This window comes from Patescibacteria group bacterium (assembly GCA_041645165.1).
In the GTDB taxonomy this organism is placed as follows: Bacteria; Patescibacteriota; Patescibacteriia; order 2-02-FULL-49-11; family 2-02-FULL-49-11; genus 2-02-FULL-49-11.
This window is the reverse complement of sequence record JBAZQN010000011.1, coordinates 1-57,671: the sequence shown is the minus strand read 5'-3', so window position 1 is coordinate 57,671 and position 57,671 is coordinate 1. Positions and strand designations below refer to the sequence as shown.

General features: G+C 46.4%; 55 protein-coding genes, 1 tRNA gene and 1 pseudogene (1 of these 57 running past the window's edge). 16 read left to right on the top strand and 41 right to left on the bottom strand.

Annotation, left to right across the window (positions count from 1 at the left end):
• The 7 genes and pseudogenes from dnaK to WC659_04965 all read right to left on the bottom strand — a co-directional run.
• A protein-coding gene (gene dnaK, locus WC659_04995; GenBank protein MFA4873262.1) for a molecular chaperone DnaK crosses the window boundary here: on the bottom strand, window positions 1–960 show its 5' portion. 945 nt of this gene lie to the left of the window's left edge; 960 of the gene's 1,905 nt are visible here — the first part of the coding sequence; the start codon lies at window positions 958–960; its stop codon lies off the left edge, out of view.
• A gap of 134 nt (window positions 961–1,094) precedes the next feature.
• On the bottom strand, window positions 1,095–1,409 hold the full coding sequence (locus tag WC659_04990; GenBank protein MFA4873261.1) for a hypothetical protein: 315 nt from the start codon (window positions 1,407–1,409) through the stop codon (window positions 1,095–1,097).
• Between the two features lie 157 nt (window positions 1,410–1,566).
• Window positions 1,567–1,995, bottom strand: a complete 429-nt coding sequence (locus WC659_04985; GenBank protein MFA4873260.1) for an Hsp20/alpha crystallin family protein — start codon at window positions 1,993–1,995, stop codon at window positions 1,567–1,569.
• 344 nt (window positions 1,996–2,339) lie between these two features.
• Window positions 2,340–2,894: a nucleotide exchange factor GrpE gene (locus tag WC659_04980; protein MFA4873259.1), complete on the bottom strand. Its 555-nt coding sequence runs from the start codon at window positions 2,892–2,894 to the stop codon at window positions 2,340–2,342.
• A 226-nt stretch (window positions 2,895–3,120) separates the two neighbouring features.
• On the bottom strand, window positions 3,121–3,588 hold the full coding sequence (locus tag WC659_04975; protein MFA4873258.1) for a hypothetical protein: 468 nt from the start codon (window positions 3,586–3,588) through the stop codon (window positions 3,121–3,123).
• A pseudogene (locus WC659_04970) lies at window positions 3,586–3,807 on the bottom strand (DeoR family transcriptional regulator). Before WC659_04970 ends, WC659_04975 begins: the two are co-directional and overlap by 3 nt.
• Before the next feature lie 418 nt (window positions 3,808–4,225).
• Window positions 4,226–5,545, bottom strand: coding sequence for a glycosyltransferase (locus tag WC659_04965; protein ID MFA4873257.1), 1,320 nt, complete (start codon window positions 5,543–5,545; stop codon window positions 4,226–4,228).
• A 654-nt stretch (window positions 5,546–6,199) separates the two neighbouring features.
• On the opposite strand from WC659_04965, the gene WC659_04960 reads away from it, so the two are divergent.
• Window positions 6,200–6,343: a hypothetical protein gene (locus WC659_04960; GenBank protein MFA4873256.1), complete on the top strand. Its 144-nt coding sequence runs from the start codon at window positions 6,200–6,202 to the stop codon at window positions 6,341–6,343.
• Between the two features lie 349 nt (window positions 6,344–6,692).
• On the opposite strand, the gene WC659_04955 is transcribed toward WC659_04960, so the two are convergent.
• The 11 genes from WC659_04955 to WC659_04905 form a co-directional block, all read right to left on the bottom strand.
• Window positions 6,693–6,905, bottom strand: coding sequence for a hypothetical protein (locus WC659_04955; protein ID MFA4873255.1), 213 nt, complete (start codon window positions 6,903–6,905; stop codon window positions 6,693–6,695).
• 19 nt (window positions 6,906–6,924) lie between these two features.
• Window positions 6,925–8,340, bottom strand: coding sequence for a glycosyltransferase family 4 protein (locus WC659_04950; GenBank protein MFA4873254.1), 1,416 nt, complete (start codon window positions 8,338–8,340; stop codon window positions 6,925–6,927).
• Between the two features lie 34 nt (window positions 8,341–8,374).
• A complete protein-coding gene (locus WC659_04945; protein ID MFA4873253.1) occupies window positions 8,375–9,529 on the bottom strand; it encodes a glycosyltransferase family 2 protein in 1,155 nt (384 codons plus the stop codon).
• A gap of 31 nt (window positions 9,530–9,560) precedes the next feature.
• On the bottom strand, window positions 9,561–9,944 hold the full coding sequence (locus WC659_04940; protein MFA4873252.1) for a DUF2304 domain-containing protein: 384 nt from the start codon (window positions 9,942–9,944) through the stop codon (window positions 9,561–9,563).
• A 138-nt stretch (window positions 9,945–10,082) separates the two neighbouring features.
• Window positions 10,083–10,760 (bottom strand): glycosyltransferase family 2 protein, encoded by a 678-nt coding sequence (locus tag WC659_04935; protein MFA4873251.1) that lies wholly within the window; start codon window positions 10,758–10,760, stop codon window positions 10,083–10,085.
• A gap of 61 nt (window positions 10,761–10,821) precedes the next feature.
• Complete coding sequence (locus WC659_04930) at window positions 10,822–11,766, bottom strand: NAD-dependent epimerase/dehydratase family protein (protein MFA4873250.1); 945 nt, start codon at window positions 11,764–11,766, stop codon at window positions 10,822–10,824.
• A 12-nt stretch (window positions 11,767–11,778) separates the two neighbouring features.
• Window positions 11,779–12,354, bottom strand: coding sequence for a hypothetical protein (locus tag WC659_04925; protein ID MFA4873249.1), 576 nt, complete (start codon window positions 12,352–12,354; stop codon window positions 11,779–11,781).
• Window positions 12,355–12,358: 4 nt separating this feature from the next.
• The gene (gene metK / locus WC659_04920) at window positions 12,359–13,540 is read right to left on the bottom strand and encodes a methionine adenosyltransferase (GenBank protein ID MFA4873248.1); all 1,182 of its coding nucleotides are present in this window, start codon (window positions 13,538–13,540) and stop codon (window positions 12,359–12,361) included.
• Window positions 13,541–13,688: 148 nt separating this feature from the next.
• Entirely contained in the window at window positions 13,689–14,705 is a 1,017-nt protein-coding gene (locus WC659_04915; protein ID MFA4873247.1) for an NAD-dependent epimerase/dehydratase family protein, read from the bottom strand.
• Between the two features lie 113 nt (window positions 14,706–14,818).
• Window positions 14,819–16,981: a S8 family serine peptidase gene (locus WC659_04910; protein ID MFA4873246.1), complete on the bottom strand. Its 2,163-nt coding sequence runs from the start codon at window positions 16,979–16,981 to the stop codon at window positions 14,819–14,821.
• Window positions 16,982–16,997: 16 nt separating this feature from the next.
• Window positions 16,998–19,283, bottom strand: coding sequence for an O-antigen ligase family protein (locus WC659_04905; protein MFA4873245.1), 2,286 nt, complete (start codon window positions 19,281–19,283; stop codon window positions 16,998–17,000).
• Between the two features lie 314 nt (window positions 19,284–19,597).
• Between WC659_04905 and WC659_04900 the strand changes: the two genes are divergently transcribed.
• Entirely contained in the window at window positions 19,598–20,995 is a 1,398-nt protein-coding gene (locus WC659_04900; protein ID MFA4873244.1) for a sugar transferase, read from the top strand.
• 134 nt (window positions 20,996–21,129) lie between these two features.
• Here WC659_04900 and WC659_04895 read toward each other — a convergent pair whose 3' ends face one another.
• From WC659_04895 to xerA, 11 genes are all read right to left on the bottom strand, one after another.
• On the bottom strand, window positions 21,130–22,173 hold the full coding sequence (locus WC659_04895; protein MFA4873243.1) for a CAP domain-containing protein: 1,044 nt from the start codon (window positions 22,171–22,173) through the stop codon (window positions 21,130–21,132).
• Window positions 22,174–22,288: 115 nt separating this feature from the next.
• Complete coding sequence (gene rfbB, locus WC659_04890; protein ID MFA4873242.1) at window positions 22,289–23,299, bottom strand: dTDP-glucose 4,6-dehydratase; 1,011 nt, start codon at window positions 23,297–23,299, stop codon at window positions 22,289–22,291.
• A gap of 4 nt (window positions 23,300–23,303) precedes the next feature.
• Window positions 23,304–24,167 (bottom strand): PHP domain-containing protein, encoded by an 864-nt coding sequence (locus WC659_04885; GenBank protein ID MFA4873241.1) that lies wholly within the window; start codon window positions 24,165–24,167, stop codon window positions 23,304–23,306.
• 76 nt (window positions 24,168–24,243) lie between these two features.
• Window positions 24,244–25,497, bottom strand: coding sequence for an adenosylhomocysteinase (locus WC659_04880; protein ID MFA4873240.1), 1,254 nt, complete (start codon window positions 25,495–25,497; stop codon window positions 24,244–24,246).
• 98 nt (window positions 25,498–25,595) lie between these two features.
• Entirely contained in the window at window positions 25,596–26,009 is a 414-nt protein-coding gene (locus tag WC659_04875; GenBank protein ID MFA4873239.1) for an HIT family protein, read from the bottom strand.
• Between the two features lie 156 nt (window positions 26,010–26,165).
• A complete protein-coding gene (locus tag WC659_04870; protein MFA4873238.1) occupies window positions 26,166–27,050 on the bottom strand; it encodes a hypothetical protein in 885 nt (294 codons plus the stop codon).
• A gap of 66 nt (window positions 27,051–27,116) precedes the next feature.
• Window positions 27,117–27,299: a hypothetical protein gene (locus WC659_04865; protein ID MFA4873237.1), complete on the bottom strand. Its 183-nt coding sequence runs from the start codon at window positions 27,297–27,299 to the stop codon at window positions 27,117–27,119.
• 43 nt (window positions 27,300–27,342) lie between these two features.
• Window positions 27,343–27,900: a hypothetical protein gene (locus WC659_04860; GenBank protein ID MFA4873236.1), complete on the bottom strand. Its 558-nt coding sequence runs from the start codon at window positions 27,898–27,900 to the stop codon at window positions 27,343–27,345.
• Window positions 27,901–28,027: 127 nt separating this feature from the next.
• On the bottom strand, window positions 28,028–29,230 hold the full coding sequence (locus tag WC659_04855) for an aminopeptidase (GenBank protein ID MFA4873235.1): 1,203 nt from the start codon (window positions 29,228–29,230) through the stop codon (window positions 28,028–28,030).
• Window positions 29,231–29,304: 74 nt separating this feature from the next.
• Complete coding sequence (locus tag WC659_04850) at window positions 29,305–30,996, bottom strand: hypothetical protein (GenBank protein ID MFA4873234.1); 1,692 nt, start codon at window positions 30,994–30,996, stop codon at window positions 29,305–29,307.
• A gap of 76 nt (window positions 30,997–31,072) precedes the next feature.
• Window positions 31,073–31,885: a site-specific tyrosine recombinase/integron integrase gene (gene xerA, locus WC659_04845; GenBank protein MFA4873233.1), complete on the bottom strand. Its 813-nt coding sequence runs from the start codon at window positions 31,883–31,885 to the stop codon at window positions 31,073–31,075.
• Window positions 31,886–32,098: 213 nt separating this feature from the next.
• Here xerA and WC659_04840 point away from each other — a divergent pair, with 213 nt between their 5' ends.
• The 12 genes from WC659_04840 (at window position 32,099) to WC659_04785 (ending at window position 43,950) form a co-directional block, all read left to right on the top strand.
• Entirely contained in the window at window positions 32,099–32,968 is an 870-nt protein-coding gene (locus WC659_04840) for a radical SAM protein (GenBank protein ID MFA4873232.1), read from the top strand.
• Window positions 32,969–32,988: 20 nt separating this feature from the next.
• A complete protein-coding gene (locus tag WC659_04835) occupies window positions 32,989–33,540 on the top strand; it encodes a hypothetical protein (protein ID MFA4873231.1) in 552 nt (183 codons plus the stop codon).
• A 385-nt stretch (window positions 33,541–33,925) separates the two neighbouring features.
• Entirely contained in the window at window positions 33,926–34,744 is an 819-nt protein-coding gene (locus tag WC659_04830; GenBank protein MFA4873230.1) for a hypothetical protein, read from the top strand.
• Between the two features lie 113 nt (window positions 34,745–34,857).
• Entirely contained in the window at window positions 34,858–35,286 is a 429-nt protein-coding gene (locus tag WC659_04825; protein ID MFA4873229.1) for a hypothetical protein, read from the top strand.
• Window positions 35,287–35,452: 166 nt separating this feature from the next.
• Complete coding sequence (locus tag WC659_04820; protein ID MFA4873228.1) at window positions 35,453–36,031, top strand: hypothetical protein; 579 nt, start codon at window positions 35,453–35,455, stop codon at window positions 36,029–36,031.
• Window positions 36,032–36,068: 37 nt separating this feature from the next.
• A complete protein-coding gene (locus WC659_04815) occupies window positions 36,069–36,323 on the top strand; it encodes a DUF5676 family membrane protein (GenBank protein ID MFA4873227.1) in 255 nt (84 codons plus the stop codon).
• 357 nt (window positions 36,324–36,680) lie between these two features.
• Complete coding sequence (locus WC659_04810; protein ID MFA4873226.1) at window positions 36,681–37,634, top strand: Fic family protein; 954 nt, start codon at window positions 36,681–36,683, stop codon at window positions 37,632–37,634.
• Between the two features lie 105 nt (window positions 37,635–37,739).
• On the top strand, window positions 37,740–38,354 hold the full coding sequence (locus tag WC659_04805; protein MFA4873225.1) for a class I SAM-dependent methyltransferase: 615 nt from the start codon (window positions 37,740–37,742) through the stop codon (window positions 38,352–38,354).
• Between the two features lie 403 nt (window positions 38,355–38,757).
• Window positions 38,758–41,220, top strand: coding sequence for a hypothetical protein (locus WC659_04800; protein MFA4873224.1), 2,463 nt, complete (start codon window positions 38,758–38,760; stop codon window positions 41,218–41,220).
• Window positions 41,221–41,369: 149 nt separating this feature from the next.
• On the top strand, window positions 41,370–42,326 hold the full coding sequence (locus tag WC659_04795) for a DMT family transporter (protein MFA4873223.1): 957 nt from the start codon (window positions 41,370–41,372) through the stop codon (window positions 42,324–42,326).
• 82 nt (window positions 42,327–42,408) lie between these two features.
• Window positions 42,409–43,218 carry a DUF6390 family protein gene (locus WC659_04790; protein ID MFA4873222.1) on the top strand — a complete coding sequence of 270 codons (810 nt, stop codon included), beginning with the start codon at window positions 42,409–42,411 and terminating at the stop codon, window positions 43,216–43,218.
• Window positions 43,219–43,566: 348 nt separating this feature from the next.
• Window positions 43,567–43,950, top strand: a complete 384-nt coding sequence (locus WC659_04785) for a hypothetical protein (protein ID MFA4873221.1) — start codon at window positions 43,567–43,569, stop codon at window positions 43,948–43,950.
• On the opposite strand, the gene WC659_04780 is transcribed toward WC659_04785, so the two are convergent.
• The 4 genes from WC659_04780 to WC659_04765 all read right to left on the bottom strand — a co-directional run bounded on the left by WC659_04780 (window position 43,931) and on the right by WC659_04765 (window position 47,378).
• Entirely contained in the window at window positions 43,931–45,241 is a 1,311-nt protein-coding gene (locus tag WC659_04780; GenBank protein MFA4873220.1) for a nickel-dependent hydrogenase large subunit, read from the bottom strand. The two genes, WC659_04785 and WC659_04780, sit on opposite strands and share 20 nt — an antisense overlap.
• A 98-nt stretch (window positions 45,242–45,339) precedes the next feature.
• Window positions 45,340–45,711: an endonuclease domain-containing protein gene (locus WC659_04775; GenBank protein MFA4873219.1), complete on the bottom strand. Its 372-nt coding sequence runs from the start codon at window positions 45,709–45,711 to the stop codon at window positions 45,340–45,342.
• A gap of 191 nt (window positions 45,712–45,902) precedes the next feature.
• Window positions 45,903–46,784 (bottom strand): hypothetical protein, encoded by an 882-nt coding sequence (locus tag WC659_04770; GenBank protein ID MFA4873218.1) that lies wholly within the window; start codon window positions 46,782–46,784, stop codon window positions 45,903–45,905.
• 75 nt (window positions 46,785–46,859) lie between these two features.
• The gene (locus WC659_04765; GenBank protein ID MFA4873217.1) at window positions 46,860–47,378 is read right to left on the bottom strand and encodes a hypothetical protein; all 519 of its coding nucleotides are present in this window, start codon (window positions 47,376–47,378) and stop codon (window positions 46,860–46,862) included.
• A gap of 196 nt (window positions 47,379–47,574) precedes the next feature.
• Here WC659_04765 and WC659_04760 point away from each other — a divergent pair, with 196 nt between their 5' ends.
• Window positions 47,575–47,748 carry a hypothetical protein gene (locus WC659_04760; GenBank protein MFA4873216.1) on the top strand — a complete coding sequence of 58 codons (174 nt, stop codon included), beginning with the start codon at window positions 47,575–47,577 and terminating at the stop codon, window positions 47,746–47,748.
• 607 nt (window positions 47,749–48,355) lie between these two features.
• Window positions 48,356–49,117 carry an orotidine 5'-phosphate decarboxylase / HUMPS family protein gene (locus WC659_04755; GenBank protein MFA4873215.1) on the top strand — a complete coding sequence of 254 codons (762 nt, stop codon included), beginning with the start codon at window positions 48,356–48,358 and terminating at the stop codon, window positions 49,115–49,117.
• 225 nt (window positions 49,118–49,342) lie between these two features.
• Here WC659_04755 and WC659_04750 read toward each other — a convergent pair whose 3' ends face one another.
• The 8 genes from WC659_04750 to mraZ form a co-directional block, all read right to left on the bottom strand.
• Window positions 49,343–50,107 carry a slipin family protein gene (locus tag WC659_04750; protein MFA4873214.1) on the bottom strand — a complete coding sequence of 255 codons (765 nt, stop codon included), beginning with the start codon at window positions 50,105–50,107 and terminating at the stop codon, window positions 49,343–49,345.
• 181 nt (window positions 50,108–50,288) lie between these two features.
• Window positions 50,289–51,062, bottom strand: a complete 774-nt coding sequence (locus tag WC659_04745) for a hypothetical protein (GenBank protein ID MFA4873213.1) — start codon at window positions 51,060–51,062, stop codon at window positions 50,289–50,291.
• Window positions 51,063–51,324: 262 nt separating this feature from the next.
• Window positions 51,325–51,396: transfer RNA gene (locus WC659_04740), tRNA-Glu, on the bottom strand.
• A 200-nt stretch (window positions 51,397–51,596) separates the two neighbouring features.
• A complete protein-coding gene (murF, locus tag WC659_04735; protein ID MFA4873212.1) occupies window positions 51,597–52,892 on the bottom strand; it encodes a UDP-N-acetylmuramoyl-tripeptide--D-alanyl-D-alanine ligase in 1,296 nt (431 codons plus the stop codon).
• Between the two features lie 222 nt (window positions 52,893–53,114).
• Window positions 53,115–54,878, bottom strand: coding sequence for a penicillin-binding protein 2 (locus WC659_04730; GenBank protein MFA4873211.1), 1,764 nt, complete (start codon window positions 54,876–54,878; stop codon window positions 53,115–53,117).
• 177 nt (window positions 54,879–55,055) lie between these two features.
• A complete protein-coding gene (locus WC659_04725) occupies window positions 55,056–55,433 on the bottom strand; it encodes a hypothetical protein (protein MFA4873210.1) in 378 nt (125 codons plus the stop codon).
• A gap of 187 nt (window positions 55,434–55,620) precedes the next feature.
• On the bottom strand, window positions 55,621–56,544 hold the full coding sequence (rsmH, locus tag WC659_04720; GenBank protein ID MFA4873209.1) for a 16S rRNA (cytosine(1402)-N(4))-methyltransferase RsmH: 924 nt from the start codon (window positions 56,542–56,544) through the stop codon (window positions 55,621–55,623).
• 247 nt (window positions 56,545–56,791) lie between these two features.
• Window positions 56,792–57,223 carry a division/cell wall cluster transcriptional repressor MraZ gene (gene mraZ / locus WC659_04715; protein ID MFA4873208.1) on the bottom strand — a complete coding sequence of 144 codons (432 nt, stop codon included), beginning with the start codon at window positions 57,221–57,223 and terminating at the stop codon, window positions 56,792–56,794.
• Between the last annotated feature and the right edge of the window lie 448 nt (window positions 57,224–57,671).

The window sequence follows — 57,671 nt, the reverse complement described above, 5'->3', positions numbered from 1 at the left end:
GTCGCTCAATGCTTTCTTCATCGGCTCTTTGGTTTTTTCAATCAGATCGCCCACCAGATCCTCATATTTCGCCCGGGTCAGCTTCAAGAGCAGATGCTTTGGGCCGTCAGCGCCAGAGGTGATAAACGGCTGGTTAATTTCCGTTTCCATGGCCGTGGACAGCTCGATCTTCGCCTTTTCCGCGGCCTCTTTGATGCGCTGGAGCGAGAGCGTGTCTTTCGAAAGGTCGATGCCTTGATCCTTCTTGAATTCTGCAATAATCCAATCAATGACCCTTTGGTCAAAATCATCCCCTCCAAGGTGCGTGTCCCCGTTGGTGGCCTTTACCTCCACGGTATCGCTGGATACTTCTAGAATGGAAATGTCATAGGTGCCGCCGCCCAAATCATACACGGCGATCTTTTCATCCTTCTTCTTCTGGAATCCATACGCCAGCGCCGCAGCCGTAGGTTCATTGAGCACCCTTTTCACGGTAAATCCCGCGATCTCGCCTGCTTCTTTCGTTGCTTTACGCTGCGAATCGTCAAAATACGCCGGGCAGGTGATCACCGCCTCCGTCACCTTTTCGCCCAGTCTTGCCTCCACGTCCGCCTTGATCTTCTGCAAAATCATTGCGGAAATCTCCTGTGGGGAATATTCCTTCTCTGCCATGGCCACTTTCACGCCTTCACCCGACTTCACGATTCTGTAAGGCAGGGTTTTTTGCGAACGCTGCACTTCGGGGTCATCGTATCTGCGCCCGATAAGGCGCTTTACCGAGTAAATGGTATTTTGGGGATTGGTGACTGCCTGGCGTTTCGCCGTCATCCCCACGAACCGCTCGCCGTTCTTATTGACGGCCACAACGGAGGGCGTGGTGCGCGCGCCTTCGCTGTTTTCTAATATTTTTGGGCTGCCGCCTTCAATGACGGCAACCGCTGAATTGGTAGTACCGAGGTCTATGCCTATAATTTTTGACATACTCAAATATATAAATACTAAATTCTAAACTCTAAACCCTAAACAAATCCAAAATTCGAGATTCAAATCATCGAAATATTAAGGGATAGGAATATTTCGAATTTTGTGTTTTGAGCTTGTTTAGGATTTCGGATTTAGGATTTCGGATTTTCAAGCAACGTATGCGCCTCTATCACATCATCTTCGGTAATTTCGTTTGAATCCATAAATCTCATCACTTCGTCGGTCGCGCAGTCAGTCGGCATCCCAGTGCCCACCAGCCCGAAAGGCATCGGCGATACCGCTACCAAGACATCAAGTCGGCACTCACCGCAGGTAAACGATACCAGCGACCCTTTCTCATTGGCAGAAAGCACCTGTACCGATGTGTGGGTATACCGCGAACGGCATGAAGGGCATTCCCGTAAAAGCATCAATGCTTCATTTTTATTGTTTTCTTTTGGTGTCATACGCCTGATCACTGATAAAATGTTCTTTCGATCCTCCCGTCACTCCCGCGGATATCACGAGAGTGCACGCCAAAATCGAAATCGAGGAAAATTAAATTTCAAATCCTAAATTCCAGCTTCTAGATTCTAACTTCTCTACTCTTCCAACCCCTCACTATTACTTCACCTCCACCTTGACCGTCTTCGGTTTCGCGCGCTCTTCTTTCGGAATCGCAACTTTCAGCACGCCTTTCTCATAGGTTGCTTTTGCCTCTTCGCCCTTTACTGCGGACGGAAGCGCCACTGCACGGTGGAAACTGCCATAGCTCACCTCTTTACGATAGAACTTTTTATCCTCCACCTCTGTCTTGCGCTGAGATTTCCCTTCAATGGTAAGGACGTCATTTTCTACCGATACCGTAACCTTTTCCGGATCCACGCCGGGAAGCGGTGTCTCCACATACACATTGTCCACATCCTCGTAGACATCGATCGCGGGAACCATGCCTGCCAAGGACCGAAAAGTCCCCGTAGGCCACATATCGTCGAAAAACCTCGTCATATCGTCGAAGGGTTCGACCATGGGACGCCATGGAATAAGAGTCATACTGCCTCCTTTAATTCTCACTGGTGCACGCCAGAGAGATTATTCAATAATAAACTGAATTGGAAAAAATACCTTATTAAATTCCAAATCTTAATATCTCCCGCTCCGGCGGGATCCCGCTTACCTTAGAAAAAAAGATTCAAGGTGCGGGACAAATTCCAAATAAATCTTAAATTCCAATTTATATTGGGATTTCAGGTTTGGGATTTTTCATTTGTTTCGGCCTTTGTTGTTGCAGTGCCTGATCGCTCTCCTTGTGCCGTTACCATTTAATTCTTACGAGAGGCACATTTCATACAAGCAGTGTGTACTGGGTATTTGCAGGAGAGGATTATATAAAAACTTTATGGTAACGGTACTTGTTCGCTGATGACCACTTGCGCGGGAATAATCACTTTCCCATACAGGGTATAACCTCCTTTTATTTCTTTGACCACCGTATGGACAGGCGCCTCTTTTTCAATCTCAATGCCTACTGATTCATGTTTAGTCGGATCAAATGGTTTACCTATGGTAAGAATTTCTTCTATGCCCGCATCGCGCAAATATGAAGCAAATTCCTGCTTAATCTTGAGCACTCCGTCAATCCATGGATCCTTATTCCGTTCCGGCGGCAGATGCGCAAATGCGCCCTTCAAATGGTCATAGAGGGGGATAAACCCCATGAGTGCGGCTTGGGCGGAAAATTTTATAAATTCACTCTGGCGCTCCTCTGTTTCTTTTTTAAAATTTATATAATCGGCTTTCGCGCGTTTCCATCCGTCAAGGTATTCGACGGCCTGCGTTTTTAATTTTTCATATTCTTCATTGCTCATGGTAATGATGTCCGATGGCGAGTGGCCCGAGTCCGGCTGTGCAGCTGCCTGTGGTGTTGCGTTTTGAGATGGTGCATCATCCATAATTTTTATTATACTAAATTGTTAACCTAATTCCGATAATGTCATTCCAGACCTGATCTGGAATCCAGACAAAAAACAAACAAAAAATCGGTGTTTTCTTTTGATTTTCCCCGATCTCGGTCGAGGACGGCGTCTGGATTCCCGCCGGAGCTTGCCCCGTACCGCGATACGGGGCGGGAATGACGTTGAAAATCGGAATCTGAATAGCAATGCACTATACAAAATACTAACTGTTGATCAATTCCGATATCAGCCTAATCCGCGCAATATTTCTGGGATAATGCATGCGCAGAGGGCCTAAGATGCCGATACATCCTTTCTGTTTCGCCTTCCTCGAATATGACGTGCCGACAAATCCGCACGCATCGCCAAATGGATTATCGCTCCCCAAAAGCGTCTGATGTTCGCTCATCTCCTTCACGAGCCTGCCTAAAATCTGGTCCAAATGGTCAATGACTTTCGCAAGCGACACCGCATATCCTTGCTCTTCAAATTCCGGCTGTGCAAAAAGTGCGCTCAAACCAGTATAATAAAAATCTTCGGGGCTAAACGCGACCACTACGGCATTCTCTGATACCTCTGACAGGGCACGCGCGATTGCTTTGAAGCTTGCGGCTTCGCCATCCTCATGCCATACCCGCTCGTACATTGACCGTTCTTTTCTCTCAACCGGTTTAGCCTCCCCATGCGTGATCCAATAGCGATACGCCCGTTCTGTGGGCACTCTTCCCGCAGAAATATGCGGCTGGGAGAGATACCCTTCCTCTTCAAGCACGGCCATGTCATTGCGGATAGTCGCGGGGCTTACCGACATCTCATATTTTTCTGCAAGCAGTTTGGATCCCACCGGTTCGATGGTCTCCACATATTCTTCTATTAAATGCGAGAGAAGTGTGCCTTGCCGTTCGTCCATACCCGTCAAATAACAAAATACTTATGCATATTATACTCTTTAAGGGATTAGCACTCGCATGGTTAGAGTGCTAATTGCAGTATATTGAGCATTATACCCCTTGTCAAGAGGTATGAGATGTACGCGCTCACTGGGGGCATCGCCATCCTCGCGGTTTAAACCCCCCTCTTGATCTCCCCCTTGATAAGGGCGCTTAAAAAAATAACATTTCACTTGTCCCATAGGTTTGTCCTTATTTTGTTGACGTACGGCGTAGATGGCGGGATATGTTATTTTTTTACGGCGCCTAAGGGGGAGACCACACGCCTTGTCCTCCCCCTATGGCTTCGCCATATCTTGATGATATAAAGGGGGAGGTGTGGTGGGGGTGTTGATGGACAGTGAGCGCGTACGTATGAGATACCTTCCCAAATACGCATTATGACGAATTATAGAGCGCAGCATGGCCGGCATATGCCTGTACGCCCAAATCAACCGACACGCGCTGGCAATTTCGGGAAATCTCTTCGGAAACTCCTTCATTAATAATTTTTCTTAACAATGCAGCTAACTCATCAACAGACCCAAGGTTAAACAGCCAACCCGTCTCCCCTTCTTTCACATATTCGGGAATACCGCCGATGCGGCTCGCGATAACCGGTACGCCAAAATGAAAACTCTCAAGGATTGCCATAGGCGCATTTTCCAGCGTCAGTGAGGGAATAACGGTGACCAAAGCGCGTGCAAAAATATCCTTTAATGATTTGTCTTTTAACGCACCGCGAAACCGAATCCACGGGAATCGCGCATATTGTGCTGCCAATTTGTTCCTCAATGACCCGTCGCCAACGATATCTAAGGTAAACGCGCGTTGCTGAAATTCCTGTCCCACCCTTTGCGCAGCCTCAAGGAGAATCTGTATTCCTTTACTCTCCTCCAACGCGCCAATGAACGAAATAGAATTCTTCCCCTCCCCCATCTCTTCATCTCCTTGCGCCGCACCCATTATCACATTAGGAATTACCTCAAATTTCGATTTCCTAAAAAATCCTCTTTCCGCGTAAAACTTTTTTAAAAAATCAGATGGCGACGCCACCACATTCGGCGAACCCCAAACCAACCTCTGCTGTTGCTCATATATCTTTCTGATAATTTCATATATCTGCGCAGACTTCGAATTCCTCACCACGCCGCTGGGATAAACTAATTGGATATCATGGAGCGTATGGATCCACCGCGCATTACCTTTGCCAAATCGGATAAAAAGAGGCAGGAGCATCCCCATCCCGCGCAGATTGTGCGTATGCACCACATCTGGTTTTAATTTCTGTATTAATCGCAAAGCCTTTAAGGGGCCGTTCAAATTAATCCAGTCGCACAAAAATGCCCCTGCTCTGAAAAATACTCGTTTGCATATACTACCTGCCCGCCATAGCCTATTATTAGTTCTTCTATTAACACGCTTTGTTTTAGATAAATCATTACATATAGTAGCCTCATGAAAGGCGGCGGCAGGCGGGCGATCGTAGAATAAGCAAACGATCAGTTTCTCTGAAAAACGGCGGCTTAAAGTTTTATAAGAATATATTTGAACGCCACCTTCATCACGTCCGCTCATTCCACCCTTTGCTGTATCATCACCTAAGGTAAGCGCCGCGACCTCATGCCCTTGTACTTTAAGGAATTGCACCAATCCTCTCGCCGCCGCTTCTGCGCCCCCGCCTTCGGGATAAAGATGATTAATAAGTAATACTTTCATACCCCGTATATCAACATCCAACGCCACACAAACGGCGTAAAATGATTATGATGGATAAATGAGATTAAGATGAAATGTTACGCAAAAAACTTGGCATTAGTATGGCGATCGATGAGGGAGGCGAGGAAAGAACCACTTAATGCACTCGCCGAGACTCCCCTAGTAAATCCATTCTCTATTTTTCAAATTTATGCCTCCCTCTTGGATGTTGTATTACGGGGCATAACATTATCATTGTATATCAAAAAAGAGTGTCTTACTACACTCTCTTCTATAAAAACACCCTTATACCCTTCCTATCGTCATTCTGAACGTAGTGAAGAATCTCCCACGAATGTGGGCTCGTATGCGCGAGGACGGTATACCATAACCTTCTCCATCTCTCTAAATCCCGCCTTAAAAGACAAATTAACTTATCTCCTAGGGCAGAAGGAGGAAAATGGTTTTCCTCCTTTAAAAAATCGGCGGGATTTAAAAAACGAAAAGGTAATCTCCGGGCCAGAGCGACCCGTTGAATATCGTTATTCCCGGGAGGAAGTAACGTTGTGAAGCAAATGAGGTAACGGTGAAAATATAATAACACTCACCGCCCTCCTCATAGAGTTCGGTCCTCCCCGTTGGTGGCCCAAGAAGGAAAAGGCCACGATCGGACCTGTGCCCACGCCACTCGACTGTACTATCCGGTCGCTCTCCATGAGGGAACGCCACCCTGTAGCATTCCCGTCGGTGGAGGATGTCCGCCAGCTCATGACGCTGGATGAACATCTCGAGATCCTCCTGTGCTTGGAAATTATCTAATTCAGGAAGATCTAGTGAATTAACGGTACCAGTCGACCCCACCCATGTCGACGTTGTACCAATTTGTGACTCCTCATACTTATGCATGAGGTAATCACATACCAAACACCAACCACCCCCAACTAATAAAACTAATGTTACGATCCCCCTCACAACAATCTTCTCTCTCGGGGACATAATGACCTCCATTGTAAAGGTTCGATATCAACTACATTGGTTTATTACTTCACCTTATAACACTCTTCATAATCCAACAATGTGCATAAATAAAAGAGCCCCTGAATTGCATCATGAAGCTCTCACTACTTCAAAGTTCCTAAGCTTTCTTAAAGGATAAATGCATTCTCATCTAAGAAAGCCGCGGCAAGTCAATTACCCCTGCCGCATTTTTAAAAGAAGGAGCTACACATCTAATTCTTTCCCCGTATATTCCTGCTCCTTCTCTTGCTGTTGTTGCTGATCTTGCTGCTTTTCTTTCTTCTCCTCCTCCTTGCAACCACCTAGCAACAACAGAAATATTAGAAAAAGTGGGAACTTTTTCAACTTCCTCACCTCCTCTCAAATTTTGTGAAAATGCTATTTCATGGTTTATTTACCAACATATCTAAGTACACTCTCTCTATCTTGTCAATAGCCTTATCCCATGTATAACCCTCTAAAACCTTTTCTCTGCTTTTTTGTCCCATACTGCCGCGTAGTGACTTATCTTCAATCAGATCCTGAATGCGTCGCGCCAACGCACGTGGATCATTCACAGGCACCTTAAATCCGTTTATCCCCTCTTCCACCAGCGTCCGCACTCCCGGCAGATCGCTTACGATGACGGGCAAACCTGACGCCATTGCTTCAAGCGCCACCAATCCGAATGCTTCCGCGCGCGATACCGAAGGAAACACAAAAAGGTCCGCGTTGCGGTAATAATCAGGCAATTGCGTTTGAGACACGTTGCCAAAAAACTGCACTTGGTCTTGAATCCCTAAATCTTGTGCCATTTTTTTATATTTCTCTTTAAGATTACCTTCGCCTATAACCAAACATTTCAAATTCAATCCCTCCCTCCTGCCTGCGCAGGCAGGATTACCACGATTCAGCCGACGTAGCCTTTGGCTACTATGGCGAAGTTGGCTCGTGGTATTTAGGGTAGGGTTTAAATGAGTAGATTTTAAACGATTTTGTTCATTTTCTTGTTTCAGTATGGCGAACGCGTGAAGTAATACCTCTAACCCTTTAAACCAATGCGCGCGGTCGAGGGAACCGACGAAGAGAACAATAACGGATTTGTCATCCTGACCCCGCGAGTCGGGGGAAGGATCTCTGGCGAATGCCAGCGGTGTGCCCGTATGCACGGGAGATTCTTCACTACGTTCAGAATGACTACCTAACGGTTCAAATCGTTTCGCATCAACCCCAAACGGTATTTCGACAAACTTATCGCTTATGTATTTCGCAATGCGTGAATGTTGCGCATAATCCATCGCTGATACGATCACCCTGTCGGCGCGCGTGATCAAACGCGGGAGCACAATCCTGTCATAAAGTTTAAACATCATCCCCTTCAAACCTTTAGCGTCTGCGTCATGATGGTATTGTAAAATGAACGCTGACTTACGCGGAACGTCACGCGTGGCCTTATCGCTGAAAAACGCGGAATTAAATCGTTGAAAAATTATACCCAGAAGAACAAATTCAGCCCCGCCGAAAAAAGGATAATGCAGATGAATGATATCGTATCCTTCTAATTTCCTTAATTGCGGCACGAGCGCCGCATTGCCCACATGCAACCATGGTTTGAGATACGTTATTTTATTATCCATAACTCCTCCTTCCCCTCCTCTTAACTTAAGAGGAGGTTGGGTGGAGTTATCCAACGTGGGCGTAAACGTTTCCACTTGCCATCTTCTTCCTGCCAACCCTCCCGCCATATTTTTCGCCACAACCCCAATACCGCCTGCATAAGGCGGGTACACGGGGGTGATATGCGCGATTCGGTATGGCATAAATTCACTTGTAGGGGCAGAAAATTTTCTGCCCCTACCATCGTATAACATAACGGAGAAAGGCAAGATATAATGCAAACACCGGATTCATAACATATTCCACAAGAGGATTGCTTATCTCTTGGTCAGTAATGACACCGGTAAATGATCCAAGTACGGCCTTATCAGGCTGTGTTCTTATATTCTGCACGTATTTATGTTTTTTCATAATTAAAGGCACATGAACAAATATCCATACGTACGCACGCAGTCGCGCGCCAAAAAAACCGCGGTAGAGCGCGAAAAACATCAACCCGAATTCAAGAATAATTAATGCGGGTAAAATTAATAACAGGGTGCTGAATTTATAATGCGTAAGCAGGAGCAAGAGCCTATTGCGCTCTATCCAGTAATATTTCCGGATGCTGCGTGAAAATTCGTAATGATGATAAACTATCGAGGAGGGTACTAAAATATTCTGGTATCCGCGTAACAAAAATTTCCACCCCACGTCAAGATCATCATGGTACATAAAAAGGTTTTCGTCGAATAAACCAATTTCCTTCAACGCATTGTGTCGGTACAGCACTGCAGCCCCGCTCGCGTAGGTGATGAAATGTGTGCTGAGTTTAACGTCATCCTGAGTCCCAAGCGCATCGGGACGAAGGATCTCTCGCGTATGCGAGCCCACATTCGTGGGCGATTCCTCATTCCGTCCCGATGGTATCGGGACTTCGTTCAGAATGACAGATCGGGACTGCCCGTTAGCTTGACTAAAACCAAACCCTAAAAAGTGGATACTATTTCCCGCTGAATTTACCTTCTCGCGATCCTGCGCGTAAAGAATAAGAGATTGAGCAGAGACAGCCTTACGCTGTCCTTCCAACGCGTTCACGAGGGCCGTGAGCCAATCCGGATGCACCACCGTGTCAGGATTGAGAAGCGCGATAAATTCCACGCCTTGCGCCAACGGGTGCCTCAAGCCTGCATTCACACCTGCAGAAAATCCTCTATTTTCTTTTTCACGAACCAATGCCGCATCCGGCATTGCCTCGCGTACCAATTCTGGACTGTGATCGGCAGAAGCATTGTCCACAAAAATAAACTGCACCCCGCCGGCGGGATGCTGCATGGCCTTAAGGCTTACGAAAAGTTCCGGGAGGAACCGGGCGCTATTATAGGTGACTATGATCACGGCGACGCGGGGCATGGTGATAATAGTAAGTATTAGGTATTAGGTATTACGTATCACGATTCTCAAGCGTATCGCGGTCAGTCCCCTGATACTTAATACGTGATACCTGATGCGTATCATCAAGCGCCAAATGTCTCACTACTTTTGTGATATCCCTTTCCATCTTATCCATCCGTACCACAATTCTGAAGAGCACATAGGCGACGATGACGAATGAGCCGTAAAATGCGAGGTCAGTCCCCCGCCCGATGCCTAATATATTCGCGATCATGGTTAAGGCGTTGGGCACGAGTATGGCCGCCGCGGCAAGCACCCAAAAAAACGACCAAAAGAAAAATTCTTTCCCGCTGATCGTGCCTCGGCGGAATTGCCATGCGATCCGCCCCACAATCAATATGATTAACGCGCACGCGATGATCTGGAAAACCATATGTAAATAATCAATTACCAAGAAACAATCATCAAATAATCACCAATAACCAACTCACAAACACCAATATTGGTTATTGTATCTTGTAGCTTGATGTTTGTTTCTTGTATCTTGTTTCTTATACCTCGACGCTTTATATTATCTCAAAATTCTTCTTAAGAACAGCCGAAATGCAGTCCCAATACCTGTAGATATATTCTGCCCCTTTCCTATCGAATAGTCAGTATAGCGCACTGTGATGGGGATAGTCGCAATTCTCAAACCCAGTCTAGCCGCTTCTCCAATGATTTCAGAAGAAAATTCCATACCCTGTGCATGAGTCTGCAAATTTCTTAACGCATTGCGCGTATAAGCGCGGAATCCCGACTGGGTATCAGAGAGCCATACGCCGTAGAGGATCCATGTGAGGAGGTTCCCCGCGGTAATGTAGGCTTTTCTTAATAAACTCATTCCTTCGCGCTTTGACTGCGTACCGAACCTGTCGCCTATCACGATATCAGCTTCGCCTTTTTGGAGCGGCTCAATAACCTTTATGATCTCTTCCGGCTCATGCTGGCCGTCCGCATCAATGGTCACGATGATGTCCGCACCGCGCATAAGCGCCGCCTGTATGCCGGTTTGCAATGCCGCGCCATATCCCCTGTTCACCATATGCTCAAAAACAGCAGCGCCTGCCTGACGCGCGCGCAGCGCAGTATCATCGCACGAACCGTCATTTATGACCATGACCTCACTCGCGTGCTGCAAACAGCCATGGATAACTTCGGCAATGGTCCGAGATTCGTTAAAAGCGGGAATTACAACTACCACAGTCATAAATCAAAATGTAAATCTCAAAATGCAAAATGAGAATACAAAATTTATAAATTTTGATCTATCATTTTGATTTTTGATTTTTGATTTTTGCATTATGACAATGCCATGCAATAGTTCTCCTCAATCCTTCCTCTAAATTCACCTTCGGCTTCCATCCTAGCACTTTTTTCGCTTTTTTCCAATCTAGCACGCTGCGCATTTGCTCCCCCTGAATCGCAGGATTATGTGTGGCCTTCAAACGCGTCTGTATGTTTTTCGCCAACAACATATATACCGTATTTACCGATGATTCCTTCCCTGTTGCAATGTTGACCGTGCCCACAAAAGGTTTATACATTGCCTTCATAGCCGCATCTACTACATCGCCCACATATACGAAATCGCGCGTTTGTTTACCGCTCCCATTTATCGCGCAGGGCAATCCGCGTACGAGCCTTCCTGCAAAGATTGCCACCACGCCCGCCTCGCCGTCAGCACGCTGGCGCGGTCCATACACGTTGCCAAATCTCAAGCTCACATAGGGCATGCCTGCAACGTGCCAAAATTGATGGAGGTATTTATCTACCGCGAGCTTTGCCACCCCATATGGTGAAATGGGCGCCTCGGGTACTGTTTCGGGTGTGGGAATAATTGATGTGTCGCCGTAGACTGCGCCGCCAGTTGAGGTAAAGATAAATTTTTTCACCCCAACATCAGCAGCTGATTTAATCACGTTGAGCGATCCTAATATGTTCACACTCGCGTCAAAAAGCGGCTCTCTCAATGATTTTTTCACGTCCATTTGCGCTGCAAGATGAAAAACGTATACAGGTTTTATTGTTTTAAATAAATTATTAAGTTTAGGGTTTCTGACATCCAACCTAATCAGCTTAGCTATTTTGTGCACGTTTGCCCGCTTGCCAGTAATAAGATTATCAATCACCGTTACCTGAAATCCACGCCCAATCAGCGCATCCACAACATGCGATCCGATAAACCCCGCTCCGCCGGTGACAATTATTTCCATAAATTTTAAATTTTATTCTTTGATCTTGAGTGTATCCCCCTCTTCCTTCAGTATCTGCACTTTTTGTGATGCTAAAAATTCAGCTAAATTTACTATCTTCTCCGCCAATAATTGTATCTCTTTTTCTTCTTCTTCTTCTGCTCCTGTTAGTATAGGATAAAACTTTGGAAGACTTAGAAGCCTGCTATGCTCTTTTGCCAATTCGGCACGAAGCCTTTCAATAATAATCTCCATTTCTTCAACACTTGACAACCAGACTTTATCGGATTTATACGATTCTACCTTTTTTAAAACATCATAAATATTACCTATGGAAAAAACAACAATGTCATTTGGATTTGAGTCTAATAATTTCATAACATATTGTAATGTGGGGTATAAACCTATTTCGTCAGATGGATCTACCTTAAACTTTATTAATTTCTTCAATTCTGCCATATTTCTTTCCATATTATCTTCCACTTTTCTACATAGTTCACCTGATGAACTACCTTGCTGACAAACAAAGTGAATCACTGGTTTTTCCAGCTCTTTTTTTTCTATGTCTTCCTCGTAAGTTCCGCCGTCTGGAATCTCTTGCTTAGACATAAATCTATTTTAACCTCTTCTTTAATTGATTAACCTTATCCGTCTTTTCCCATGTAAACGTAGGTTCCAAGCGGCCGAAGTGGCCGTAGGCAGCGGTTTTGAGGTATATGGGACGGCGAAGTTTGAGATGCTTGATAATCCCCGCGGGATCCAAGGGAAACACTTCGCGCACTGCCATTGCGAGTTTCTCATCAGGCACTTTTCCTGTTCCTTTGGTATCCACGAGTATGCTCACCGGGTCTTTTACCCCTATCACATAGGCCAACTGCACTTCACAGCGGTCCGCGAGCCGTGCGGCTACGATATTCTTGGCAACGTAACGCGCCATATAGGAAGCGGAGCGATCCACCTTGGAAGGGTCTTTGCCCGAGAAGCAACCGCCGCCGTGCGCCCCGTGCCCGCCGTAGGTGTCCACGATGATTTTTCTTCCGGTGAGACCGGTATCGCCCGCAGGGCCTCCAATCACGAATTTTCCCGTGGCATTTACAAATACTTGCGTTTTTCGGTCAAACAATTTCCCGCATACAGGCTTAATGACTTTCTGCACCACATCATTCTGCACGGTAAACTCATCCACCTCGGGATTGTGCTGCGCCGCAATGACAACCGAGGCAAGTCGCACTGCTTTACCATTGACATATTCAACCGCCACCTCTGTCTTGCCGTCAGGCCGCAAATAGGGAAGCACTCCTTCCTTCCTCACCTGCGCCAAGCGGCGCGCGAGCTTGTGCGCGAGCATGATAGGAAGGGGCATAAGCTCTTTTGTTTCCCTGATGGCATATCCAAACATCAACCCTTGGTCGCCGGCGCCTTTCACTTCCCTGGCGCCTTCTCCTTTTTTCCCTTCGCCGTCCACCACGCCTTGCGCGATATCTGGGCTTTGCTCATGTATGGAGGTAATCACGCCGCAAGAATCAGCATCGAATCCGTAGGCAGGATCGTTGTAGCCGATATCACGGATAACTTTGCGCGCGATGCCGGGGACATCTACATACGTGGTCGTCGTGATTTCTCCCGCGACCACCAACAGCCCGGTCGTAGTCAAACATTCGCACGCCACGCGCGCATAGGGATCATTTTTATAAATCGCGTCGAGCACGGCGTCAGACACCTGGTCGCAGACTTTGTCCGGATGCCCCTCGGTTACTGATTCTGAAGTAAAGATATAATGTTTTGACTTTTGCATATTGAATAAACTCTAAATTCTAAGCTCTAAACTCTAAACATGGTTCGACTCGGCTCACCATGACAACCGCTTTGTCACCCTGAGCCGAGTCGATGGGGTGTTTAGGGTTTAGGGTTTCGGATTTAGAACTTCGATTTATATTTTCCTTCTACTCTCTTTCAATATCATACACATGCGTCATGGAGCGCATATATTCGACTGTTTGGCTCAATCCCTCCTCCAGCGCCACCATGGGCCACCAGCTTAATTCATTGCGCGCAACCCCAATATCAGGGGTAAGCTGGCGGGAGGTATAGGGCAAGTGCGGTTGATATTCAATGATAGATGTAGACTTCGCAAGGCGCACTATCATCTCTGCGACTTCACGGATCGGTTTTGGGTCATCGCTTCCCAGATTCACCGGCTGATTCATATTCGCCTCCATCGCTTTCAATATGCCATCGATCATGTCGGTGACATAACAAAATGTCGAAATCGCATTTTTATCTCCATTGATCACCAACGGCTCGTTCCTGAATGCCGCCCGTATAAGATCAGGAATTAAACGGCCGTCATTGAGCTTCATCCGCGGCCCGAACGTATTGAAAATCCTCACAATTACCACCTCCATGCTGTAGGTATTCCGGTAATTGGCGCAGATCGCTTCGGCAAAACGCTTTCCCTCATTATACGCCGAACGAGGCCCGACAGGGTCGACGTACCCCCACCACTTCTCCGGCACCGGGGCATTTTCGCTCGGTTCGCCATAGACCGCACTCGAGGAGGTGAACAGGAATCTTGCCTTATGCTGCTGTGCCAAGTCAAGCATATTTTTAGTGGCATAGGCATTGGCATTAAGCGTCTCAATCGGTATGCGGTTATATTCTTTTGGCGAGGTCGGGCATGCGAGGTGATAGACCTGCTGGATTCCTTGAACCGCTGCTTTAAATTTTTTAAGCTCTGGCAATACCCGCACATCAATGGGCACGGTCAGATCATGGCGGATAAATTCAAAATGAGGGTCAGAAAGGAAGGTGTCGATATTTCGTTCGTCTCCGGTGATAAAATTATCTATGCCGATCACGTTCGCGCTTTTGAGAAGCATCTCGACAAGATGCGATCCCAAAAACCCTGCCGCGCCGGTCACAATAATATTTGGCCTCCCTGAAACGTAAAATACGGACATATAAATAAAGTTAAAATCCAAAAATCAAAAATCAAAATGATGGTATTACGTCCCGCTAATGCGGGACTCCATAATTTTGAGTTTTGAATTTTACATTTTGATTTTCAATTACCTCACTGCCCGCTGGCCACGTTTACTCCGCCGCGATAACTAGACGCAAAAGAAAAAAATTGGGTCATGAGTGAACCATAAGAATTAAATACCCTCACCTGCGGTCCCCCACCCGTCCCTGCGCCTACAATTATTTCATCACGGCGGTCCTGATTCACATCGCCGCTTGCGACCTGTACTCCCCCTTTAAACGCCCGCGCAAATGCGAAAAATTGCATCAAAACGCCGCCATCCTGATTGATGATCCTCACCTGCGGACCTCCGCCTGGTCCCGCGCCCACGACAATCTCTTTTTTGTTATCACCTTCTAAATCGATAGTGGCTACAGAAACACCTCCCGCGAAAGATTCAGGGAACACAATGAGTTCTCGCTTCAAAATCCCTTTCCAGGTAAACACCCGCACTGCTGCAGACCTGCCCTGGCCAGAACCCACAATAATTTCATCCACACCATCGCCATCCATATCGCCAGTCGCGACACTCGTCCCATACCGCGTACTTTCCTCAAAAGCGAAAAATTGGCTCTTCAGCCTCCCATCAAAAGAAAAAATCCTTATATGCGGCCCGCCGCCGGGCATGGGAGCGGTCACGATTTCCTTATACCCGTCACCGTCCACATCGCCTGCGGCGACGCTGAATCCCCGCAGATAGGTCGGGTTATACGCATAAAAGGATGACTTAAGGACACCTTGGAGCGAAAAAATATTCACCTGCGGCGCGCCGCCTTTCCCTACCCCTGTCACCACATCAAGCTCACGGTCACCGTCTAGGTCAGCGGCCGCAATGTTGACGGCGATGCGTGATGCCTTATTGTAGGCGTAAAAACTTTTTATAAGCTCTGTCTTATTATTATAAACCTTTACCTCAGGCGCTTCCACTGACTTTTGTGCCACAATGATAAATGAGGGGGCAGGACCTGATGAAATCTTGGGATAATCCTCTCTAGACCCAGGGGTGGTCGCTATCGCTTTTTCAAGCGATGCATACATATCCACCCTTCCGCGCCCCAAAAGGCCGCCGATTTCCGGATTATTATTATCAATATCCTGCGCCTGTTCTTTTATGATATCCTGAACCTGACTCAGAGTAAAAGTAGGTTTTATGGACCAAATAAGGGCCGCAAGACCGGAGACCTGCGGCACCGCCACAGACGTGCCTGTCCACCAGCCCGAGTAAGGTTCATCATAACCCATGATCGATGGCCTAAACACCACCGTAGAATACACAGACATGCCCGGTGCTGCCACGTCCACGCAGCGCCTGCCATAATTTGAAAAATTTGCGCGCCGGTCCGCCAAATCGACTGAGGTCACGCCAAATACCCAATTCTCCCCATTCGTGCCTGACTGGCATACGGGGTACGCAGGGGTCACGTCAAGATTGATGCCTTCTCTCACTTCATTACCGGCCGCGGCGACTATGAGAATGCCTGCTTTCCATGCATCAGAAATCGCCTGGGTCATAGTCACGCTGGAATCATGTCCGACGAAGCTCAAGTTGATAATACGTGCGCCGTTTGCCCTCGCATAATTGATGGCGGCCGCTACCTGATCAGTGCGCCCTTCACCGACGCCATCAAGCACTCTCAACGCCATGATTTTCGTCTTCCATGCGATGCCTGCGATGCCCATGCTGTTGTTTCCCCGCGCGGCAAGCACTCCTGCCACTATAGTGCCGTGATTAATTCCTAATTTTGAATACGGCTCGGTAAACTTCGGGCTAGGATCTGATGTGTTGGTGATAAAATCCCAACCGTTCACATCGTCCACATAACCGTTGACGTCGTCATCAACGTGATTACCCGGTATTTCCCGGTAATTAACCCAAATATTGTCCTTCAAATCCGGATGAGCGATGTCAATGCCGGAATCAATGACCGCGGCAATAATGCTCTCTGCGCCCGTGCTCCTCGCCCATGCTTCAGGCGCATTGATTCGTTGCAAATATTCCTGTTTAAAAAAATCAGGATCATTGGGGACCACGGTACCCGTCGCTTGCGTCCGCGTGACGGATGAAGTGATTTCCGCAATTGCTGCCATGCGGATGACCCCCTCCTGCTCGTCATGCATTAAACTTGATTGCGATGTGCCTGACCCATCAATGCCGATGCAAATGGTAAAAACAAAAAAGCAGGCTATTATTTTTAATTTTATTTTATGAACCATAAAAATCGCCATAAAGCTATTGGCTGCCCTTTTCCGCCTGTTCAATTTCCGCGAGAAATGATTCTACGTCAGCTTTCATGTCGGGTTTAAGCTCAAGCATTTTGGCCGCAATGGCGCGCGCGCGCGGGTAATCCCCTGCTGATTTGTATGCGGCAGCCAGTTTCGCGATATATTCCGCATTGGTGGGATAACGGCTCGCCAACACTTCATATACGCCTGCAAGGCGCGCATATTCGCTAAGGGATGCATAGCCTTGCGTAAGGCGCATAAGATCAATGTCGGCAAGGTTTTCTCTCTGCGCATAGCCCATTCCCATGCCTTCGAGGATCTCATATTCCTTCCGCTCGTCGTCTTTCCGGTTAGCAAGGCGGTATGCCACCGACAGGTTCCAGTGCGATTCAACCACTGCAGGGTTTAAATCAACTGCAGTTTTAAAATAATCCGCCGCTTTTTCATACTCTCCCCTCCCCGCTGCGCCTTGACCGAGGAGGTAATACGTTTGCGGCCTTGTGGGAGTAAGCGCAAGCGCTTCCTTGCCTACGCGCTCTATTAAGCCTAATCGATCTGACTGATACTTGCCCCCCGCATAATATAAATTCATGAGGTATAAATAAAGCTGTGCATCCTTGGGAGAAACTTCAATATTTTTCAAAACTTCATCAATCGCATCGTTAAAGGTATTTGCCGCAATTTCATCAGTCACTGAACCCGTGCCTGCCCTTATATCGAGCGCGTGTTCGGCAAGCTTTAACCGAATCTCGCCTGCCTGATACGTGTCTCTCCCGATCACTTTCTTAAACTTATCAGTCGCTTCTGCGCCCCTTCCTTCCATCCTCATACGCATCGCATCCAGCCCCTCGCGATTCACTGACGCAGGCAAATAGTTAAAATGGTACCATGTAAATATTAACACGATAATCGTTGCCACTGCGGGAGCTGCTCCCGATTTCGGCATGCCAGAGGGTACGATCGCGCCTTGCGTTGAGTACGGGATCCTGCTGCTCACTGCATCTAAAAATCCGAATACCAACATGAGAGGGATATAGGTAGCGAGAATGTCAAACACAAAAAGATTCTGGAGAAGGTGCGCGATAAGGAGGCTTGCAAATAACACGCCTGTCACGGAGGATTCGAGTTCTTCACGCCGCGCGCATTGCCACGCCGCGCGAAGCGCCATGCCAAACATTAAAAAGTAAGCAAGGAGACCGACTATGCCAGAAGTAAGCGCAATATCAAAAATGACATTATGCGCCCTATCAAACCACACCTGTGAACCGGCATCCCGATAAATAAGCGGATTGAAATAACGGTTGAACGCGATATTATAATTCTCATAGCCGTATCCCAAGAGCGGACGGTCGCGCAGGCCTTTCAGCGAAGATTCCCAGGTGAGCAACCGGGACTGCGTGGTTATATCTGAAAAGGATATGGAAGCTATGCGTCTCAGAGTCGGGCTCTGCTGCACCCAGGGCGCATCGCGCTTTACAAAAATACTTGCAGTGATGCCGATAACAACCATCACGGCAGCAATAGTCGCTAATCGTATTGCTCTTTTACGTGTTCGCGCGCGGAATGCAAGTACGCAGCCCATAAGAGAGGTGACGATAATTCCTGCAATCAGTGCGCCGCGCGTGCCGGTATTATATGTCACGTACCACAAAAACACATACGCGATCCCCGCGGTGATCTGCCACACGATATGACGGGGGGTCAGCGCGAACCAAAGCGCTATGAAGGTATGCATAAGGAGGTACCCGGCAAGGAACGATGCATTGCCGATAGTCGCCGATAGCCTGGTGTCGCCTGAATGCAATACCCAACTCACGCCCATACGCTGGCCGATGCCATAGAGCGACACAAGGATAGCAACGATTAGGCTGCCCGCAAAAAAATATTCCCAGAGCTTCTTGGTCCTTAAAGTCTGCGCACATAAGAATCCGTACACAAATACATGCATCAGTGTCAGGAGCCCTTCGCCGCGTTCGATGTTCCCCCAAAAACTGCGATAGAGATTTTCTCCAAACAAACTCGCGATCACCGCAACTGTAAAATATCCGGCAATCGCTTTCATGACCGGCGTAAAGCGCGGACGGTAACCGGGTACTTTAAATGCGAGGATCGCGTAGCATGCGGCGGCCACTTCCACCCAGCTGCGGAACCAAAAAGTCTTCGTCGAGATAAAGGGGAAAATAAATGAAGAATGCACCAACAGCGGCGTCACCAAACACAGCGCAAGCGGTATGAGAACCCCCCACGCAAGAGGATGAAGCACGGCCTTATCGTGTGGCAATTTTTGAGTCATACCCCGTATATCAACATCCAACGCCAAACGCGGCTGGCATGGTATAAATACCTAGAATGAATGCGACCTTGGAGTAGTGATGCATAATTATGATGGGAGAAAACGTTTGGCGATCGGTGAGGGAGGCCATAAAAATACCTATTAGCGCACTCATGCAGATTCCCTTATATTATCCATTCTCTGCGCTAATGTCTCTGCCTCCCTCTTGGATGTTGTATTGCGGGGCATAGGACAGTGCTACTATAATACCATAATCGCATGCACTTGAAAAACAATGGACAATGAGTCAGAATTAAGGTATTCTCATTTGTTCTATGACTTATTCTACCCACCGCTGGCGCACCCTAACGTTATTCGCAGGTGATATCGTCGTCCTGTATTCCGCCCTTTTTTTTACGCTCCTTATCCGCTATGGAAGCATTCCCAGCGCCGAACGGTGGCAGCAGCACTTCTTCCCTTTCTCTCTCGTCTTTATAATTTATTTAGTGAGTTTTGCCATTACTGGACTTTATCAGCTTTCGATTGCGCGCAATTCGAAAATCTTCTCAAGCGCTCTTATCCAGGCAATGGTTGGCGCTACCGCGCTTGCGGCCATATTTTTCTATGTCGTGCGTCCTGGCATTACCCCGCGCTTGAACCTCATACTATTTGTCGCACTTACCGCACTTTTAATTACACTCTGGCGGCGTTTGCTTAACCATATTTTGGGGACCGCGCTCCTTATCCGCACCCTCATCCTTGGATATTCCAAAGATGCTTTTGCTTTAAGCAGCACGCTTCAGCATAACCCCCAGCTCGGCTACCTTCTGGTATATTGGGTAATTAATTCTGATGAATGTTCGCTTGAGGAGACTGAACGGCTGCGCCGAATGGGCATGCCCGTAAAAACAACCGCTACGCTCGAAGAGATCGCGCCCCTCATCATGAACGAACGCGTCGAACTTATTGTCGCTGCCACGGATCAGCACATGAGCCCAACGCTTTTACAGGCGCTCTTTATGCATCGGAATTTAAGAACTCAAATCACTGATCTGCCCACCCTCTATGAAACAGCTACGGGAAAAGTGCCTGTCGAGAGCATTGGCGAACTGTGGTTCATGAAACATGCGACTGGCGCGCACAAACCGCTCTATGAGATATTCAAACGCACTTCCGATATTGTGCTCTCTCTTTTCTCGCTTATCGTGGCCGCGCCGCTTGCCCCTTTCATCTATGCTGCCATAAAGCTTGAATCTCCCGGATCAGGATTCTTCATGCAGCACCGCGTTGGTAAAAATGGCAAAGTGTTCCTTGCCATGAAATTCCGCTCCATGGATATACACGCGGAAAAAAACGGGCCGCAATGGGCGACCCAGGGCGATCCCCGCGTTACAAAAGTGGGTCGCTTCCTGCGGAAAACAAGGCTTGACGAGCTTCCCCAGCTTATCAATGTGCTCAAGGGGGATATGAGTTTCGTGGGTCCGCGGCCGGAAAGGCCGGAATTTGTGGAAGCATTAAGCGATAAAATCCCATTTTACAAAGAACGCCTGGTGGTTAAACCAGGGCTCACGGGATGGGATCAAATCTCGGGTACGTACCACAGTGCTTCGCCGGAAGATACCATGGAAAAATTGCAATATGACCTTTACTACATCAAGAACCGCTCGTTTGTCCTCGATACGGCAATTCTCCTGCGGACGATTAAAACCGTTCTCTCCGGCGCAGGACGATAAATTAAACTCTTCACGTTAGTGGCGCACACTGGCCCATGTGCTGGCGAAAAGTGGCTTCTACTGATAGGGCATAGAAGCTACTTCGCGCTACATGATACGCTACTTTACGCAATAGTATTAAAAAGCTGATACCATTAAAATATAATCGGCACGCTGCCCAGACGCTCCAAGAAGTGGACATTCGTATAGAGCAACCCTACCGCGAGCGCAATCACCGCGAGGCACGCATAAATCGTCCCGCGGTGCTGTATTTTTATATGGATGACAATGGTGAGCAAGAGCTGTACGATCATCCCGAGCGCAAACACCGCGAAAGTCCATAATGCCACGTTCATGAGCTTATTCAGGGAAAATGGCGTGGCGCCTTGGGTAAGCGTGACTTGGGTGGCTGCGGCGGCAAGCGCAGGCTCTCCCTGGGGGCTCTGCGTGGCCGCGCCAAGCGCGGCAGGCGCAAATTCGCGTTTTGTTCCCGCAAGATACGACGTGCCAAAATGCTGCACAATCAAACTCACCGTCCTCCCCTTCACCGTGCCCGTAGTCACCGCAATGCCGATTTCTTGATATTTTGGATTAAGTATATTTTCGCGGTGTTTCGGGCTCTCCATCCATGCCTGTACAACTTCTTCCGCTTCCCGAAAATCCATTGCGAGGTTTTCTCCGGCATACGTATATTCATACCCTGCCCGCTTGAAATCCTCCCACGGGCTTTCTCCTTTAGGATTCGTATGCGTGAAATAACCCATCTTCGCCATATCTTCCACTTTCAAGCCAGCAGACCGTTCAAGAAGCGGATTCACCGTCAAGGGTGCGATACCGATTTCCACCCGCGCCTGGTTGGTAAGATCTATCACCCGCTGGGCGGTTAGTGTAGAAAAATACGCTTCATTGGGAACGCTCAAGAAGAGCGTGAGCGTTAATCCCACTTTTGCCGCAATGAGAATAAACGAATAGCCGATTAACGCGTTGTGCCGCACCGCATGGGGCCTGAAGCCGTTTCGTTCATGAGGAATAAACCAATGGGCAACACGCTGCCACCAGGGATACGCGTTTCGATCCCTTAGCACGCTATTCTTCCCTCCTCCATTCCACCGCAAATGCCCGGGATGGAGTTTCCACAACCAACGCCACTCATCCCCTTTCTTATATTTTTGTAATATCCCCTTATCTAAAATAGGCATAAAAACCTATGAAGCGAGGGATGGGCGATTTTTGAGGCGGAAAGGCGCATCAAGCTGCTAGATCGCGACGCCGAATAAAATCGTCCCATCACGAGCATTTTTACACACAATAATTTCAAACTCTCTCTCCATACTGCTTTTTATAATACTTATCAAAATCCTTATTTTTTAATTTCTTCCACCAGATTGCATGTGTTTTATACCACTCCACGGTCTCCGCTAACGCCTCCTCAAACGACCATTTCGGCGCCCAGCCAAGCTCGCGCAATTTGTTCGAGTCTAAGGCATAGCGGTAATCATGCCCCGGACGGTCAGTCACATATTCTATCATCTCCTCGCCCACATGCAATAACTGCAGAAGACGCTTAGTGAGGTCAATATTGGCGATCTCATCGCCGGATCCGATATTATACACCTCGCCCAATTCCCCATAATGGAGGATGTGGTCAATGGCGCGGCAATGGTCTTCCACATAAATCCATTCGCGCACATTTTTTTCTCCGCCTTGGTACAAGGGTGCCTTCTTGCCTTCCAAGATATTGGTGATGAACAATGAAATAATTTTTTCCGGATACTGAAAGGGGCCAAAATTATTGCACGAGTGAGTGCGGATGACGGGCGCCTTATACGTCCTCCAATACGCCATCACCATGTGATCCCCTCCCGCCTTTGATGCCGAATAAGGGCTTGAAGGATTAAAACTGCTCTCTTCGCTGAATTTCCCCTGCGTGGTGCTGCCATACACCTCATCGGTGGAAATCTGGATAAAACGGGTCACGTTAAATTCTCTCACCGCTTCAAGGAGCGTGTAGGTGCCAATCACATCGGTGAATAAAAAATCGCGCGGTGCTTGGATCGAGCGGTCCACATGCGTTTCCGCGGCGTAATTTATCACCGCGTCTGGCTTAAAAGCCTCCATTGCGCCTCTTACCGCTTTCTCGTCTGCAATGTCTCCCTTGATGAATTGGTAGCGCTTATCGGTTTCAAGATCACGCACATTTTCCAAATTTCCCGCATAGGTCAATTTATCAAAATTCAATACTTCATACCCCGGATATTTCCCGAGGAGGTAATGAACAAAATTCGATCCCATGAATCCTGCTCCGCCTGTGACAAAAATGCGCATATACTTAAAAAGGATTATCAATCTTCAGTGCGCTCTTTAATTTATTACATACCTCATCCGGTATCTCAAACTCCCCCGGCGCCGGCGCGTCAAACGTGGGTCCGTGCCAGTCGGTGCCGCCGGTTATGATGAGATGCAACTCCTGCGCCAGCTTTTCATAGAATACGCGCGTTTCAAACGTATGCGCGGGAGTCCAAGCTTCTACTCCATCAATTCCTTGCGCGATCAATTCCTTAAGCGCACCACTTACCTCTTTTTCGGTCTTCGCAAATCTCCCCAATCCTATCTCACTCGAACCCGGATGGGCAAGTGACGCAATGCCGCCTGCGCGATGGATGAGCTCAATCGCCTGCTGGGATTTAAACGCGGTGGTCTCAGGCACATAGTCAAGTAAATACTTATCAAATGCAGGACGGAAATGCGGTTCCCACCCTTTGGCTACAATCGCGTGCGCGATGTGGGGCCTTCCCGGAATCCCCTGAATGGTTTTTAAGAGTGCTTCTGCGTCCAAGTGGCTTTTGCCGTCAGCGCGCAACCGTTCATTGGCGAGCCGCACCTTCTCATAAAATTGCACGCGCCGCCCTTCTTGCCGCCATACAAGCGCTTCTCGCAATTCCTTGTTCTGCCAGTCAATCCCGTAACCTAGTATGTGCACGTGGCCGCCATGAAGGTCAACCGTGAGCTCAATCGCGGGCAGCAGCCGCACTTGAAGCTCACGCGCGACAGCCACCGCTTCCTCAAGTCCTGCAACCGTATCATGGTCTGCAATGGCAAATAAGGCAAGATGCGCTTTTTCTGCGCGCTCCACCAGCTGCCGCGGCGTCTCCGTGCCGTCGGAGTGGAGCGAGTGGGTGTGGAGGTCGATCATTGGGGTATTAAGTATTACGTATCACGTATTACGGATTGACATTTCTTAATCAAGCCGTTCACTAATACGAAAACAACTAAGTTCCCTCTCTCCAACTCTGGAGATACCTCTCCTGTTTAGCAGTCAAGGTATCTATCCTGACTCCCATCGCCTTCAACTTCAATGTAGCAATGCGTTCGTCTATTTCTTGCGGCACATGGTACACCTTCGGCAGGAGCGTGCCCCGATGAAGCCAAAGGTATTCTGCTGATAAAGACTGATTGGCAAAGCTCATGTCCATGACTGCGGAAGGGTGCCCTTCGGCAGCGGCTAAATTGACAAGCCTGCCCTCTGCAATAAGATTGAGCCGCATGCCTGATTTTAATGTAAATTCAACTACGTTCTCCCTCACTGCCTTCTTCGCTTTCGTTATTTTCTCAAGGTCTTGGACGTCAATTTCCACATTGAAATGCCCCGTGTTCGCAAGGATCGCCCCGTCTTTCATGCGCAGCATGTGCTCTTTGCGCACCACGCTCACATCGCCGGTCGCGGTTACAAAAATGTCTCCTTCCGCCGCCACTGCTGCCATGGATTTCACTTCATATCCGTCCATCACCGCTTCAATCGCGGCAACCGGATCCACTTCCGTCACCACCACGCGGGCACCCATGCCGCGCGCGCGCATGGCAAGCCCCCTTCCGCACCATCCATATCCCGCAACCACAAAAACCTTGCCTGCGAGGAGCACGTTAGTCGCGCGCACAATGCCGTCCACGGTAGATTGCCCGGTGCCATATCGGTTATCAAAAAAATGCTTGGTTTTGGCATCATTCACGTCAATGACCGGCACGCGTAGCTTTCCCTCTTTCTCCATGGCGCGCAGCCGTATCACCCCGGTTGTCGTTTCCTCGCACGAGCCGGCAACCTGTTTCAGCTGCGACTTGCGTTTCGTATGGAGAAGGTAGATAAGGTCGCCCCCATCGTCCATGGTGATTTGAGGATGATGGTCAAGCGCCGCCACCAGATGGCGATAGAATGATGCGCGATCCTCCCCCCGTTTGGCAAACACCGGCATCCCCTCTTTCACAAGCGCTGCCGCCACATCATCTTGGGTCGAGAGCGGATTGGAAGCGCAGAGGAGCACTTCAGCGCCGCCCGCGCGCAATGTTTTCATTAAATTAGCAGTTTCCGCAGTCACATGCAGGCACGCGGAAACACGCACGCCTTTCAAAGGCTGCTCTTTTTGGAAACGCGACGCGATCAGCTTCAATACGGGCATTTCGCGGGAAGCCCATTCAATGCGGCGTTTCCCTTGAGGCGCGAACGATATATCCTTTATATGAGAATGCATATTAAAATATTAATAGTACAAAGGTTTCGTATCACGTATTTCGTATTACGTATTATGCACTTCAACTCCCTAATACCTGATACATAATGCCTAATACCTCATGTGACTGATTTTAATTTTTTATAAATCGACTCCAAATCTTCCGCGGGCGGATTGTGCACGATGGTATGGATGGACCCTCCGCCGTCGCCCTGCCACCGGGGGATTATGTGGATATGCAGATGCCCTATAGTCTGCCCTCCTGCTTCACCATGATTCCATCCGATATTAAAGCCGTCAGGTTTGAGGGCTGATTCTATAATATGGGTGACGCGCTGCACCGCCACGATGAGCGGAGAAAGCGCATGCGAGGGTAAGGTCGTCACCGTAGGCGTGTGGGTTTTCGAAACAAGCACGGTGTGCCCCGCAGACAAGGGATGAATGTCGAGGAATGCAATCGTCTCGCTATCCTCGTGCACCACTTTCGATTGGATTTCGTGTGTGCCGATTTTGCAAAAAAGACAGTCGGGCATAGGCATTGATTAAATCCCAATGTCCAAATCCCAATTTCCAATAAAACTCAAAATCCAAATAACCAATTTGAAATATTGGGATTTGGGATTTTATTGGTCATTGGGTATTGGGGTTTGGGGCTTATAAAATAATATTACTGAAAAATTTTAACAATATCATTTTACTATACCTTGTATTAACTCCTCCTGAGAATATTCAACTTGCTCATCTTTCAGTTCCGGGTCATAAGCAGGTTCGGGAAAATTAATCATCCATGCCTCCTCCTTCGTGGCGCTTTCAAAACCTGTCGCCACATTTACGGGTATATGGAGTGTATCGCCCTGGGCGCTGTCGAGCACGTATTCGGTACGGCGCCATCCTTGCCCATGTATCGCATAAAGTACTACATGCATTTTACCGCGCACTGCCGCATAGTTGGTCTCCCGCACCCTATGGAGGTGATACCCTTTAAATGATTCAGGGAACACCGAGGTGAGGTACGCTTTCGTAAACCTCCCCTCCTTTAATAATTCCATTAAAAAGCCATTCTCTTTGTCATTTTGGCCATACGTGGCTACTCGCTTCATCTGCCCTCCTTTCACCTCCCCCATGATTCCCTCCTTAGTAAGGAGAAGAGGAGGGGTGGTCTCTATTGGAATATTTTTCAAATTCCCATGAAGGAGTATGGGATTCATTACCTCAATTTCATCACGGTAAGGCGCTTCAGGCAAAGGCTGCAAAAGATAGATTGGCTTATGGAGCACATGTGCAAATCCCATTTCCATTAACACGCCTCCTCCGATATAGCCCGGGGTCCCTCTTTTTTCATAATTCAATACCACCAGCGCATCTGTGCGCTTCATATGCTCATAATGCTTCCGCATGAGATCATACTCGCGCATAAATTCCAGTTCCCCCTCTTTCCCCTTTTCCATCCCATGCTCAAGCCACAATTCATGGCTTAAAGGGCGAAGCACGTTATGCCCTGCACGCTCAAGCGCAAGGGCCGTCTCGGTCACCTCTTTGGCAAAACTCATGCTCGCGCACAGTACAATAGTCATACCTGTGAAGAATTTAGAATCTGCCCGATCATCCGATCGGGCATCCGGTCGAATGACCGGATGAATCTAACTGCTGTTATGTAGTATAAAGAAAATATCAAGGAGAAGCAAAGGAATCAGGGCTAAAACAGCGATATGCAAATCAAAGGAATTTGACACTAACCCTTCTTTGATAAACTCCAACACAAATCCTCCTAATGTGAAAACGCCGAGCGCACGGGTGAATTCGTGAAGTAAAATACTTGCCATAATTCATTTATCCGACTTATGTGTCTTATCCAACCTATCTGTCTTATCGCACAAACGACTTAAGCCATCTCTTAACCATGCCTAAGTTAAACGGCTGCTTATTAAATTTAAATGTCAATTCACGAAATTCAATTTCCTTGCCTGAATCCCCCAAACCGGGGGATGAGATAATAAAACGGATACGGCGACGCTCAAGCGGCAGCGCAGTTATATCAAAATGGACCTCCTGCGTTTGCCAATCATTGTGTACGGCACTGATAAGCGTTTCCATCTTCCATTGCCACTCGTAGAGCGAAGCTCTCACCCCGAGCGACAACGTTTGGCTCCTGGGTTTTTTATATACCGCGCTCACGGTCACTGCATCATATGACTGCGGCAGGCGCACATCTACGTACACCGGATCTATCACCATGCGTTGGTAACAAAAATCTTCTGTCTTTTCTATAGCAAGCACTCTTCCCAGCGGCGAGAGTTCAGAGACATACGGGGAAGGCCTGCAAAAATCATATTTTATATCTCGTGCCCCAGAAGGATTCAAATCGCGGATAAAAAAATAAAGAAAAAATAGGATGATAACACTTAAGAAAATCTTCCTCGTCACAATTATTACCACTTTGGATTTTGAATTTGGGATTTGGAATTTCATTGGTCATTGTCCCGCACCTTGATTCTATTTTCTTAAGGTAAGCGGGATCCCGCTGAGGCGGGAGGATTTGGTCATTGAGATTTTACATTAAAAATTCCCCGTCCTTATAAATCACTTTCTTCTTCCCGCCTTTGAGCACCGCAGTCACCACTCTTTTCGTCGTGCTCACCACATCGGTATGAATCGCTGATTCGTTATATCCGAGCGCCCGCCACGCGGCTTTCGAAAGATTGGCCGCATTGCCGGGATAGGAATCCTTATATGCCTTCCCGAGCGCAATGTGCATATTGCCATACCTGCCGCCCCTGTTCTCGTCATACAATGTCTCTGCCATAAATTTTGTGATGCGGGACATCCTGCGGTCGGTTAGCGAAAACTCGCCTACCCTTTTCGCGCCGCGGTCAGTCCGGATCATTTCCCTCAACAATTTTCCATTCTTCTGCGCACGCGCACTCACCACTTCGCCATTTTTGAAAACCAAAGAAACGCCTTCCATGAGGTTCCCATAGCGGTACAATGGCTGATTAAACCGTATGGTGCCCTCAACCCCTCTCCAATCGGGTGAAATGAACAATTCAAAGCTGGGAATATTCCTTCCGCTCCCTCCAAGCCACCGTCTCCCCTTCCCCAGACGGACGCTTAAATCAACTCCTTCGCCTTTCACCTCAAGCGATTCAATGCGCAAACGATTGAGCGCGCGTTGCGTCTTTTCCACCTTCAAAAATACCTTTTTCCATTGCGCCACAGGATCCGCATAATCGAGGAAACAGGCTTTGATAATCTGTCGCCAGTATTCCTTTGTGCTCATATGCGCCTCTCGCGCCATTGCCTCGGTGCCGTAAAGGCCGATGGTCCAGGTAAATCTGCCTTTATTCTCCTTGTCTTCCCGCCAGAGCTGATAGGGTTTCAGAGAAAGATGGCGCAGCATTATTTTTTTCGGAGGTATGCCTTCCAACTCATGCATATCGCTCTCCGCCGCCACGAATACCGAATGGTCTATCTGGTCTATAAGCCCGCGGTAGTATTGTGTGGGAAACGCGCGCAACTGCTCCGGAGATGCGAGCTTATAATAATCGCGGGCAACGTCATCCGGCGCATACTGTGAAATAAAGGTTCCTCCCGCACGCAGCACCTCATTCCTCAACGCCACATAGAGAGGCTTGGCTGATTCCGAAACCTGCAAAAGCACAACATCCCCCTTCTTGATGCCTTTGCCTGAATTGAGCGCGAAACGTATAAGGACTTTAGCGTACTTTTCTAATATATGCCGAGGGGGTATGAACATATTTATAATTGTAGCGTCGGAGCTTGCCTGCCCCGTAGTGAAACGAAGTTTCTACTACTTGGGGTCTCCGACATTTAAAAACGAACTAAAGCTTCCGTGAGCGGCAATATCTGCCAAACCCAGTGATTCGCATACACTTTCTTACCGTTTACGATTTGCAGATTATATTTCTTGAATAGCGGTGTAATTATTTGCCCAATATATTCCGGAGGCGCATACGTATAGTAATACACCGGCAGCAATTCCGCCAATCTCCTTGCCGCACGGAAATCATCAGGCGTCACCATTGCGGTAATGAGCCTCCGGTATGCAGGGAAAAGTATTTTATCCGCTTGCGGGAAAATTATAATGACTGCCTGTGGTTGCATATGGCTCTTCGCTGCTTGAAGCTCAAAATGAGCTGCAGAGAGCCTCATGCGCACTGACATAAGGCTTTCATCAGTATCTAAAAGCGCCAAACGCGCTGAGAAAAATGCCAGCATGCACACTGCCATGCACGCCGCCGCATTACGCATACGCGATCGGCGCAATAACCTGCTCAATGCAAGAATTGCATATGCCACGAAGGGTATTCCCAACATATAAATAGGCAGCCAATAACGGAAAAAAGACGTGTTGAGCGATATCGTGTTCCGGTCAATACGGTCTGAAAACGCCCACGAGCCATAATAGATCACCAGCAAGATGGTGACTGCCGCGGCAGACGCGCTATACCCTGCCCATTTCATTTTTTCATCTCGAGAAGTGCTAAAAAACCTGATAACCATAAGGAGTATGCCTGCCGCACCCAACGCGCACCACCACCAATAATAGATGACCAGGAATTGCTGCATCGCCAATACCGTTTGTGAAAAATTAATACCGAATGGCGCAAAGAAAAGATTGCGGAATTGCGCATCAGGCAATTTGGTTATAAACTCACCCAACTCCATCCCTTGTACGCCGCGATACCCGATGGATATCGGCGCGTCGTATAATTCAATGTTAGTGGTAAACAACGGCAAAAAAGCGAATAGGCCGCACGCTATAAATAACAACGCGCCCGATACTCTTACCCTCCGCCACCCAGATATGAAACAAAAAACAGTCAGGAAGGCTACCCAAACCAATTCCGATGAACGTACCACGAGAGAAAATCCAATGCATAAACCTGCGATGCCATACGCAATCAGCCTTATCGCTTGTCGTATAAATACCCTCGCTTTATTGTCATCCCGCACCGAGATGCTTGGGATCCAGAAACAAGCACACATCAGCAAACTCATGCCGATGATCACCAAACTCACAAACAGCACGTTATGATACATCCCCCTGCTCGCGTAATACCACCATGGTGGCAAAAAAGCGAGCAGCGCTGCGCTCAACAACCCCATAGAAGCGCCGAATAACCTTCTCATCAATAACCCAAACGCAATTACTGCGAGCGAAGCAAATAACGGCGTGAGATATGGGATTAACCATATGCCAAACCATTGAGCCATGTAACCATATAACAATGGAAGGCCGAGGAAACTCCCCGGCACTACCCTTGTGCCGATCACATTCATGCTCCGGGGTTTGAGAAGAGAATTCCCCACAACTTCCAGCGGCTCGCTGTACCACAGCGGCTCGCCCTTCGCCACCCTTTGGGCCCAAAAATAATTCGCAGTCTCGTCGGGAGAATCAAACATCGGATCCCCTTTCCGCTCGGGAGCGCTTAAGATCGAGAGCAGGAAAAAGAGAGCCCCTATGCCGCAAAGCAAAATAATGAAATAATATCGCTTCATAATGCGTGCCAATGATGCGTTTCATGTCATCCCGCACGTGATGCGGGATCCAGAAACAAACAATGAAATTTCACGATCACAACGGGCTTCTTATATTCTTCAGACTTGGATTCGTCACTTTGGTGTAAATCTGCGTGGTCCTGATATTCGCATGCCCCAAAAGTTCCTGCACATAACGCACGTCTACCCCGTTTTCCAAAAGGTGCGTGGCAAAACTATGCCGCAGAGAATGGAATGTCGCATGCTTTTTAATCCCCGCTCTCTTAAGAGCGGCATAAAATACTTTTTGCGCCGTGGCTTCGGTCAGCCGTCCGCCGCGTTCGCTCTCAAACACCCAATCTCGTCCTTCTTTGCCAACAAGGAACTTTTCCAAGTCACTAACGATCTTTCCTGATAACACGGTCAGCCGGTCTTTTCTGCCTTTGCCCTGTCTGACCGTGATCGTTTTATCTGCCATATCAATATCCTGTACGCGCAGCCGCACCACCTCGCTTACCCGCAATCCCGCTCCATAGGCGCAGGCGATAAGCAAACGATGCTTGATGTTCTCAATCTGCTCCAATATTTTTTCAATTTCAATGCGGCTCAATACTTCCGGCAACCTCTGGCTTCGTTTGGGATGCCGAATTTTTTCAAAGTTAGGTCTCTTGTAAATCTGAGTATAGAGGAAATTAATGGCATTGGCCGCGAGCGCGATCGTCTGGCTGGAAAATTTCTTTTGCTGCTTGATGTACAAGTATTCCTTAATCTCTTCCAATGACAAATCACGCAATGGTTTTCTGTAAAAAGTAAACAGGCCTTTGACCGCGCTGGTATACGCCGCAATGGTTTTCCGGCTATAATTGCGCAATACCATCTCCCGAGTTAAAATATCCAGTAGATTAGCCATAGAATCTACAATTAGAATATCATACACTCCACATATCATACAAATTTGGTATACTAATCATATATCTTTCCACATATTAACCAGTTGTACGAAATAAATTTTTTATCTTTTCTATTAATTCCAAGTTTTAATCCATTAACCACGAAGAAAATTTGATTTTTTATTTTATTTAAGAGGGGAACAAATTAAAGACTTAATTTTACAAATTATAGTATGACAAACGATATTATATTAGTGAAACCAATGTATCCTTGTCAGGCTGTACCAGTGGTGGTCTTCGGGAAACGTTGTCCAAAACCCTGTTTGTATTGTGATCTTCACCGGAAACAATTTGATAGTGATCAAATAATCGTCTCTGGCCGGAAAGAGGTTTTGAAAAATTTACAGAAGTTTAAGGGAACTTACTTTAGCGCCGTCGCTGACTGTTTTTTGCCCGCCAATTGCGACCTGACCCATTATCTGTTAGAACATGTTTGGAAAAGAAAAGAAGATTTTGTGCCATTAATAGTCACTAAACAAGTGATTCCTAATAAATCTATCAAATTGTTAATAACAAATAAACATCGCGTTGTTGTTCAAATATCATTACCGAGTCTAAACCAGAGACTTCTTTCTCTTTTAGAGCCCGGTGCGGCTCCAATTATCAAAAGACTGGAAATAATAAGAAAATTAATTAGAGGCGGCGTACCAGTTATCGTCGTGGTGATGCCGTGGTTTGATATTTATGAAAAAAATGAAAGTATTGAAGATCTTCCACGGGTATTAAGCGGGATTGGAGTAAAACGATGCATCATTGGTACCGGCGTATTACCGGAGCCACAGAAACAACGGATCGTTGATTTAAATGATAAGTTGATTTTGAAAGCCATTAGCAAAATGACTGCCGTCAGACAAGTAACAACCAAACTTGGTTATACTTTACCATTTAGAAAAAGAATTCTAGCGTTTCAAAGGTTAATCAATGCCTTTCATAAATTCGGTATTAAGGCCAGAATTTGTACAGCTGATAATCTTGACTTAATTAATAAAACTAAACTGCCTCTTTGTACGGAATTTCGGCATAATTTATTTCGTAAAAATTAAAAAATAGTAATTTTTCTTATATGACAAAAGAATATACTGAAAATTTTTACGGTTCAACTAGGGACCAGGTACTCAAAACCCCTGAACATCAGAAGAAGGTAGATCTTGCGTTTAATCGGGCCAGCGAAGTTTTACCTTCATCTGAGTTTAGTGAGTTTGATGAACAAATTAAAACTCATATGCATCCAGATAAGGATGACCATGTCGGTGGTTATAAATTACAGGGTTATATAGGTGAGGCATTTTTAAAACATATTGCTAAAGCAGGATTAGAGAATAGATTTTATACCACCAAGTTTAATATGAAATTTCAACAGCCAATTACTATCGACGGAACAATAGTTAACATGCATTTTGAACGCTTGGGCAAGGTAAAAAAACTACTAAACCAAAATATACTATACAGTCAGTGGCATGTTGTTGTCTCTCATGTCCAAACAGCTACTTTTCCTCGTTTATCTCAAGAAAAAAACTCCACAGTATATTGCGAAGCAAGCTTTGATCTTACCGGGCCTCATCCCCAATATATCCGTCCCGGCGATAGCCAAATTGAATTTGATTTTAAAGACTAAGTTGTGTTATCGTTACATCCTAAAAGCAGTTGAAATAAAAATTCTTTAATGTGTCTTGGCTCAAAAAATTCACCCCTAACCCCTCTTTTTTGAGCCAAGACAAAAAATCAAATTTTCTTTTAGAACAGATAAAGCTTATACCATTAAAAACGAGGATAAAAAATTTACATCGCACAACACTGTGTATGAGGTTCAAAAAATATGGCATTTATATAAATTTTAAGGTCGCCATATTTTTTTCACCCAAATCCCGCTATTGCTAATACCACATTTAATTTGATAAAATAACTGTGTAAGAAGTTCCACGAATTAATCGTTTTACAATGGCGCGGGACTTCTCATACACAGATACGTTAGGCGAAATAAATTTTAGACTTTTTTAAATATGGGAGAAAACGAACAACCGCAACAAATTCATCAAGAAGGAATAGAAAAAACAAAGGAGATGGTTTTATCAAACCCTGCGTTTATTAGATTTGCTGGTGGATTTGAACTATATCAAAACTTACTCCATGCCGAGGGCGCTGAAAACAAAAGCGCAATTACAGAAAGAATGGCTGATCTTTATGTTTCTAGATTGGGTAGCTCAGGCGAAGAGATTCAACATTCCGAAGCAAAACAAGAATTATATCAAATAATTAATTCCGCCCTGCAGGAATGTCAAGAAAATAATTTTTCCAGAGATAACTTCGCCAACAGATTAGCCTCTTCACCAATTGCCAATCTATTTTTCGCTGAATGGAACAGAAAAGCGGATGAGGTTGAGGAAGGATCTGGCATGGTTCATGTCAATGATGTTATCGCATACAAAAAAGCTGGTGATGATGAAATTTCATTACATATTAGACCAACGGGAGTGAAAAGCGCAGAATTAATTTCTAAAATCATAGATGGCTTTCAAACGATAGGTGCTAAATTAGAAACGGGAGAAATCACGGCAGACAGAATTATGATGAAATCTTGGCTACTTAATAAAAAAATGGAAGGGAAAGCCAGACTGCTCTTGGGTGATGAAATTTCAATAGAAGATACTTTGCCAGACGATAGCGACGTTGTAGCCGTTCAACACTTAGCATTACAATACAACAAGAGATCTCTGGAAAAATATTTGACAACGGGAGAAAAGCCAGAGGTAAGACAAGTGGTGATGACAAAAGATGAATTTGTTGCGAGATTAAAAAAGTCTAAAATTTACATCGCCTAACAGCGTGTATGCGGTTACGCTCCCTACGGTCGCTCCACCCATATTTGCTACGCAAACATCGCATACACGCGGACGTTATCGGAAATAATATTATTTAATCCTAATTTTTACTTATGCTTAACAAACAACTCATTTTTATTTTAGTGACAATCTTGCTATCAGGATGCTCTGCTAATAACTTATCTTATTCCAATTATGAACAATTGTCTGAGCAAGACAAGAAAAAAGTTGATTTTTTAATTGCCAGTGAACATGATTCTTATGACAGTTGTTTTGATCATAACACATCTAGATGCCCAACCTTCTTCTCTAATGCAAAAAAATTAGGATTAATTAATGATGATGAATATATTTTAATATACGAAGAAGATACAAATAATCCCGGCAAACCACATAATCCAGATTATTCAAAAAATGCATTAGAAGCAAGACGTACCATACTAAATCGTTATTTTAATTACGTAAAAAAAGAATATTCTAATTATCCAAATAAATTGACAAACGTTGATTGCTCTAAGTCTTATTGTAAATTTATTCGTTAAAAAATAAAATTACATCCGATAACACGGGATAAGCAAAATATTTTCTAGCGAAAATACTTCGCTTGATCCCGAAACGTTAGGCGACATATTACTCGGTTTTCATTTATTAAATTTTTTCTTTTTTATTATAAGAGCCCTTTTTAATTTTTTAAAGACCGAAAAAAATATGAACATAAAGCTACTCTTCCATCCTAAACAATTTATTCACCAACTGCCCGACAATAAAATATCTATCAAACTAATTCTCTGGTTGGTCGGCTTTTATTTGATAACCATACTACTAAATTTGTTTACGGGTTATAGCAAACTACTAAACCAAATAGCAGAATTTAATATTCAGTATGCACACATTGGTTTAGGGACAAAACTATTTGGTGGTGTTGTTGCTATATTGTTGATGCTACTAAGTGTTCTTGTTATTGTCACTATAGTTATATTGGCCACTAAACTGATCCTGAAATTATTTCATAGATCTCTTACACTTAAAAATATTATCAACCTTTTTGTTTATAGATGGATAATAAAATTTATCCTGATTGTGCTAATTGGTGTGATTATCCTATTAGCTCTCAAACTTGTAAATCTTACAGGAGAAACATCACCAATAATTCAAAGGTTGCATTATTTGAATCCAAATGAGCTAAATAATTTGGTCTATAACATTATCAATATTCCCGCTACTATTCTGTCTTACATTTTCTACGTTTGCATCATTAATCTTGCCAGCAAACGCGAACAAAATTAAAAAACTATTATTTTACATGGTAATTAATTTTAAAAATATGATAAATTCAAAACATTTGATAAAAATCGCCTCAGCGTGGGTAAGTATAGTTTATACAATCTGTTATGTCGGCGTAGCAATCTATCCACCAAGCAGGGAACTATTTATGAAATTTTCTCTGCATACCGATGTATCTTTTAAATCAGATTTTCTTAGCTTTGGCTACTTTATTTCAGGTTTAGTTATCTGGAACATTGTGACGATTCTTGCTGTTTGGTTGTTTGCCGCATTGTTCAACAAAATCAAAAAATGAACCCCTCCTCGAGCGGAACTGCAGAGTATTCGGCGGAGGTGGATAAACGACAAGGAAAAACATATACATCAGCTAACAACGTATATCTGGCTACGGCTCTTTCGTGAGCCTACACCCATATTTTGCTCCGCTACGCTCCACAAAACATCAGATATACGCAAATGTTATGTGAAATATTATTTTTTATAAAATTTTTTCTTTTTTATTTTTAGAGGGGAAATATAGTGTTTTTTCCGCGGAGTTTACCCCGCACTTGATGCGGAGCTCCAAAAACGACAAATTTATATCTGAAATTGACCCAATTCCTTAATATGGTATACTCTAAATAATTAACTAAACCATATTAAGTATTATCCTATGACTTATCTATCGCCAATTATAAAAACCCGACTGGAAGAAAAACTCATTAAACTAAATAAACTTCGTCCCCTACCAAAATCTGCGGTACAAAAACTGCGGGAAAAATTTCAAATAGAAATGACCTACAACTCAAATGCCATTGAAGGCAATTCCTTAACTTTAAAAGAGACATTTTTAGTTATTAACGAAGGCATAACAGTAAAGGGAAAACCTTTAAAAGACCATTTGGAAGCAAAAGACCATCATGCCGCGCTGGAATATCTGTATGACTTAATAGATAAAAATAAAAAACACACCATCTCTGAAATGCTCATACGAAATTTACACCAAATTATTATACGGGAAACTGACAAAGAGTGGGCCGGGAAATACAGGAACGCTAACGTAATTATTGGCGGAGCGAAACATACACCACCCGACGCATTGCAAGTGCCCCAAAAAATGAGAGATTTAATCAACTGGCTTAATTCACAAAAAAATAAGATTAATATCATTGAGCTTTCAGCTTTACTGCATCATAAACTAACACATATTCATCCATTTTTTGACGGCAATGGCAGGACCGCACGTTTAGCCATGAATGTATTGCTGATGAAAACTGGCTATCCGCTGGTTATTATTTTGAAAAATGACCACAAAAAATATTACGATGTGTTGGACAAGGCAGACAGTGGAAAATATGAACCATTGGTGAAATTTATCGCTCAATCCATAGAGCGCTCCCTTGATATTTATCTAAAAACTTTAACTCCGGCAACACAAAAACAAGAAAAGTTCGTAACATTGGCAGAGATATCTAAAAATACCCCATTTTCCGCCAAATATCTAAACTTACTTGCGAGACAAGGAAAACTCGAAGCATACAAAGAAGGCAGGAATTGGTTAACTTCAAAAGAGGCAATCGAGCGATACCTTAAAAATAGAACCCGACAGCGAAAAATTTCAAAATAAATTTCAATATGCTATAGCCATGGGGTCAATTAATAACAACAGCAACCGTTCTGGTTCAAGTGCGGCTCTTTGGCGATACATGCGCCTCTTGGTAATGCTCTTCGTATGACTCCCTGGGATACTTTCTTCTACGAAAAGATAAGACAAATCTTTGAGCAAAAAAAGGATATTATTGACATTGGCGGAGGATTGAGAATTTCTGACACAAAAGGAAACCGGTATGACCCGCACCGCGCGTGGATAAAACAATATCTCAATGCGGTAAATTATAAAATCCTTGATCCCGTGCCGGACTACCACCCTGACATTATCGGGGACATCCATCGCATGCCACTGGGCGACGCATCGACCGATGCGATTATTTGTATCGCAGTTTTGGAACACATTGAAAACCCGTTCAAGGCTTTTGAAGAAATGCACCGCGTGCTGAAAAAAGGCGGCTATTGCTTCCTCTATGTCCCATTTCTCTACTATTACCACGCGCAGCCGGGATATTATGGCGACTTTTGGAGATATACGGAAGATTCACTAAAGTATTTAAGCCGCAATTTCTCTTCTCTAGAAATACAAAAAGTAAGAGGGCCGCTCGAGACATGGGTACACTTGAGCCCCTTGGGCCGCTTTACTCTCCTCAATACGCTCGCAAGAACTACCGATATCCTGTTAAAAAAACAAAAGTCAAAACAAACAAGCGGCTACTATGTTTTTTTAATAAAATAATTAATCATTTATACTCAATTGCTATTCAATTCCGATTCCATCGTCATTCCCGCCCCGTATCAAGGTACGGGGCAAGCTCCAGCGGGAATCCAGACGCCGTCCTCGACCGAGATCGGGGAAAACCAAAAGAAAATTGATCTTTTTGTTTGTTTTATGTCTGGATTCCAGATCTCGGTCTGGAATGACAATCGGAATTGGGTTGGCAAATTAGTATATTTCACAATTAAACACCATGTGCCCTTTATGAGGGCTCATTTTATTATCAATAAACCTATTTGCATGAATGCACAGTACTGCTACATTTAGGCGCTGTAAAATAACATATTCACCACTTTAATGTATAATGAGATTAATACCGTAATGTGACAATTCTATGATGATTACCTTGAAATAGTAATTTTTTATGCGCCCTTACCACATATTAACAAAATCTCGTGCTACGAAAATCGCCATTTTGCTTCTGCTCCCTGCAGGACTCGCGCTCAACCTTTTCTTTTTCCACTCTCTCATTATTGGGATTACATTTAGCATCCTCTGGCTCGTTGTTTCGTGCGTGCTTTGGGGCAACATTTTTGCGCCTTCCCGCGAAAGGATTGAACAATACACTCTTGGCTTCCTCTCGGTTCTTGTGCTCGTTATTCTCGCTGGATCCACATATTTTCGCCTCGCGGCATTCAATGAGTACGCTATTACCGCAATAACGTTCTTCATCCCTCTTGCCGGTTATGTAATCCTATTTCTTCGCACCAAGCGCCAGCCCCCTGCTGATACTAAACCGGAATCACAGCCAATACATACTCGACTGCCGCTCAATAAATATCTTGTCCCCACACTCCTTACCTTTGCATATCTCACCCTCTTCGCTATATCCATAAACCTCATTCTCGACCATCGCACCGACGCCTCAATACGCACACCATGGGAAGTCCTTCCCCACTCGCTCCTTTATCTCTATGCACTTGCTACCTTTATTCTCTTATTTCTTTTCTCCCGTAAAGAAGAGGCTTGGTCGGGGATAAAAGCATCTAGGAAGTTTCCGTTCTTGACCTCTCAGCGAGGGATTGGTTCTCTGGCGAACCCTCCGGAGCCAGCCCCAGCATGGTCTCCCGATACTATCGGGAGTGGGACTGGTGAGGCGGAGCCCCGCATGGCGGGGCAGGAGGCGGGGACGCGTGTTCGCCGAGAACCATCCCGAGCGGATCCCGCGTCCTTTTCTTCGATCAAACTAATACTCCTATTATTTCATTTTTTCTTCACCCTCTCTCTCGCGCTCCTCATCTACCGCATCGGATATGGCTTTGATCCGTTTATCCACCGTGCGACTGAAAAAATTATCTTCGAAACTGGCTTGCTCACCCCGCCTCCTTTGTCATATCTTGGGCAATATGTCCTTGTAGTCTTTCTCTCAAAAGTGATGCTGATTCCCCTTCCGCTCATTGACCTCTGGCTTCTGCCTGTCCTCGCAAGCATTCTCATTCCCATTATTGGAATTTTCACACTGAAAAAATATTTTCAAAAAACACATCTTTTACTCATTACAATTCTTTCGCTCCTCATCATCCCCCCCTCGCTTTTTATCGCCACGGTGCCGCAATCGCTTGCGAACCTTTTTTATCTCATCCTCGTTTTGCTTTCCTTATCATGCCTTCATCGCCACTTACCACTATCCTTGCTCTGGGGTATTGCGTTTTGCATAATATTTATCCATCCCATCACCGGTATTCCTGCCCTCATGCTCCTTTCATATATAACCGTGCAGAATAATACTTCTCCACGTATCTCCCGTGTTTTAACTATTATAATCAGCATATTGAGCTCGCTTGGGCTTCCTGCCGCGATTATGGTGGCAAACAAGCTCTACGGGGGCATTGCACCCTTATATGCTGACGCGCTCCCACTTCCCAATCTCATTCCCCACTACCTACCTTTCCTCTCCCTCGCACACACAAGCGAGCTCTGGATGCGAGCGCTCCCTCTCCTTTTCTTCATCGGCGCCTTGGCAGGGACGTACCTGCTATTGCGTCGCAAAGAAAACAAATACCCACTCGCTTTATGGCTCACTGCGCTGGTCCTCTTCATCAATTACCTTTTTATCCGCACACTTCCCCTCACCGCGATGATCGCATATGAGCGCCCAGAGTTTACCGAACGTATCCTCGACCTTATAGGACTCACCATACTTCCCCTCTTTATTATTACACTATATCGATCTATCTCCTCCCTCTTTTCCTGTAGAGAACTATATTCTGTCATAATTAATGACAGTGAGGGGATGGCAATTTTTGAGGCGGAAAGGCGCGAGGGTCGCTTGATCGCGACGCCGAACAAAATTGTCCATCCCCAAACGGGAACAAAATCGATAATTCTTTCTCTCGTAATATTCACCTGCCTCATCACCATTTCTTTCTACTACACGTACCCCCGCGTCGATGCCTTTTCCAAAAGCCGCGGCTTTTCTGTCTCCCAAACGGATATAGACACGGCGCATTGGATAGAAGCCAACGCGGGGAACGAGCCGCATATCGTCCTTTCCAACCAATCCATAGCCGCCGCCGCCCTGCAAGAATTCGGCTTTAAAAAATACTTTAAACTGAAAAACTGCCAAACTGCAGACTGTCAAACTATATTCTATTACCCCATTCCCACCTCTTCACCTCTCTATCAATTCTACCTCAACATGGTGTACCAAAAAGCATCTCGCGTAACAATGGAAAACGCCATGGATCTTGTGGGTGTCACGCGCGCATATTTTGTCCTTAACTCTTACTGGCTTGATGCAGAAAAGATATCCGCACGCGCTTCTCTTGACGCAGACCACACGGCAACGATTGGTTCCACAAAAGTGTTTGTATATTTAAAAAAGTGATATACTGTCAATACTTAAATTACGGAAACCACCCCATCCCCTCCCTACTAAGAGCCTGCCCCGTGTTTATCACGGGGAGGGGACACGTGAGGGGAGGTCTCCTAAGAATGAAGATCAAAATTTATTCATGATAAAACTCTAGCAATTCTATGAACAATGCTACCAAGGGTATCATGCTCGCGCTTGCTACCGCATTCTTTTCCGGCACCAATAATTTTTTAACAAAGATCGCAGTGACCGCGCTCAAGGATCCCATACTCTCCACCACTCTACGAAATGCGCTTGTGGGCGCGACGCTTGTAGGAATTATTCTTCTCACGAAGAGATGGAAAGAATTAATTTCACTAAAATCTTCTCAAGCGCTCCAACTGCTCTTCATTGCGGTCATCGGCGGATGCGTGCCCTTTATCCTCTACTTCACAGGCCTCTCCATGATACCCGCCCTCAGTGCCGCATTCATCCATAAAACCCTCTTCCTCTGGGCTGCCATTTTTGCTGTTCCTCTATTAAAAGAACATATAGGCATTACCCAGATAGCCGCCCTCCTTCTGCTTTTCGGCGGTAACCTCGCATTGGGATTTCCTAAATTTAATTTCAACATAGGTGAGGCGCTGGTGCTGATGGCGACCGTATTTTGGGCGCTTGAGAATGTCGTTGCCAAAAAGGCATTGGCCAATATCTCAAGCCTCACGGTTGCGGGCGCGCGCATGGCAGTAGGATCGCTCTTCCTTTTCCTTATTCTTGCGCTCAAGGACGGCAGCGGCGCCATAGTGCATCTGAATGCTATGCAATGGGGATGGACCTTGCTCACCGCACTGCTGCTCTTGGGGTATGTCACCACGTGGTATAGCGCGCTTAAAAAATTGCCCGTCACCGTTGCCACGGCGCTTCTGGTGCCTGCGACGCTCATAACAAACGTCATGAGTGGAATATTTATCACCCATTCAATCACGCTGCCTCAAGTATATAACGGCGTATTGGTCGTTCTTGGTTCCACTCTCCTCATCTGGGGCACGCGAAAACTCATAACTCCCCTCGTTTCTCGTAACTCACCCCATCCCTCTCTTACTTTAAGAGAGGGTGATGCATCAAATCTTCCCTCTTAAAATAAGAGGGAAGGCCAAAATCGACTCCTCCTCTTAGGATAAGAGGAGGCGGGGAGGAGTTACGAACCGTATTTCTCCGCGTATGGTTCAGCCTTTATCCACCTCTGTGCCTGTTGACGGCGTGTCGCGCTGCGCGCGTTATTCTTTCGGCCCCAATCGCCTGCACCTGTGCGGGCCTGACGCGAACCGCGAAGTGCTCGCCTACCTCACCGCGAAAGAAAGCGGCCAAGGGCTTGAAAACCTGCTCCATAAATTCAAAACGCTCTATCCCTACCTAGAGATGATTGCGCATGCGAACGGCATTGCGGATCCTTTTGACGAACGCATCGTCGAATCCTACTGGCTCGGCAACGAACTGCTCACTCCCATCACCCCACAAATGCTCCTGACCCATTTCACTGACGCGCTGAAATTAAAAAAGCGCCTCACCGCGCGTAATTTCGACCATCTCACGGCGACGCTACAATATCACCCGCTCCCTCATCATAATTTCCATGTGTTCAATGTGTGGCAGCGCACGGGGCACGCAGAAACGGAACACACACTCGAAAGCATGGACAAATGCCGTGTGAGCTGGGGGAAGGTCATACTCATAGACGGGCCATTTATCACAGTATCACGGCAACCGCTTATCCTTTCTCATTGTCATCCCGCACTTGATGCGGGATCCAGGCAAAAAAAACTAAAAGGGAATCCCAATCGTTTAATCCTCGGCTCCCCCAACCCCTACCGCATCACCCGCAGGCTGGACGATGATTCGCTTATGGAAGAGGTAAAGGAGGGTGACACGATTTCCATCCACTGGGATATGCCCTGCGAAATATTAAATCCTCAGCAGCTTAAAAATTTGATACATTATACAAAACTCTCGTTACAATTTTCATTAATATAAAAGAGATTAGCCGGGCTATGACTAATCTCCCATCCACACTACCTCAACCACCCATCCTGGGAGATTGTAAGTATTTCATCACCGGTTTCTTGCATTATTCTTAATGCACTTTCGATCTTCGAGAGAACGAACTCCGGCGACCCATATGGTATAAGCTCGATAAACCTCACTGATGAAGGTTTACGCTCATGCTTATACTGAAATGAGAGGCTTACTTTCTTCTTCATCTTCTTCACCTCCTCTCCTCTCTTTCATTTAAGATGCGACTGAAAACTTTTTTGCCCTTTCAGTCTCATCTGACTTTTTAAACAGAGAAATTTAACAGAAAAATAGCTATCCGTCAAGACTATGACCATTACTGTTTTTGGCAATCCACTTCTTGAAGAAGATTCGCTTCCCTTGAGAATTCTTCCAGAACTTCAAAAACGTTTCCCAGAAATTACCTTTGAAGTAAAAGACCCAACCGAGGAATGTATACCGCCGGAAAACCCCTGGTGGATCATTGACACGGTGAAAGGGATCAAGGACGTGTCCTGCTTCGAATCGCTTGATGCTTTTGCCGCCGCGCTAAAAACACGCAGCAACGTAAGCCTTCACGATTTCGACCTTGGGCTCCACCTGCTTCTGCTTAAAAAAATAAATCCGGACCTTGAAGTCCGGATTATTGGTGTGCCTCCCGAAGACAATGGCCGCGTCGTTGAAGAAATTGCGGCTATGCTTCATCCCACGTAACTTCCAAAAAATGCGCCGCGCAGCTCATGCAAGGGTCGTACGCGCGGATAAGCTGCTCGATTTCATGTTCGAGCGCTTTTTTATTCCCAATCTCCTTCCCCTCCTTCAACCACTGCTCCACTAACTGCTTGATATCCCATTCAATGGCGAGCTGGTTCTGCCCCGTGGGCACCACGATGTCGCCGTGCGTGACTATCCCCTTTTCATCCAGCTCCACCTTATGGTAGAGCGTGCCGCGGGGAGCCTCAATCACGCCAATGCCCTCGCCCGCATGAGGGTTCGCCTTTTGCGGCGTCTCTGCATGGAATGAATGGGTAGAGAGCATCTCCAGCGCCTCATCTATGCAGTGCAGGATTTCGATTGCCTGCGCGAGATTGTTATCATATGCGTTATCTGAAGGGAACCGTGCAAGATATTGGGCAGCGTCCGCTTTCGTGCGGGGATTGAGCGCATCTTTGTTCAAATTCAAGCGAGCCAAAGCGCCAACCCGATAAAGCTCTCCCTGGAACGCGTAGGCGGAGGCCTGCGAATAAGGCACCACCACATGGCTTAAATGCTCCATAAACTGCTCTTCCGGAATGCACGCAACATTGCTCGCGCAAAGATCTCCCTGCAAGAAACTGTACGGATTGGCGGTAAGCGCCACATAATTGGTCTTGGAAAGAAGAATAAATGTACTTTTCCCGTATACGCCTATCAGCCGCAGTAGAGCAGGCCTTATTTGCTCGAGTTCCCGCCGAGATTTCTCAATGCCCGCGGAATCTGGTATTTTCAAAAAACCTCCCACCACCGGCATCGGCGCATGCACGCTCCTGCCTGCCACAAGCTGCGACAAGTGATTACCCGCGGCCTTGACGTCAAACGCGTCATGGAGCAGCTGGTGTTCTTCCGGATCATTTTCATCCAATGCGAGAATCGAGTCTTTTCCTAAAAGGTCAGGTAAGGAAAAAAGATAAAGATGAAGCGCATGGTCGCGGATCATGAGCCCATCCATCGTAAGCGCGCGCAACACCTTCGTTTGCGCCGAAGGGACAATGCCCAGTGCGTGCTCCACTGCATCGAGCGACGCCATGATATGGGCGTTTGAGCAGGTGCCGCAGATGCGCGCCAAATGCTGCGGGAGCGCAGAGGCGGGCTTTCCCACCATCGCCTGCGTATAAAACCTTTTATACTCGGCGATGCCGAACTTGCACTCCTCCACCTTTGCATCCCGCACTTTCACGCTCAAAGTCGCTGCGCCCTCTATTTTGGTAACCTCTTCCAATGAGAGATCAAAATCTATTTTATGCATAACGTAACGTTATAAATCATAACTCCTCCTTACCTCCTCTTACCTTAAGAGGAGAAATAATGGCTCCCTCTCTTAGGATAAGAGAGGGCTGGGGTGAGTTACGAATCCTTAAGAATGTGCAGAATTGTCTCCAGAACTCCATAGAGATTGGTCTTTACCTCATGGTTCCAAAATCTTAATACTCGAATGTTGAGGGTGTTCAATGCCTTATCCCTTTCAGCATCAAGCTGAAGGTTCGTCTTCTCGGTATGGTGCCCTCCGTCTAATTCAATTACAATTCGTTTTTCAGGACAATAAAAGTCTACCACATAACGACCAACACCGTATTGCCGATAAAACTTATGTCCGTCTAATTGCCTATTGCGCAATTTACTCCACAATAATCTCTCTTGATCGGTAAAATTCTTCCGTAATGTTCTTCTTAACGATTTCAATTCTCGATCATTATATGTCCGATTTGTTGCCTTCATAACTCCTCCTTACCTCCTCTTACCTTAAGAGGAGGAATAATGGCTCCCTCTCTTAGGATAAGAGAGGGCTGGGGTGAGTTACGAATCCTTAAGAATGTGCAGAATTGTCTCCAGAACTCCATAGAGATTGGTCTTTACCACGAGGAGGAATAATGGCTCCCTCTCTTAGGATAAGAGAGGGCTGGGGTGAGTTATTCATGAATAAAACCATCAATACGAATTCTGTGTTTGTATTGCGAGATCTCTTCTTTCTCTTGCATGATTCCACCAATCAATTCCGTTACTTCTTTCTTCTGATCCTCGTCCTTGGCAATAACGATAATGACGAAAGGATGGCCTTTGGTAAATTCTTTGTCAAACCCATGATCGCTGAACGCGATTTTTATAGCCACTTCCAATTCACTAAGCGGATAGCCGCCCATCTCCCGTGAAGCGAACGCATGATAATTTATCGCAAATCCCTTTGGAATCTCCTCCCCCAACATATCGGGTTTGGTAAATTCACCGGTGGCATCAAACCAGACCACTCTCGCGATATGGAACTCTCCCGGCCTTTCCATTTCATGTTCGTGAATATGGACGTTTTGTACACCCTCCACATTTTCCGGCACGTCCAGCTTTGTATCCATTATAGCCTGCAAATCACTGCACCATTTTTCCCCATACTCATCAGCTGTTTTGCATCCAGTGCCTTCTCCCCCCCCATCCCGCTTAAACGCAATGCCGGCGGCGCCGCACCCGTCATGGCTGGTAATTTCTGTGATATGCAAATCAATAAACAAATCTGCCACGCGATTAAGTCGATCATCCCAGCTTGCCGCGGGATACAATATCCCGCTCCCTGCCATGAACAGCTTACTGCCTCTTTCCATATGCGCCGTCCCTTCATCCATGCAGCATACGCAATGTACTTTTGGGGAAAATGCCTTATCGATTTGAGGGTGTCTTTCTTTCGACATAAATTTTTGTGCGCCCTTGGCCAGCAATTCTTTAGTTATCGGGTGAGAACGTTTCCATGCGGTGCGTTTCTCGCTTGCTACATCATGAGGTCTATTGTGTCCTTTATGTCTCATAATAATTCTCCTTAATAAAACACCAATGAAGAATGACAACCTCCCTCTCTTAGGATAAGAGAGGGCTGGGGTGAGTTATGATCCCTTGATAATATTAAACTCCTTAAGATACCTCTCCAACACTTCTAGAAATTTCTGTTCATTCATCGGGCAACCGGGTAGTTCTGCGTCTACCTTTACAAGCTCCTTCACCGTCCTCACCAATTCCTTCTGCCCAAACCGGTCCACGAGGAATTGGATGGCGCGCTTTGTGGACTCGTCAAATAAATTGCGCTGGGATGAGGGCATCCCTATGACCGCGCACGCCCCTACTGCCACGAGGCGTTTCGCTTTCTCGCGGATCTCCTTCAGGCGCGCCGCTTGACGGTCTGACGAAATGGCGCCTTCCACAAACGCCACGTCAAGCTCATCGAGGATATTATCCGTCCGCAACACCCGCGCGTGGCGGAAATCAATAAACCGCTTCCATTCTTCCCAATGCTCATTCATGACTTCCGTCATGATAATGGTCGAATCCTCGCAGCAGGTAAACGTAAACCACCCCACCCGCAATTTCTTTTGTAATTCTTTTTCGCTTATCCCTGAAATTTGCATACTCTTTTTATCCAACATCAAATTTCTTGTTACTTGTTTCTTGTACCTTGTATCTTCCTTCTCTAAACAGTATACCAAATTCTATCCCATATTGCACAGAACCACTTTACATACAGGGATTTCAATGCTATGGTGTGAGCGTAAAAAATGTTCTCCTAAAAACTCCATGAAAGGAGGTGAATAAAATTGACTAGGTATGGAAATTGCCATTCGTTGCCTTGCCCTCTTGTTATTGAGGGGAAAGGAGAGGTTGGGTGGATGTGGATTTGGAATAAATGTAAACATCGTATTCCAAATCCTACTGGGAATGGGGAGTGCAAGCGACTGCCCCTCCCAAAAAAGAATGAAAAATAAACCTGAAAGGAGGTGAGTATCATGGAAATCTGCCATTCAGAAAAATGTCCGCTGGTTGAGATGAAATCGGCGCAGACTAGGGAGTTCTTTTGGCAGCAAAAAAGGGTAAACTGTCGATATAAAAAAAATTTGACAGTTTACGAAGAATTGGTGGGTGCTTCAGTCACCTGTGCCCACCCAGAAAGAAAAAATAAACGGTCGTAACTACGACCACTGCCTCTAATCTCAACCTAGGAAAGGAGGTGCCCAAATATGGGTCAACTTATAAAAAATCCCGGCTTATATACATTCAAGTACGGGATTTTTTGCATTCAACTCACTCATCTACCAACTATCCTACAAATATTCCATAAAAGTGAATGACGTTAAATCATCGATCGACAATTTAACGTCTTCTTAAGAAAACTAAATTCTCATTCAAATGCATCTGTACTCGCTCACTGGGGGGATATGTATTCCCGAATGAAACCCCCTCTCGTGATTCTCCCCCTACCGGAGGGGGAGAACAACGATTATGTCCTCCCCGTAAAAAGGGAGTGGCGTGGTAGGGGTGTCGATGGCCAGTGAGCGTATATATGCATCTCTATTATTTTTTCATTCAAATGCTGGTATACTAATGAGGTATGATGAATAAGAATAAGTCAAAACTTGACCATAAAAAGCGCTATCTGCAAGTGGCGCTCAACAATACGCTTGAAGAAGCCCGCAGTATTATTGAACAGCTGCCTCCTGATAACCGCATTTTGATAGAGGCGGGCACACCCCTTATCAAGCAGTATGGCGAGGAGGGCATCAGAAAAATCGTATATTGGTGGAGCGAAAAATTATACGGACGCTTTACGATTAACCCCCGGTTTGCACTTTCCTCCCTCTCTCATCCTCTCCAACTCCAAAATGAAATAACTGAAATTCCTTATATCATTGCTGACTTAAAAACCATGGACAGAGGATCCACGGAAGTCGAAATGGCGGCGCGTGCCGGCGCGAGCGCCGCGGTAGCACTGGGAAACGCGCCAGTGGAAACACTTAATGCATTTATCGATACCTGCCAATCGCTCGGGCTCGACGCCATGGTGGACATGATGAACGTGGAATTTCCCCTCACCGTGCTGCGCGCGCTTAAAAAAATACCGCCGGTGGTTATCCTCCACCGCGGCGTGGATGAAGAGCGGATTAACAGGCAAAAGATGCTCCCCTTGCATGAGATCAGGAGGATCAAAGGGAACTATGACGTGCTTATCGCGGTCGCAGGCGGCGACACCCTCCGCGAAGCGCAGAGCGTCATCTTCAACGACGCTGACATTGTCGTGGTCTGGAAATCGGTATTCCAGAGCACCGAAGAAACGGCAAGCCTTGTCGAGGGATTCTTGAAAGTGATCAAATAAGCCCTTCAGCACATTAGGGCGCTTAAAAAAATAACATTTCACTTGTCCCATAGGTTTGTCCTTATTTTGTTGACGTACGGCGTAGATGGCGGGATATGTTATTTTTTTACGGCGCCTTAGCTCTCTGTAGCGTCGCAGCTTTTATCCCGTCGAATGACTGGGATGTCTGCGACATGGTGGGTGGCAGATAAACTGCCACGCTACTCTACGCTTGAATAAACCCCTCTACTTCTTTTTGTCGCGAAGGAATGACGAGAGCGTCTTGATACCTTCAAAAAATTCTACCGGCAGCGTGAAGATGACCATCTTCGAAGGATCAGGATTTAATTTTTCAATAGTCGAAAGCGTGCGCAGCGATATGCCGCCAGGGGCGCTGCTCAAGCGCTCTGCCGCCTGTGCGAGCCTTTCTGACGCGGAATACTCCCCTTCTGCCTTAATGATAATGGCGCGGCGTTCACGCTCGGCTTCTGCCTGCTTGGCCATCACGCGCTTCATATCCGCAGGCAGCTCAATATCCTGAATCTTGATGTCAGTGACATTGATGCCCCATACTTTCGTGGCCTCGTCCACGATTTTTTTAATCACCTCCGCGGTCTTTTCCCGCTCCGTCAGGAGCGAATCAAGCTCTATCCCGCCAATGACATCCCGCAAAGCAGCCTGGGCGTACTGGGACACCGCAAGAGTATAATCCTTGATATTCAAAATCGCATTTTCCGCCACCTCTACCTGGAAGTACACCACTGCATTGATCCCCACCGGCACGTTGTCTCTGGTAATCACTTCCTGCTGGGGAATGTCAATCGTCGTAATCCGAAGATCTATCTTGATCATCCGCTGGATCACAGGAAATATCCATCTCAATCCAGGAACTCGCGTGCTCGTATATTTTCCAAGGGTAAGCACTACTCCCCGCTCATACTGATCAATCACCCGCAGACCTGATATGAGCAATAATAACGCAAAACCGAGAATAGACCATACTATAATCATAAGCAATACATTAGTGAATAATATTTATAATTATAAATAGAGTATTCTTAAATTAGTTTGAACTCATTTCGCCACCGAAGGCGGCGGCCATCCGAACCACGCCAAATCTGATAATTCTGACGCGGCTTCGCCGCGGGGATGACAATTTTTAGTTTTTCTATGACGGCAAATTCTTTATGAGTTAATAACCATACCGCGAACCTCGCTTTATGCCTTCAGCAATTTTTTGTACAGTTGTTCTTAGTGATTCGAGAGCTACATTAGCCATGTCTCTATCACGAAAAATTTTCCTTACAAATGAATCGTCACCATAATCAGCTGACAGAAAAGACCGAATTTTCTTTTCGCCCTGTCTTTCAGCAGCTTCATTTACTTTCTTTAGCTCATCATTTAATGCCTGAACCTTGCCCCTAAATTCTATGCCATCAATTTCATCTAATCCATTGTTACACCTACCAACAATACTATTAAGTTGCTCAGTTTTTTCATTAACCGTGGCCTCATCCACGCGCATTTGTTCCACTTTATCTCTTTCTCTAATATTGTTTTCTACTAGCGCAGCTTCTCCTTTAAGCCGCATTTTTTGAGCAGCTTCCTGAAGTTGATGAATATTATAATCATCCAACCCATTTTCCTTAGCAAAAGATTCAAGAAAATCATTAAACTGCTGTTCGAGATCAGCTGTGGCTTGCGCTATATCAACTTTTTGTATTTCTGCAGAATTACCTCCTTTTTCTTCAGCATTACCAATTTTCGCGGTAGGTTCAGTTATTTTCAAACTTTCTCTAATTTTTTCTGTATCCTGTCGTTGTTTCACTTCTATTTCTTCTTGTCGATGGTCAGGTTGATTATCAACAGAAGTGGGTGAATAAATAACTTGTTTTGGCGTTTCAGTTTTGACTTCTTCCGGTTTTATTCCCATTTGTTCGAGAGACAGTCCGAATTCAGATGACATATATTTTGTAAATTAAAAAATTAATTTATAAAAACTATGAAAAATTTTCTTTTATTTCTAATCCAGAATCGCCAACTGATTTTTAAGCCTATTATTCCTTATAATTTGATTGTCGAGCGAAGCAAGGCGATTTCTGTGAATTTGACCTTTCTCAAATGGCAGCCCCAATCGGATTTGAACCGGTGTCCCTGCGCTGACCCCGCACCAACTACCGCCACCGGGATTTGAACCCGGGTTCTATGGCTGACCCTAAATTAGAAATTAGCCTCTAGGGGAATTGAACCCCTGTTCTCTGGCTGAGAACCAGATGTCCTAGCCGCTAGACGAAGAGGCCGTGCGTAATAATGAGTTACCAGTTTATAACTTTAAAGTCAAGATACCTTTAAGCACATGCTCACCGGCCATCGACACCCCCACCTTCATCCTCCCCCTTTTTAAGGGGAGGACGATTGATGGATGTTCTCCCCCTGAAAGGGGGAGACTAAAGAGGGGGTTTTGTGTAGGAATATACATCCCCAATGTGCGCATACACCCTCAATGCTCATGCACAAGCAATTCATCCGCCCTTAAGGGTTCTGCCATAAGCTCTTTTACCACGGTTTCCATATGCATTCCCCGCGAGCCCTTCACCAGCAACACATCTCCCTCCTGGAGTCTATTTTGGATAAATCGTCCCGCCTCCTCTGGGGTGGCGAAACTAAACACCATATTACTGCTTAACCCCGCTTTCATTGCTGCGCGCGCAATATCGCGTGCCCGTTCTCCCACGGTTATGAGCATACTGGCGTTCGCTTTCGCCACCACCGCGCTCCCCACCTCCTCATGCGCTTCTTTTGTGTATGCGCCCAATTCAAGCATATCGCCCAATACCGCCCACGTGCGATGTCCAGAAGGCGCCAAATCCCGCAGGAGCGACAACGCCTCCACTGCAGCTACGGGCGAGGAATTATAGGTATCATCAATAATAAGCGTGCCGCGCACGCCACGGATGAGTGTGAGCCGTCCAGGCAATCCTTTCAATGCACTCAACCGCTCTGCGATCGTATGGAGATTGAGGCCGAGGTTGATGCCGACGGCCGCAGCGGCGAGTGCGGCATACACGGGCGGGTTACCGATAAGCCCTTGGAGACGGATGGGCACGGTCGCGCCTTGAAAAACCAGCTTGAACGTCACGCCGCCCAAATAATCGCTCTTTTTATTTTGAAGCCAAGGATCAAGTGAGGTCTTCGCCTCGACCGCTTGTACCGATGCGGATGCCGCATAGCCATAGGTAAACACCTGCGCTTGTGTTCTGTGCCGCAAGGGATACACAAGCGCGTCATCGTGATTGAGTATCGCCGTTCCCCCTTTTCGTAAATGTGAAACGAGGATGGATTTTTCCTTCAGCACTTCTTCCACCGTACTAAAATATTCCAAGTGCGTGGGCCCCACTGCGGTTACGACGCCGATATCGCAAGGCGCAATTTTTGTGAGCGTCCGAATATCGCCGGGATGGTCAGCGCCCATCTCAAGCACGAGTACAGTGGGATAGCCGCGGTCTTTAAAAAGCAGCAGCTCAATCGCATTCAGAAGCACCTCTAGCCAATTAAAAAAAGATTTCGGCTGCCCTGCATAGCCAATAATGGCAAGCGGGATGCCGATTTCCGTATTATAATTCCTCTCATTTTTGCGCACCGCAAAACTCCCCTCAAGCACTTTGGCGACCGCCTCCTTCGCTGACGTCTTGCCGACGCTTCCCGTAATCCCTATCACCCTTGGCTGATATTTATGGATTATTTTACGGGCGAACCAACCCAAGATTCGTTGTATTAATTTACGTTTCAGTGACATAGGTTAAAATATGGAACATGGAACAGAATAATTGTACCTCAAACCATCAATCTTTTCTACCCTAATCTTAAATAACTGCACACAGACTTGATGGAAAAGCGAGGGGACTGCAATTTTTGAGGCGGAAAGGCGTATCAAGCTGCTTGATCGCGACGCCGAACAAAATTGTCAGTTCCCGAAGCGTTCCTGCAGAAAATGGGTGATAGATGAGCAGTTATTATCTTACTTCTTCACCACCTCACGTGTCGGTTTTATGCGGTAATACTGGAACAAAAAATTTGCCATTTCGCCGAATACCGGCGCCGCAGTGCTCTCCGCAAACTTTACGCTGGAAGGTTCGTCTATCTTCACCAGCATCACAAATCGCGGCGCATCCACCGGGCCAAACCCGATAAACGAGCCTATCGTCTTGTACGGATCATACCCCTTTCCGCCTTTCCGCGCGACCTGGGCCGTGCCGGTTTTCCCCGCGACCCAGTACCCTTGCACGCCTGCGCGCTTGCCATGCCCTTCTTCGACCACGTTCACCAGCATTGCGCGCAGCACAATCGCAGTGCGTTGTGAAATCACACGCCCGACCTCTTGCGGCGCAGTTTTTATTTTTTTCCCGTCCGCATCAATCACTTCTTCGACAATATAAGGCTTCATAAGCACGCCGCCATTTGCAATGGCGCCAAACGCCGCTGCCATCTGCAGGGGAGTCACGGTAATGCCTTGCCCGAATGAGGCAGTGGCGGCATAAATTTCTCCGCGTTTGGTAAGCGAAGATATATTGCCCGAATTTTCCGCAGGCAGCTCAATGCCGGTCTTGCGCCCAAACCCAAACGCTTCCACTGTGGTGCGGAAAATATCTTTTCCCACCTTTCGCTGCGCATACACCGCGCCCGTGTTGATAGAATTCGCAAGCACCTGCGTCATGGTCTGTTCGCCATATACCTTATTGTCAGCATTTTTAATCGTTTCTTTGTCCAAGGTCACGCTCCCGATATCCACATACGTCGTATCAGGAGTCACTACCTCATGTTCCAATGCCGCAGCCATGGTAATCGCTTTAAATATGGATCCTGGCTCCCATGGAGCTGTAATTATCTGATTAAGGTATACGCTCAAATCTTTCACAGATCCGTAACTATTCGGATCAAAACGAGGCGTCACGCAGAGTGCGCGTACCGCGCCTGTCACAGGATCAAGAATCAAGAGAGAACCTCCCTTTGCTCCATGAAGCTTTACCGCGTGGTCAAGCCGCTCACAGGCGCGATATTGGATCGCATGATCGATGGTGAGGATAATATCGCTCCCCGGCACTGCGGCGTATGAATCCTCACGTCCGATAGGAATGACATTCCCATTTGCGTCCTGCTCTACGTCAAATAATCCTCTTATGCCCTTCAGGGCATCCTCATAAGCCTGCTCGATGCCGTATTGTCCGCGGCGGTCCTCCCCTTCCCCTTGCATAAATCCTGTAATCGTCCCAAAGAGCAGCCCTTCAGGATAATCCCGGGCATATTCAACCTGTGCGCCGATTCCCGTGATGTTGCGCTCTTGCAGCAATGCCCACATCTCGTCACTGGCCCCGTGAAGGAGCGGCTCAAACGGATCAAGCGGTTTATTAAGTTTTCTGGATAGCTCATCAGCCGATAATCCCAAGAGGGGGCTTAATATGCCGATGGTTTCCTCCGGATTTTCAATATCCTTAGGAACCGCGTAAATCAAATGGCGGTTTACGTTTCGGGCGATGGGGAACAACTCATCATCTGCATCCTCTTGGGTGCGCTCATGGACAAAAATGAGCCCCCGCGGCGCCTCCACGGTCCTGCGCACAGAATATTGCTCATCAGCCTTCAGGGAATAGGCTTTGCCTTTAAGCACTTGAAGCTCAAAGAGCCTGCCTATTAATATCAAACCAAAAAGAAAAAAAACGGTTTTCAATATTGTCAACCGTTTATCCTCTGACTTGCGGGAGCGAACTGAAATGAGACGAGCCATACCTTATTTTATCGTATCGAAATTTCAATAGTATAGCGTAAAGTAGCGTGTATGGCTTCGCCATATCTTGATGACAATGTAGCCCGAAATAGCTTCTATGGCCATTATATAGAAGCCAATATACGCCAGAACAACGCCAGTTTACGCCACTAAAGTGCAAAGCTTAATTTATTCTCCTCACGGTTTCTGCACGCCCTCCCCAACTGCCACACCTGTATCAGGAGTCAAGTAACGCGGATCATCGATACTTGTGAGGTCCATGGACCGCGCGGCGGTTTCGATTACGCTGATGGAAGAAAGCTCTTGGATGCTCCTTTCTAAAGTACGCACTTCATCGGTAAGAACAATATAATTCTTCTCCAGCGTATGCAAGGCGTATCCTGTAGTTGATTGCGCACTCACTGAAACCAGATAGGCAATGCCTACAGAAATGCATCCAAGCAAGAGCCCTATGGCAGAGGGCAAGGACACAGTCCGTGTGCGACCATGCGCACGCCGTTGAGTGGCGCGTGTGGGTGTGAAACGCTCTAACGTAACCGTTTGGGCATGGAGCATGGTAAGCCTCTCGACGCACTTTTTATTTTTTGAGATTCATGGATAATCAACAAGACGAGTTTCCACGCTGATCTACGCAGATATTCGGCCCAGGTCATCCGACCTGGCAAGCGCAATATACTTAAGCGGTTTACCCCGTCGAATGACGGGGCCGAACGTAGATCAACGCAGATAATCTTCCAAGATTTTATAATTGATAATTTTCTCCCAATCTTTCAATCACTCTTAATTTTGCGCTCCGCGCGCGGGGATTTCTTATGACTTCATCTGATGCGGGAACGCGGGGGGTTTTAGTGATGATGCGCACGATCTTTTTTCGCGCGAGCGCATTGAACCCGTGCTTCACGATCCGATCTTCCAAAGAATGGAACGATATGACCGCGCATCGGCCTTGAGGCTCGAGGAGACCTGCCGCTTGCGGCAAGGTCTCCTCGAGTGAGCCGAGTTCTTGATTCACGGCAATCCTCAACGCTTGAAAAATTCTCGTTGCGGGATGAACCCGCGAGACACGACGAGCATGGGGAGGTACGGCGCTTACAATGAGCGAAGCGAGTGCCTGAGTCGTCTCGATGGGCTTGCGCTCCCGGGCGACTACGAGAGTATGTGCAATCGCGTTCGCAAATCGTTCTTCACCGTACTGCCTAAAGATGCGTGCAAGATCCGCTTCGGGGGCGGTATTGACCACCTCGCGCGCAGAGATTGTCGAAGCATCTCCTGTCCCTCGAAGGCGCATATCGAGCGGCCCTTCCGTGAGAAAGGAGAAACCACGACGGGGATTATCCAACTGGTCGCTTGAAAGCCCTAGGTCAAGGAGCACGGCACAGACAGGATAGGGGAAAAATTTCTGGCGCAATGCGGCGAGTTCGCGAAAATTACCCTGTGCAAGGATTACCCTGTTCCCGAATCGGCGAAGCCGTTCCCTGGCGCGCGCGATAGCCTCATCATCCAGGTCAATGCCTAATAATTTCCCTCCCGGGCTTATTTTTTCAAGGATCGCTTCTGCATGGCCGCCGCCTCCCAATGTTCCGTCAATCGCGTTCATCCCTGGCTTCAAATTTAAATATTCAATCACCTCTGCCAACATTACAGGGATATGAACGGTTGAATCCATACTATTAATTTTCAATTTCTCCCGCTTAGGCGGAATCCCGCTGACATTTAAAGAAAATGATCAAAGAGCGGGACAAAGTTCAATTTTCCCGCCTGCCAAAGCCTGTTAAGGGGAACGGTAACATCCTAGATGACGAGAACTCTCATTGAAGTATGGAATGTTCCCGAAGAAAGGCATATGGCGGGCAGGCAGTTAATTTTCAATGAATCAATGTTTGAAAATTAGAAATTGAGAATTGAAAATTTTTCTAAATCCCCAGTCCTCCCAACTTTTCCGCCAAATCCCCCACATTTTTCTCTGCTTTATCCTTGTAATCACCCCATCGTCTTTCATCCCATACTTCCAAGCGATTGAAAACGCCGGTAATTACCACTGTCTTCCCGATCCCGGCATATGTTTTCAGATAATCAGGGAGCAGTATCCGGCCTAACTGGTCAAATTCAACCTCCATGGCTCCTGAAAGCATCAAACGGACAAAGCTTCTCGCGTCTGCTTGGCTAAATGGGAGACTTCCCAATTTTTGGGCTAATTTTTCCCACTCTTCCACCGAAAATACAAATAAACACTGATCAAGACCTCTGGTAATCACGGCAGTTTTCCCTAAATCAGCCCTGAATTTCGCAGGAACCGCAAGCCGCTTTTTATTATCTACAGAATGCTTATATTCCCCAACAAACATATATTTACTACATAGTTCACTTCACTTCTGCGAACATCTGCGTTACTTTCTGCGCATACCTGCCCGCCAAAGCCTATTCCCTGAAATGAGATGCAACCGTGACTCTAGGCCTATAATCATACTGCTGTGTGTTCATAACTAAAGGCGCTGGCAGGCGGGTCTGCTTCTATACCAATAGAAGCGGAAAAACGCTGATGATAACGCGGAAAAACACAGAATAATTGAAACTCTAATTAAATATAAAATAGTTATTAACACATTTATCCACTTTCTTCCACTCAACTACTATTCTACTCCACTTTTTATTCACAGTAAACCCCGAGTCTTGTACAATACAAAATGATACCTATCTTTTAACCCCATTCCACCGCATAATGATCCCCCAATCTGTGGAGAGATGAATGAACCGCGAGTGAGGGATTAAAACAAAAAGGTGTGAGCCGCCATA

Bases quoted from the DNA above. Each gene is read 5' to 3' on its own strand.
- WC659_04850 (MFA4873234.1), bottom strand. From the start codon at position 30,996: ATGAAGCGATATTATTTCATTATTTTGCTTTGCGGCATAGGGGCTCTC.
- rfbB (MFA4873242.1), bottom strand. From the start codon at position 23,299: ATGCGCATTTTTGTCACAGGCGGAGCAGGATTCATGGGATCGAATTTT.
- WC659_04820 (MFA4873228.1), top strand. From the start codon at position 35,453: ATGAACATAAAGCTACTCTTCCATCCTAAACAATTTATTCACCAACTG.
- WC659_04940 (MFA4873252.1), bottom strand. From the start codon at position 9,944: ATGGTTTTCCAGATCATCGCGTGCGCGTTAATCATATTGATTGTGGGG.
- WC659_04825 (MFA4873229.1), top strand. From the start codon at position 34,858: ATGCTTAACAAACAACTCATTTTTATTTTAGTGACAATCTTGCTATCA.
- WC659_04895 (MFA4873243.1), bottom strand. From the start codon at position 22,173: ATGCCTATTTTAGATAAGGGGATATTACAAAAATATAAGAAAGGGGAT.
- WC659_04750 (MFA4873214.1), bottom strand. From the start codon at position 50,107: ATGATTATAGTATGGTCTATTCTCGGTTTTGCGTTATTATTGCTCATA.
- WC659_04905 (MFA4873245.1), bottom strand. From the start codon at position 19,283: ATGACTCAAAAATTGCCACACGATAAGGCCGTGCTTCATCCTCTTGCG.
- WC659_04880 (MFA4873240.1), bottom strand. From the start codon at position 25,497: ATGCATTCTCATATAAAGGATATATCGTTCGCGCCTCAAGGGAAACGC.
- WC659_04780 (MFA4873220.1), bottom strand. From the start codon at position 45,241: ATGCATAAAATAGATTTTGATCTCTCATTGGAAGAGGTTACCAAAATA.
- WC659_04805 (MFA4873225.1), top strand. From the start codon at position 37,740: ATGACTCCCTGGGATACTTTCTTCTACGAAAAGATAAGACAAATCTTT.
- WC659_04730 (MFA4873211.1), bottom strand. From the start codon at position 54,878: ATGGCTCGTCTCATTTCAGTTCGCTCCCGCAAGTCAGAGGATAAACGG.
- WC659_04985 (MFA4873260.1), bottom strand. From the start codon at position 1,995: ATGACTCTTATTCCATGGCGTCCCATGGTCGAACCCTTCGACGATATG.
- WC659_04885 (MFA4873241.1), bottom strand. From the start codon at position 24,167: ATGATCGACCTCCACACCCACTCGCTCCACTCCGACGGCACGGAGACG.
- metK (MFA4873248.1), bottom strand. From the start codon at position 13,540: ATGCAAAAGTCAAAACATTATATCTTTACTTCAGAATCAGTAACCGAG.
- WC659_04830 (MFA4873230.1), top strand. From the start codon at position 33,926: ATGGGAGAAAACGAACAACCGCAACAAATTCATCAAGAAGGAATAGAA.
- WC659_04770 (MFA4873218.1), bottom strand. From the start codon at position 46,784: ATGAGACATAAAGGACACAATAGACCTCATGATGTAGCAAGCGAGAAA.
- WC659_04800 (MFA4873224.1), top strand. From the start codon at position 38,758: ATGCGCCCTTACCACATATTAACAAAATCTCGTGCTACGAAAATCGCC.
- mraZ (MFA4873208.1), bottom strand. From the start codon at position 57,223: ATGTTTGTTGGGGAATATAAGCATTCTGTAGATAATAAAAAGCGGCTT.
- WC659_04925 (MFA4873249.1), bottom strand. From the start codon at position 12,354: ATGTCTAAGCAAGAGATTCCAGACGGCGGAACTTACGAGGAAGACATA.
- rsmH (MFA4873209.1), bottom strand. From the start codon at position 56,544: ATGGATTCAACCGTTCATATCCCTGTAATGTTGGCAGAGGTGATTGAA.
- WC659_04910 (MFA4873246.1), bottom strand. From the start codon at position 16,981: ATGGTTCATAAAATAAAATTAAAAATAATAGCCTGCTTTTTTGTTTTT.
- WC659_04855 (MFA4873235.1), bottom strand. From the start codon at position 29,230: ATGTTCATACCCCCTCGGCATATATTAGAAAAGTACGCTAAAGTCCTT.
- WC659_04950 (MFA4873254.1), bottom strand. From the start codon at position 8,340: ATGCCATACCGAATCGCGCATATCACCCCCGTGTACCCGCCTTATGCA.
- WC659_04875 (MFA4873239.1), bottom strand. From the start codon at position 26,009: ATGCCCGACTGTCTTTTTTGCAAAATCGGCACACACGAAATCCAATCG.
- xerA (MFA4873233.1), bottom strand. From the start codon at position 31,885: ATGGCTAATCTACTGGATATTTTAACTCGGGAGATGGTATTGCGCAAT.
- WC659_04870 (MFA4873238.1), bottom strand. From the start codon at position 27,050: ATGACTATTGTACTGTGCGCGAGCATGAGTTTTGCCAAAGAGGTGACC.
- WC659_04745 (MFA4873213.1), bottom strand. From the start codon at position 51,062: ATGTCATCTGAATTCGGACTGTCTCTCGAACAAATGGGAATAAAACCG.
- WC659_04990 (MFA4873261.1), bottom strand. From the start codon at position 1,409: ATGACACCAAAAGAAAACAATAAAAATGAAGCATTGATGCTTTTACGG.
- murF (MFA4873212.1), bottom strand. From the start codon at position 52,892: ATGTCACTGAAACGTAAATTAATACAACGAATCTTGGGTTGGTTCGCC.
- WC659_04815 (MFA4873227.1), top strand. From the start codon at position 36,069: ATGATAAATTCAAAACATTTGATAAAAATCGCCTCAGCGTGGGTAAGT.
- WC659_04965 (MFA4873257.1), bottom strand. From the start codon at position 5,545: ATGAAAGTATTACTTATTAATCATCTTTATCCCGAAGGCGGGGGCGCA.
- WC659_04835 (MFA4873231.1), top strand. From the start codon at position 32,989: ATGACAAAAGAATATACTGAAAATTTTTACGGTTCAACTAGGGACCAG.
- WC659_04930 (MFA4873250.1), bottom strand. From the start codon at position 11,766: ATGGAAATAATTGTCACCGGCGGAGCGGGGTTTATCGGATCGCATGTT.
- WC659_04765 (MFA4873217.1), bottom strand. From the start codon at position 47,378: ATGCAAATTTCAGGGATAAGCGAAAAAGAATTACAAAAGAAATTGCGG.
- WC659_04790 (MFA4873222.1), top strand. From the start codon at position 42,409: ATGGTTCAGCCTTTATCCACCTCTGTGCCTGTTGACGGCGTGTCGCGC.
- WC659_04810 (MFA4873226.1), top strand. From the start codon at position 36,681: ATGACTTATCTATCGCCAATTATAAAAACCCGACTGGAAGAAAAACTC.
- WC659_04945 (MFA4873253.1), bottom strand. From the start codon at position 9,529: ATGCCCCGCGTCGCCGTGATCATAGTCACCTATAATAGCGCCCGGTTC.
- WC659_04725 (MFA4873210.1), bottom strand. From the start codon at position 55,433: ATGCTCCATGCCCAAACGGTTACGTTAGAGCGTTTCACACCCACACGC.
- WC659_04980 (MFA4873259.1), bottom strand. From the start codon at position 2,894: ATGGATGATGCACCATCTCAAAACGCAACACCACAGGCAGCTGCACAG.
- WC659_04915 (MFA4873247.1), bottom strand. From the start codon at position 14,705: ATGTCCGTATTTTACGTTTCAGGGAGGCCAAATATTATTGTGACCGGC.
- WC659_04795 (MFA4873223.1), top strand. From the start codon at position 41,370: ATGAACAATGCTACCAAGGGTATCATGCTCGCGCTTGCTACCGCATTC.
- WC659_04785 (MFA4873221.1), top strand. From the start codon at position 43,567: ATGACCATTACTGTTTTTGGCAATCCACTTCTTGAAGAAGATTCGCTT.
- WC659_04865 (MFA4873237.1), bottom strand. From the start codon at position 27,299: ATGGCAAGTATTTTACTTCACGAATTCACCCGTGCGCTCGGCGTTTTC.
- WC659_04755 (MFA4873215.1), top strand. From the start codon at position 48,356: ATGATGAATAAGAATAAGTCAAAACTTGACCATAAAAAGCGCTATCTG.
- WC659_04840 (MFA4873232.1), top strand. From the start codon at position 32,099: ATGACAAACGATATTATATTAGTGAAACCAATGTATCCTTGTCAGGCT.
- WC659_04935 (MFA4873251.1), bottom strand. From the start codon at position 10,760: ATGACTGTGGTAGTTGTAATTCCCGCTTTTAACGAATCTCGGACCATT.
- WC659_04775 (MFA4873219.1), bottom strand. From the start codon at position 45,711: ATGAAGGCAACAAATCGGACATATAATGATCGAGAATTGAAATCGTTA.
- WC659_04900 (MFA4873244.1), top strand. From the start codon at position 19,598: ATGACTTATTCTACCCACCGCTGGCGCACCCTAACGTTATTCGCAGGT.
- WC659_04760 (MFA4873216.1), top strand. From the start codon at position 47,575: ATGGAAATTGCCATTCGTTGCCTTGCCCTCTTGTTATTGAGGGGAAAG.